57 protein-coding genes and 1 riboswitch (2 of these 58 cut by a window edge) are annotated in these 55,401 nt (G+C 77.1%); of the genes, 31 read left to right on the forward strand and 26 right to left on the reverse strand.

Annotated elements, in window-relative coordinates:
- The 3 genes from BLT39_RS18065 to BLT39_RS18075 form a co-directional block, all read left to right on the forward strand.
- Positions 1 to 47, forward strand: partial view of an acyl-CoA dehydrogenase family protein gene (locus tag BLT39_RS18065; RefSeq protein WP_091066936.1) — the final stretch only. The gene continues 1,588 nt to the left of window position 1, outside the view; only the last 47 of its 1,635 coding nucleotides appear in the window; its start codon lies beyond the left edge, outside the window; its stop codon occupies positions 45 to 47.
- Positions 48 to 66: 19 nt separating this feature from the next.
- The gene (locus BLT39_RS23390; RefSeq protein ID WP_091066940.1) at positions 67 to 537 is read left to right on the forward strand and encodes a DnaJ family domain-containing protein; all 471 of its coding nucleotides are present in this window, start codon (positions 67 to 69) and stop codon (positions 535 to 537) included.
- Between the two features lie 93 nt (positions 538 to 630).
- A complete protein-coding gene (locus BLT39_RS18075) occupies positions 631 to 1,308 on the forward strand; it encodes a GNAT family N-acetyltransferase (protein ID WP_207508117.1) in 678 nt (225 codons plus the stop codon).
- A 3-nt stretch (positions 1,309 to 1,311) separates the two neighbouring features.
- Here the strand turns inward: BLT39_RS18075 and BLT39_RS18080 are convergent, their stop codons facing one another.
- From BLT39_RS18080 to BLT39_RS23125, 3 genes are all read right to left on the reverse strand, one after another.
- Positions 1,312 to 1,842 carry an NUDIX domain-containing protein gene (locus tag BLT39_RS18080; RefSeq protein ID WP_091066943.1) on the reverse strand — a complete coding sequence of 177 codons (531 nt, stop codon included), beginning with the start codon at positions 1,840 to 1,842 and terminating at the stop codon, positions 1,312 to 1,314.
- Between the two features lie 4 nt (positions 1,843 to 1,846).
- The gene (locus BLT39_RS18085) at positions 1,847 to 3,433 is read right to left on the reverse strand and encodes an HNH endonuclease signature motif containing protein (protein ID WP_091066947.1); all 1,587 of its coding nucleotides are present in this window, start codon (positions 3,431 to 3,433) and stop codon (positions 1,847 to 1,849) included.
- Positions 3,434 to 3,549: 116 nt separating this feature from the next.
- Positions 3,550 to 4,230, reverse strand: coding sequence for a TetR/AcrR family transcriptional regulator (locus BLT39_RS23125; protein WP_242658528.1), 681 nt, complete (start codon positions 4,228 to 4,230; stop codon positions 3,550 to 3,552).
- 163 nt (positions 4,231 to 4,393) lie between these two features.
- Between BLT39_RS23125 and BLT39_RS18095 the strand changes: the two genes are divergently transcribed.
- From BLT39_RS18095 to BLT39_RS18115, 5 genes are read left to right on the forward strand one after another with little or no spacing between them, the layout of a single operon-like run.
- Complete coding sequence (locus tag BLT39_RS18095; protein ID WP_242658529.1) at positions 4,394 to 5,071, forward strand: NYN domain-containing protein; 678 nt, start codon at positions 4,394 to 4,396, stop codon at positions 5,069 to 5,071.
- Entirely contained in the window at positions 5,068 to 6,636 is a 1,569-nt protein-coding gene (locus tag BLT39_RS18100) for a phospholipase D-like domain-containing protein (protein ID WP_207508118.1), read from the forward strand. Before BLT39_RS18095 ends, BLT39_RS18100 begins: the two co-directional genes overlap by 4 nt.
- Before the next feature lie 22 nt (positions 6,637 to 6,658).
- Positions 6,659 to 8,305: an ABC transporter transmembrane domain-containing protein gene (locus BLT39_RS18105; protein WP_091066956.1), complete on the forward strand. Its 1,647-nt coding sequence runs from the start codon at positions 6,659 to 6,661 to the stop codon at positions 8,303 to 8,305.
- Positions 8,302 to 10,008: an ABC transporter ATP-binding protein gene (locus BLT39_RS18110; protein WP_091066960.1), complete on the forward strand. Its 1,707-nt coding sequence runs from the start codon at positions 8,302 to 8,304 to the stop codon at positions 10,006 to 10,008. Before BLT39_RS18105 ends, BLT39_RS18110 begins: the two co-directional genes overlap by 4 nt.
- A 53-nt stretch (positions 10,009 to 10,061) precedes the next feature.
- A complete protein-coding gene (locus BLT39_RS18115; protein WP_091067410.1) occupies positions 10,062 to 10,796 on the forward strand; it encodes a class I SAM-dependent methyltransferase in 735 nt (244 codons plus the stop codon).
- Here BLT39_RS18115 and BLT39_RS18120 read toward each other — a convergent pair whose 3' ends face one another.
- Complete coding sequence (locus BLT39_RS18120; RefSeq protein ID WP_242658530.1) at positions 10,797 to 11,249, reverse strand: Lrp/AsnC family transcriptional regulator; 453 nt, start codon at positions 11,247 to 11,249, stop codon at positions 10,797 to 10,799.
- Between the two features lie 102 nt (positions 11,250 to 11,351).
- On the opposite strand from BLT39_RS18120, the gene ddaH reads away from it, so the two are divergent.
- Positions 11,352 to 12,203, forward strand: coding sequence for a dimethylargininase (gene ddaH, locus BLT39_RS18125; RefSeq protein WP_242658531.1), 852 nt, complete (start codon positions 11,352 to 11,354; stop codon positions 12,201 to 12,203).
- Complete coding sequence (locus BLT39_RS18130) at positions 12,200 to 13,234, forward strand: ornithine cyclodeaminase (protein ID WP_091066966.1); 1,035 nt, start codon at positions 12,200 to 12,202, stop codon at positions 13,232 to 13,234. Before ddaH ends, BLT39_RS18130 begins: the two co-directional genes overlap by 4 nt.
- Positions 13,235 to 13,345: 111 nt before the next feature.
- Here BLT39_RS18130 and BLT39_RS18135 read toward each other — a convergent pair whose 3' ends face one another.
- On the reverse strand, positions 13,346 to 14,242 hold the full coding sequence (locus tag BLT39_RS18135; protein ID WP_091066969.1) for a LysR family transcriptional regulator: 897 nt from the start codon (positions 14,240 to 14,242) through the stop codon (positions 13,346 to 13,348).
- 125 nt (positions 14,243 to 14,367) lie between these two features.
- Here BLT39_RS18135 and BLT39_RS18140 point away from each other — a divergent pair, with 125 nt between their 5' ends.
- The gene (locus tag BLT39_RS18140) at positions 14,368 to 15,675 is read left to right on the forward strand and encodes an ArgE/DapE family deacylase (RefSeq protein WP_091066973.1); all 1,308 of its coding nucleotides are present in this window, start codon (positions 14,368 to 14,370) and stop codon (positions 15,673 to 15,675) included.
- Between the two features lie 23 nt (positions 15,676 to 15,698).
- Here BLT39_RS18140 and BLT39_RS18145 read toward each other — a convergent pair whose 3' ends face one another.
- Entirely contained in the window at positions 15,699 to 16,145 is a 447-nt protein-coding gene (locus BLT39_RS18145) for a winged helix-turn-helix transcriptional regulator (protein ID WP_091066976.1), read from the reverse strand.
- 85 nt (positions 16,146 to 16,230) lie between these two features.
- Here BLT39_RS18145 and BLT39_RS18150 point away from each other — a divergent pair, with 85 nt between their 5' ends.
- Together BLT39_RS18150 and BLT39_RS18155 are read left to right on the forward strand one after the other, a co-directional pair.
- The gene (locus BLT39_RS18150) at positions 16,231 to 17,643 is read left to right on the forward strand and encodes an MFS transporter (RefSeq protein WP_165640315.1); all 1,413 of its coding nucleotides are present in this window, start codon (positions 16,231 to 16,233) and stop codon (positions 17,641 to 17,643) included.
- Between the two features lie 9 nt (positions 17,644 to 17,652).
- A complete protein-coding gene (locus tag BLT39_RS18155) occupies positions 17,653 to 17,859 on the forward strand; it encodes a hypothetical protein (RefSeq protein WP_091066982.1) in 207 nt (68 codons plus the stop codon).
- On the opposite strand, the gene BLT39_RS18160 is transcribed toward BLT39_RS18155, so the two are convergent.
- Positions 17,856 to 19,004, reverse strand: a complete 1,149-nt coding sequence (locus BLT39_RS18160; protein WP_091066985.1) for a M23 family metallopeptidase — start codon at positions 19,002 to 19,004, stop codon at positions 17,856 to 17,858. The genes BLT39_RS18155 and BLT39_RS18160 overlap by 4 nt on opposite strands.
- Before the next feature lie 70 nt (positions 19,005 to 19,074).
- The gene (locus tag BLT39_RS18165) at positions 19,075 to 19,554 is read right to left on the reverse strand and encodes an ATP-binding protein (protein ID WP_242658532.1); all 480 of its coding nucleotides are present in this window, start codon (positions 19,552 to 19,554) and stop codon (positions 19,075 to 19,077) included.
- A 101-nt stretch (positions 19,555 to 19,655) separates the two neighbouring features.
- On the opposite strand from BLT39_RS18165, the gene BLT39_RS18170 reads away from it, so the two are divergent.
- Entirely contained in the window at positions 19,656 to 21,302 is a 1,647-nt protein-coding gene (locus BLT39_RS18170; RefSeq protein ID WP_091066988.1) for a GTPase family protein, read from the forward strand.
- Positions 21,295 to 22,869: a GTPase gene (locus BLT39_RS18175; protein ID WP_091066990.1), complete on the forward strand. Its 1,575-nt coding sequence runs from the start codon at positions 21,295 to 21,297 to the stop codon at positions 22,867 to 22,869. Before BLT39_RS18170 ends, BLT39_RS18175 begins: the two co-directional genes overlap by 8 nt.
- Positions 22,870 to 22,890: 21 nt before the next feature.
- Here BLT39_RS18175 and BLT39_RS18180 read toward each other — a convergent pair whose 3' ends face one another.
- Entirely contained in the window at positions 22,891 to 23,664 is a 774-nt protein-coding gene (locus BLT39_RS18180; RefSeq protein ID WP_091066993.1) for an isocitrate lyase/PEP mutase family protein, read from the reverse strand.
- A gap of 8 nt (positions 23,665 to 23,672) precedes the next feature.
- Positions 23,673 to 24,077 carry an STAS domain-containing protein gene (locus tag BLT39_RS18185; protein WP_091066996.1) on the reverse strand — a complete coding sequence of 135 codons (405 nt, stop codon included), beginning with the start codon at positions 24,075 to 24,077 and terminating at the stop codon, positions 23,673 to 23,675.
- A 63-nt stretch (positions 24,078 to 24,140) separates the two neighbouring features.
- On the opposite strand from BLT39_RS18185, the gene BLT39_RS18190 reads away from it, so the two are divergent.
- Complete coding sequence (locus BLT39_RS18190) at positions 24,141 to 25,088, forward strand: hypothetical protein (RefSeq protein WP_091066999.1); 948 nt, start codon at positions 24,141 to 24,143, stop codon at positions 25,086 to 25,088.
- Between the two features lie 25 nt (positions 25,089 to 25,113).
- Here BLT39_RS18190 and arr read toward each other — a convergent pair whose 3' ends face one another.
- Positions 25,114 to 25,536, reverse strand: a complete 423-nt coding sequence (arr, locus tag BLT39_RS18195; RefSeq protein ID WP_091067002.1) for an NAD(+)--rifampin ADP-ribosyltransferase — start codon at positions 25,534 to 25,536, stop codon at positions 25,114 to 25,116.
- Between the two features lie 23 nt (positions 25,537 to 25,559).
- Positions 25,560 to 26,501 carry a nucleoside hydrolase gene (locus tag BLT39_RS18200; RefSeq protein WP_091067005.1) on the reverse strand — a complete coding sequence of 314 codons (942 nt, stop codon included), beginning with the start codon at positions 26,499 to 26,501 and terminating at the stop codon, positions 25,560 to 25,562.
- Between the two features lie 32 nt (positions 26,502 to 26,533).
- Here BLT39_RS18200 and BLT39_RS18205 point away from each other — a divergent pair, with 32 nt between their 5' ends.
- Together BLT39_RS18205 and BLT39_RS18210 are read left to right on the forward strand one after the other, a co-directional pair.
- Complete coding sequence (locus BLT39_RS18205; protein ID WP_207508119.1) at positions 26,534 to 26,869, forward strand: ArsR/SmtB family transcription factor; 336 nt, start codon at positions 26,534 to 26,536, stop codon at positions 26,867 to 26,869.
- 944 nt (positions 26,870 to 27,813) lie between these two features.
- Positions 27,814 to 29,646, forward strand: a complete 1,833-nt coding sequence (locus BLT39_RS18210) for a gamma-glutamyltransferase family protein (protein ID WP_091067012.1) — start codon at positions 27,814 to 27,816, stop codon at positions 29,644 to 29,646.
- 7 nt (positions 29,647 to 29,653) lie between these two features.
- On the opposite strand, the gene BLT39_RS18215 is transcribed toward BLT39_RS18210, so the two are convergent.
- The 3 genes from BLT39_RS18215 to BLT39_RS18225 all read right to left on the reverse strand — a co-directional run bounded on the left by BLT39_RS18215 (position 29,654) and on the right by BLT39_RS18225 (position 31,160).
- Positions 29,654 to 30,082: a rhodanese-like domain-containing protein gene (locus tag BLT39_RS18215; protein ID WP_242658533.1), complete on the reverse strand. Its 429-nt coding sequence runs from the start codon at positions 30,080 to 30,082 to the stop codon at positions 29,654 to 29,656.
- Positions 30,061 to 30,504 carry an ATP-binding protein gene (locus BLT39_RS18220; protein WP_091067015.1) on the reverse strand — a complete coding sequence of 148 codons (444 nt, stop codon included), beginning with the start codon at positions 30,502 to 30,504 and terminating at the stop codon, positions 30,061 to 30,063. The genes BLT39_RS18215 and BLT39_RS18220 overlap by 22 nt, the downstream gene beginning before the upstream one ends.
- Before the next feature lie 101 nt (positions 30,505 to 30,605).
- A complete protein-coding gene (locus tag BLT39_RS18225; RefSeq protein WP_165640316.1) occupies positions 30,606 to 31,160 on the reverse strand; it encodes a DUF1697 domain-containing protein in 555 nt (184 codons plus the stop codon).
- A gap of 115 nt (positions 31,161 to 31,275) precedes the next feature.
- On the opposite strand from BLT39_RS18225, the gene BLT39_RS18230 reads away from it, so the two are divergent.
- The 3 genes from BLT39_RS18230 to BLT39_RS22575 are packed head-to-tail and all read left to right on the forward strand — an operon-like array spanning position 31,276 to position 34,920.
- Positions 31,276 to 32,658 carry a uracil-xanthine permease family protein gene (locus tag BLT39_RS18230; protein WP_091067019.1) on the forward strand — a complete coding sequence of 461 codons (1,383 nt, stop codon included), beginning with the start codon at positions 31,276 to 31,278 and terminating at the stop codon, positions 32,656 to 32,658.
- A 40-nt stretch (positions 32,659 to 32,698) separates the two neighbouring features.
- Positions 32,699 to 33,385, forward strand: a complete 687-nt coding sequence (locus tag BLT39_RS18235) for an ABC transporter ATP-binding protein (RefSeq protein ID WP_091067428.1) — start codon at positions 32,699 to 32,701, stop codon at positions 33,383 to 33,385.
- Positions 33,382 to 34,920: a DUF6297 family protein gene (locus BLT39_RS22575; protein WP_091067023.1), complete on the forward strand. Its 1,539-nt coding sequence runs from the start codon at positions 33,382 to 33,384 to the stop codon at positions 34,918 to 34,920. The genes BLT39_RS18235 and BLT39_RS22575 overlap by 4 nt, the downstream gene beginning before the upstream one ends.
- On the opposite strand, the gene BLT39_RS18245 is transcribed toward BLT39_RS22575, so the two are convergent.
- The 4 genes from BLT39_RS18245 to BLT39_RS18260 form a co-directional block, all read right to left on the reverse strand.
- Positions 34,917 to 35,678, reverse strand: a complete 762-nt coding sequence (locus BLT39_RS18245; RefSeq protein ID WP_207508120.1) for an energy-coupling factor transporter transmembrane component T family protein — start codon at positions 35,676 to 35,678, stop codon at positions 34,917 to 34,919. The two genes, BLT39_RS22575 and BLT39_RS18245, sit on opposite strands and share 4 nt — an antisense overlap.
- Positions 35,675 to 37,075, reverse strand: coding sequence for an ABC transporter ATP-binding protein (locus BLT39_RS23395; RefSeq protein WP_278247010.1), 1,401 nt, complete (start codon positions 37,073 to 37,075; stop codon positions 35,675 to 35,677). The genes BLT39_RS18245 and BLT39_RS23395 overlap by 4 nt, the downstream gene beginning before the upstream one ends.
- A 13-nt stretch (positions 37,076 to 37,088) precedes the next feature.
- Entirely contained in the window at positions 37,089 to 37,670 is a 582-nt protein-coding gene (locus BLT39_RS18255; protein WP_091067439.1) for an ECF transporter S component, read from the reverse strand.
- Positions 37,668 to 37,770, reverse strand: a riboswitch (TPP riboswitch). (Overlaps the previous gene by 3 nt.)
- 18 nt (positions 37,771 to 37,788) lie before the next feature.
- Positions 37,789 to 39,996: a putative bifunctional diguanylate cyclase/phosphodiesterase gene (locus tag BLT39_RS18260; RefSeq protein ID WP_091067027.1), complete on the reverse strand. Its 2,208-nt coding sequence runs from the start codon at positions 39,994 to 39,996 to the stop codon at positions 37,789 to 37,791.
- Between the two features lie 192 nt (positions 39,997 to 40,188).
- On the opposite strand from BLT39_RS18260, the gene fabG reads away from it, so the two are divergent.
- Together fabG and BLT39_RS18270 are read left to right on the forward strand one after the other, a co-directional pair.
- Entirely contained in the window at positions 40,189 to 40,947 is a 759-nt protein-coding gene (fabG, locus tag BLT39_RS18265) for a 3-oxoacyl-ACP reductase FabG (RefSeq protein WP_091067031.1), read from the forward strand.
- A 124-nt stretch (positions 40,948 to 41,071) separates the two neighbouring features.
- A complete protein-coding gene (locus BLT39_RS18270) occupies positions 41,072 to 41,797 on the forward strand; it encodes a class I SAM-dependent methyltransferase (RefSeq protein WP_091067035.1) in 726 nt (241 codons plus the stop codon).
- Here BLT39_RS18270 and BLT39_RS18275 read toward each other — a convergent pair.
- Positions 41,765 to 42,397: a hypothetical protein gene (locus tag BLT39_RS18275; protein ID WP_091067038.1), complete on the reverse strand. Its 633-nt coding sequence runs from the start codon at positions 42,395 to 42,397 to the stop codon at positions 41,765 to 41,767. The genes BLT39_RS18270 and BLT39_RS18275 overlap by 33 nt on opposite strands.
- A 104-nt stretch (positions 42,398 to 42,501) precedes the next feature.
- Here BLT39_RS18275 and BLT39_RS18280 point away from each other — a divergent pair, with 104 nt between their 5' ends.
- Positions 42,502 to 45,162, forward strand: coding sequence for a putative bifunctional diguanylate cyclase/phosphodiesterase (locus BLT39_RS18280; RefSeq protein ID WP_091067040.1), 2,661 nt, complete (start codon positions 42,502 to 42,504; stop codon positions 45,160 to 45,162).
- Here the strand turns inward: BLT39_RS18280 and BLT39_RS18285 are convergent.
- On the reverse strand, positions 45,155 to 45,661 hold the full coding sequence (locus BLT39_RS18285; RefSeq protein ID WP_091067043.1) for a PaaI family thioesterase: 507 nt from the start codon (positions 45,659 to 45,661) through the stop codon (positions 45,155 to 45,157). The genes BLT39_RS18280 and BLT39_RS18285 overlap by 8 nt on opposite strands.
- Positions 45,662 to 45,697: 36 nt before the next feature.
- Here BLT39_RS18285 and BLT39_RS18290 point away from each other — a divergent pair, with 36 nt between their 5' ends.
- Genes BLT39_RS18290 through BLT39_RS18300 form a run of 3 tightly spaced genes read left to right on the forward strand, consistent with a single transcriptional unit; the run spans position 45,698 to position 47,896 of the window.
- Positions 45,698 to 46,213 (forward strand): GNAT family N-acetyltransferase, encoded by a 516-nt coding sequence (locus BLT39_RS18290; RefSeq protein WP_242658534.1) that lies wholly within the window; start codon positions 45,698 to 45,700, stop codon positions 46,211 to 46,213.
- A gap of 19 nt (positions 46,214 to 46,232) precedes the next feature.
- Positions 46,233 to 46,877 (forward strand): GntR family transcriptional regulator, encoded by a 645-nt coding sequence (locus BLT39_RS18295; protein ID WP_091067049.1) that lies wholly within the window; start codon positions 46,233 to 46,235, stop codon positions 46,875 to 46,877.
- Positions 46,874 to 47,896: a 1-aminocyclopropane-1-carboxylate deaminase gene (locus BLT39_RS18300; RefSeq protein WP_091067054.1), complete on the forward strand. Its 1,023-nt coding sequence runs from the start codon at positions 46,874 to 46,876 to the stop codon at positions 47,894 to 47,896. The genes BLT39_RS18295 and BLT39_RS18300 overlap by 4 nt, the downstream gene beginning before the upstream one ends.
- On the opposite strand, the gene BLT39_RS18305 is transcribed toward BLT39_RS18300, so the two are convergent.
- Genes BLT39_RS18305 through BLT39_RS18315 form a run of 3 tightly spaced genes read right to left on the reverse strand, consistent with a single transcriptional unit; the run spans position 47,889 to position 49,998 of the window.
- Positions 47,889 to 49,067, reverse strand: a complete 1,179-nt coding sequence (locus tag BLT39_RS18305) for an MFS transporter (RefSeq protein ID WP_131801513.1) — start codon at positions 49,065 to 49,067, stop codon at positions 47,889 to 47,891. The two genes, BLT39_RS18300 and BLT39_RS18305, sit on opposite strands and share 8 nt — an antisense overlap.
- Positions 49,068 to 49,099: 32 nt before the next feature.
- Positions 49,100 to 49,561 (reverse strand): PTS sugar transporter subunit IIA, encoded by a 462-nt coding sequence (locus BLT39_RS18310; protein ID WP_091067060.1) that lies wholly within the window; start codon positions 49,559 to 49,561, stop codon positions 49,100 to 49,102.
- Entirely contained in the window at positions 49,558 to 49,998 is a 441-nt protein-coding gene (locus BLT39_RS18315) for a PTS sugar transporter subunit IIB (RefSeq protein WP_423221492.1), read from the reverse strand. The genes BLT39_RS18310 and BLT39_RS18315 overlap by 4 nt, the downstream gene beginning before the upstream one ends.
- On the opposite strand from BLT39_RS18315, the gene BLT39_RS18320 reads away from it, so the two are divergent.
- From BLT39_RS18320 to BLT39_RS18335, 4 genes are read left to right on the forward strand one after another with little or no spacing between them, the layout of a single operon-like run.
- A complete protein-coding gene (locus tag BLT39_RS18320) occupies positions 49,916 to 51,223 on the forward strand; it encodes a PTS transporter subunit EIIC (protein ID WP_091067065.1) in 1,308 nt (435 codons plus the stop codon). The genes BLT39_RS18315 and BLT39_RS18320 overlap by 83 nt on opposite strands.
- 50 nt (positions 51,224 to 51,273) lie before the next feature.
- Positions 51,274 to 52,362, forward strand: a complete 1,089-nt coding sequence (locus tag BLT39_RS18325) for an N-acetylglucosamine-6-phosphate deacetylase (RefSeq protein ID WP_207508122.1) — start codon at positions 51,274 to 51,276, stop codon at positions 52,360 to 52,362.
- 3 nt (positions 52,363 to 52,365) lie between these two features.
- Positions 52,366 to 53,151 (forward strand): glucosamine-6-phosphate deaminase, encoded by a 786-nt coding sequence (locus tag BLT39_RS18330; protein ID WP_091067068.1) that lies wholly within the window; start codon positions 52,366 to 52,368, stop codon positions 53,149 to 53,151.
- A gap of 4 nt (positions 53,152 to 53,155) precedes the next feature.
- The gene (locus BLT39_RS18335) at positions 53,156 to 53,893 is read left to right on the forward strand and encodes a GntR family transcriptional regulator (protein ID WP_091067071.1); all 738 of its coding nucleotides are present in this window, start codon (positions 53,156 to 53,158) and stop codon (positions 53,891 to 53,893) included.
- A gap of 69 nt (positions 53,894 to 53,962) precedes the next feature.
- On the opposite strand, the gene BLT39_RS18340 is transcribed toward BLT39_RS18335, so the two are convergent.
- Together BLT39_RS18340 and BLT39_RS18345 are read right to left on the reverse strand one after the other, a co-directional pair.
- The gene (locus BLT39_RS18340) at positions 53,963 to 55,144 is read right to left on the reverse strand and encodes a hypothetical protein (protein WP_091067074.1); all 1,182 of its coding nucleotides are present in this window, start codon (positions 55,142 to 55,144) and stop codon (positions 53,963 to 53,965) included.
- Positions 55,145 to 55,245: 101 nt separating this feature from the next.
- On the reverse strand, positions 55,246 to 55,401 hold the final stretch of the coding sequence (locus BLT39_RS18345) for a hypothetical protein (protein WP_131801514.1). The gene runs 849 nt beyond the window's last position; the window shows 156 of its 1,005 coding nt (coding positions 850-1,005); its start codon lies off the right edge, out of view; the stop codon is at positions 55,246 to 55,248.

Genomic DNA, 55,401 nt, shown 5'->3' on the forward strand with positions numbered 1-55,401 from the left:
CCGCCGCCGGGGAGATCGTCGAGCGCGCGGTGGTCGCCCCCGCCTAGCGGTGGGAACCTGGGCGGGGTGACGCAGCGCAAGCCCGAGGGCATGTCCTTCGAGACCTGGGTCGACCACCAGATCCGGACGGCGGACGAGCGCGGCGCCTTCGCCGACCTCCCGGGTGCGGGCAAGCCGCTGCCCCGGGACGACGGCCCGCAGGACAGCTACACCTGGGCGCTGGCCTGGGCCCGCCGGCAGGAGCCGGACGCGGCCTTCCTGCCGCCCTCCCTCGGGCTGGGCCGTGAGCGCGACGACCTGCCCGACCGGCTCGCCGCGCTGACCCGCGAGGACCGGGTGCGGGCCGCGGTGCGGGAGTTCAACGACCGGGTGGCGGCGTCCTGGCGCACCCCGCTGGACGGGCCGCCGGTCGTCGTCCGCAAGCACGACGAGGAGGCCCTGGTCGCCGCCTGGCGGGCGGCCCGGCCGACGCCCGCGCCCGCCGCACCGCCCCCGGCCGCGCCTGCCCGCCGTCCCTGGTGGCGCCGGCGGCGTTGACCGGGGTGCTCCCGTGGGACGGCTGCGGCGGGAGGGACGACGCGCGCCCCCGGCTGCGGGGGCTCACGGGGCGACGGCGTTAGCGTGGGGACGATGGCGATCGACCTGAGGCGGCGGCTGGCGCACCCGCGCCCGGTCCTGCCCGGGCCCGGCGACCGGCCGGTGGTGCCGCCGCTGGTCACCCCGCGGCTGCGGCTGCGCCCGGTCCGCCCGGCCGACGGCGACGCCGTGGTCGCGCTGCACGGCGACCCGGAGGTCATGCGCCACCTGGGCACCGGCCGGCCCGTCCCGGCCGCGCGGGTGCGCGACCGGGACCTGCCCCGGCTGCTGGCCGACCACGGCCCGCTGCCGCTGGGCTACTGGGCCGCCGAGGACCGCGCCACCGACGCCTTCGTCGGCTGGTTCGAGCTGCGGCCGATGGTCACCGAGACCGTCGCCGCCGTGGAGCTGGGCTACCGGCTGCACCGCTCCTACTGGGGCGGCGGGCTGGCCACCGAGGGTGCGGCCGTGCTCGTCGACGCGGCGTTCGCCAGCACCGACGTCGACGAGGTCGTGGCCACCACGCTCGCGGTGAACACCGGGTCCCGGCGGGTGATGGAGAAGCTGGGGCTGACCTGGCGGCGGACCTACACCGAGGACCGCACCGCCCCGATCACCGGCGCCGAGCTCGGCGAGGTCGAGTACGCGGTGACCCGCGCCGACTGGCGGCCGCTGCGGCCGCAGCCCTTCCACCGGCGGCAGCCGCGCCGCCGGCTGGTCCGCCGGGCCTGAGGGTCAGCGCCCCCGGTCGAGCAGCAGCAGCGCGTAGCCGGCCAGCGAGGGCCCGTCGGTGAACCCGCCGGCGGCGATGCGGGCCACCAGCTCGGTCTCGGGCACGAAGGCGTGCACCATGTCGGCCTCGGTGACCTCCCGCGCGGTCGGCCCGGGCGTCAGCCCGGTGGCCAGCCACACGTCGAACTCCTGCGTGGACAGGCCGGGGGAGACGTCGAGGTGGCCCAGGTGGCGCAGGTCGGCCGCGCGCAGCCCGGTCTCCTCGGCCAGCTCGGCGCGGGCCAGGTCCGCCGGGCTCCCGGACGCGCCGTGCGACCAGGTGCCTTGCGGGAACTCCCAGCAGCGCCGGCCGACCGGGTGCCGGTGCTGCTCGACCAGCCAGAACCCGTCGTCCTCGGCCGCGATGACCAGCGCGAAGTGCGGCTTCTCCACCACTCCGTACACGCCGGTGCTGCCGTCCTCACGGACGACGACGTCCTCGCGGACCCGGGTCCAGGGGTTGCGGTAGACCTCGCGGCTGCTCGTGGTGCGCACCCGGTCAGCCTGCCAGCGGCAGGTTCCCTGCGGCCTCGGCGGCCTCGGCGGCCTCGGCGGCGGCGTCGTGCGCCACCCGGTGGCGCCGGAGCACCTCCCGGTTGTCCAGCAGCACCCCGACGGCGTACCGGACGTCGAGGCGCTCACCGTTGGCCGCCCAGCCGAGCGGCAGGTCCGAGGGGGTGTCGACGAACGACTCCGCCCCACGGTCGGCGTGCTCGTCCTGCCACACCGGGGTCCCGTCGACCGCGTGGGCGAGGAGCCGTCCGGACCGGCGGTGCAGGGTGAGGTCGAGGTCGTGCACTGCCCCGTGGTCGCGGTCGCACAGCAGGACCAGGTTGTCGACATCGGTGCGCCCGCCGTGCAGCCAGTGCCGCAGGTGGTGGGCGTGCAGCCGTTCGGGACGGTCCTCGGAGCACCCCGGCCGCGCGCAGCCGCCGTCGCGGACCAACAGGGCCCGGCGCTGGGCCGTGCTCGCCCGCCGGCGGGTCCGGCCGCAGGCGAGCACGCGGGCGCCGTCGACGAGGACCGCGGTGACCGCGGCGTCGCACGCCAGCCGTCGCGCCTGGGCCGGGCTCAGCGCCGCGACACCGTCGATCGACGCCTGACCGGCGGCGAGGTCGTCGGCGAGGACGGTCGCGTCGACCCGCACCAGCACCTCGCGGCGCGCTGGGTCGCCGGGCCGGGTGTCGACGTGGCCTGCCCCGGCGCGCACCAGGTCGACGAAGGCCGTGGCACGGCCCACGGTGACCCGGTGCTCCCTGCGCGCGGACGCATCGGCCGCGGACCCGCCCGTCTCGTCGTCGGCTGCGGTGCGGGCCACGCGCTCGCGTCGGCCGAGCACCTCGGCCCAGTTCTCGACGGCGGCGACGACCTCGGCGGCGTGCTCGGCCGGCAACCGCAGGTGCAGGGAGACCGTGCCGTCACCCTCGTCGCGCCAGTCGAACCGGTGCTCGGGGCCGCGGTGGCGGGCGGTGGCGTCGGCGCCCTCGGGCCATCGGTCGGCCCAGACCTGGGCGGCAGCGCGCCGGCCGGCCACCAGCGCCTCGTCGGGCGTGGCACCGGCCTCCTCGGCCTCGGCCCGCGCCTCCTGGTCGGCCTCCTCGGCGCGGACGCGGGTGTGGGCCGTGGTCCGGTCGTCGGAGCGGCGCCACCCGGCGACGACCCGCTCGAGCTGGGACGCCGTGGTGTGCTCGGCCAGCCGGAGCAGGGTCTGCTCGGTCTCCTCGGTGGCCACCCGGACGACCGCGCGGACCTTGGCGTAGGACAGCTGCCCGGCGCCGAAGGCGGCCGTCACCGCCGGCAGCGTGCGCAGGGCCCGGGCCACCCGGACGTGCTCGCGTGCTGCGCCCGGGCTCAGGCCGCACTGCCAGGCCAGCCAGTGCGCGCACGACGTCACGCCCGGGAGGGCCCACCCCCGCCGCCGGTCGAACTCCTCGACCAGGGCCAGCCACGCCGCCGTCGCGGCCGCGATGGCCACCGCTCCGGACCGCAACCGGGTGGCCAGCGCCTCGACGGCCTGCTGCTCGGCCCTGCGTTGCTCGTCCTCCCGGTCGGCGTCCTCCGTCACGTCCTCGACCACCGCGTGCACGTCGCCTCCTTGGCTCGAACTGGTGTTCGACAGGATGGCGGCGGGGTCCGACAAGAACCCGGACCGTGCTCGGACGGCGACCCGGTGTGCGCGGCGGCGTCTCCGCGGAGACGCCGTCAGCGGACGGCGAGCCCGGCCGGGGTGCAGACGGCGAGGACGGCGCGGAGGTGGCCGGGCAGCTCCTGCTGCACCCGCGACAGGGCCTCGCAGGCCGGGACGCCGGGCACCAGCGCCCGTCGGTGGGCGTGCGCGTGCGTGCGGGTGGTGGCCAGCAGCAGCGCGGCCGCCCACGGCGCGTCGACGTCGGGCAGCTGCTCGGCGATGGTGGCGGTCAGGCCCTGCTCGGTCTCGGCGAGGATGGTGCGCTCGTAGCTGGCCAGCACCGGCGAGGAGTCGATCTGCCCGGCCATCGCCAGGTTGTCGGGGTCCTCCAGCGAGTGCAGGTAGCCCAAGGTCCGCTCGGTCAGGTGCCGCACCAGGACGTCGGCCGGGTCCTCCTCGACCTCGGCCGGCGGCAGCTGCGGCATCTCCAGCGCGTACGGGACACGCCCGAGGAAGAACAGCGCCTCCTTGCTCGGCGCGTGGTTGAACACCGTCTGCACGGCGACGTCGGCGGTCCGGGCGATCTGCAGGACGGTGGTGTTCTCGAAGCCCTGCGCCAGGAACAGGGCGCGTGCGGCGGTGACGATCTGCTCGCGGGTGCGCTCCCGTTTGCGGTCCCGCCTGGAGATCTCGGCCAGGACGCCTCCCCCGTCGATGCTGTGCGGCAGCCACGAACTGTATGAGACCTGGAACAAGACCGTCCAGCGTCGCCGGCGTGACGGCTGCGACGATGCACCGGTGGAGACCCCCCGGCGACGACGTGCCCGGCGCGCCACCGCGCCGGCCGGACCCCCGGAGCGGGTGACCCCGGCACCCGCTCCGGCCCCGGTCGCCCCCGCGACCCGGCACACTGACCCGGTGACCGCGACCGAGACCACCGACCCCGGGTCCGGCGTGGCCGTGGACCGCCCCGCGCTGGACCTGCTGGTGTGGGACGCCCCGAACATCGACATGACCCTGGCCACGGTCATCGGTGCCCGGCCGACCGCGGCCTCCCGCCCGCGCTTCGACGCCATCGCCGCCTGGTTCGTCGGCGGGTCCGGCGAGCCCGGGCGCGGCGGCGCCGACGACGTCGAGGCCTGCGTGTTCGCCAACGTGCCCCCGCAGCACGTGACCACGCTGCGCGGCTGGGTCGAGGCCCTGCGCAGCTTCGGCTACTCGGTGTTCGCCCGGCCCAAGAGCCGCCCGGACGACGACATCGACCAGTCGATGCTCGACCACATCGAGGTGCGCGCGGCCAGCCACCGGCTGCGCCGGCTGGTGGTGTTCTCCGGCGACGGCCGCAACTTCGCCGAGCCGCTCGAGGACCTCGCCCGCGCCGGCACCGACGTCGTCGTCGTCGCCTTCTCCGAGGTCGCCGGCTACGCGATCAGCTCCGACCTGCTGCACTTCGTCGACATCGAGGACGTGCCGGGGGCCTTCGCGGCGCCGCTGGACCGGGTCCGGCTGGACTCCCTGCCGCCGGACGGCGCCTGGCTGCGGCCGACCAAGAGCCTCCGCGACGCCGCGGCCGCCTACTCGACGAAGCACCCGTGACGGCCCCGGGGGAGGAGGGCACCCGCACCGACCCGGGGACCGGCGGGTTCGCCGCCGTCGTCCCGAGCCCGCGGGAGCCGGTCGACCCGGCCCCGGTCGAGGGCAGCGTGCTGGTGCCCGGCGAGACCGTCTGGCGGATCGAGCAGGCCACCCGGCACGCGGTCTTCGTCGACGCCGCCGACTACTTCGCCACCCTCAAGCAGGTGGTGCTGCAGGCGCAGCGGCAGGTGCTGTTCATCGGCTGGGACTTCGACCCCCGCATCCGGATGGACCCGCGGGCACCGGGACGGGGTCGCGACGACCGCGTCGGCCGGGTGCTGGCCGCGGCCGTGGAGCGCAACCCCGACCTGTTCGTCGGCGTGCTCCAGTGGGACCTGGGCATGCTCGAGGCGCTGGGCCGCGGCCTGGCCCCGCTGGTGCTGATCAACCGGCGCACCCCCGACCGGCTGCAGCTGCGGGTCGACACCCACCACCCCCTCGGCGGCGCGCACCACCAGAAGATCGTGGTGGTCGACGACTGCCTGGCCTTCGCCGGCGGCATCGACGTCACCGCCGACCGCTGGGACACCTCCGAGCACCTGGACCGCCAGCGGCACCGGCACCGGCCGCGCTCGGCCCGCACCACCCAGCCCTGGCACGACGTCACCAGCCTGGTCTCCGGCCCCGCGGCCAAGGCCCTGGGCGACCTGGCCCGGCGGCGCTGGGCCGCGGGCACCGGCGAGGACCTCGACCCCGTCGAGGGCGTGGAGCACTGCTGGCCCGAGCAGGTGCCGGTGCTGCTGTCCGACGTCGACGTCGCCATCTCGCGCACCCGGCCGCGGCACCGCGACTGGGAGCTGGTGCACGAGATCGAGGACCTGTGGCTGGCCATGGTCGCCAGCGCCCGCCGGTGCGTCTACATCGAGAGCCAGTACTTCGCCAACCGCCGGGTCGCCGAGGCCATCGCCGAGCGGCTGGGCGAGGAGGACGGCCCCGAGTTCGTCGTCGTCAACCCCGAGACCGCCGACGGGTGGCTCGAGGAGAAGGCGATGGGCACCGCCCGCGCCAAGCTGCTGGGCATGGTGCGCAAGGCCGACGTGCACGGCCGGTTCGGCGTCTACGTGCCGGTCACCGAGAAGCGCGCGCCGGTCTACGTGCACGCCAAGGTGTGCGTCGTCGACGACCGGCTGCTGCGCATCGGCTCCTCGAACCTGAACAACCGGTCGATGGGCCTGGACACCGAGTGCGACCTCACCATCGAGGCACCCGCCGGTGACCCGCGGCGCGCGGAGATCTCCGCGGCGGTGCTCGGCGTGCGTGACCGGCTGCTCGCCGAGCACCTCGGGGTCGGCCCGGACGACGTCGCCGCCGCGGTCGCCGCGCACGGCGGCTCGCTGCTGGCCGCGGTCGAGGCCCTGCGCCGGGACACCGGCCGCTCCCTGCAGCCCTTCCAGCCGCCGCGGCAGGGGCTGATCGACACCCTGCTGGCCGACACCGAGCTGCTCGACCCCGAGCACACGCCCTCGAAGGTGCAGCGCGTGGTCGGCCGGGTGCAGCGCCGGGGCCACCGCCGCCCGCGCGCCTAGCGGCCGGTTAGGGTGCCCTCACATGGACGGGCACCCGAGGACGGCGGACGGCCTGCTGCGGCGGGCGCTGCGCCGGCACCCGCGCGAGCTCGGGGCCGCCACCGTGCTGCTGTCGCTGCACCAGGCGTGCGAGGCGCTGGTCCCGGTGGCCATCGGCGTGACCATCGACCGGGCGGTCGCCACCGGCTCGGTGCCGGCGCTGCTGGCCTGCCTGGCGGCCACGGCGCTGCTGTTCGTCGTGCTCTCCCAGGCCTACCGGTACGGGGCCCGGCACGTGGTCACCGGCTGGTGGACCGAGACGCACCGGCTGCGGGTGGAGGTGGCCGCCCGGGTGCTCGACCCGCACGGCCTGCGCGGTGCGCCCCCGGCCGGGGAGCTGCTGAGCACCGCGACCGACGACGCCGAGCGGGCCGGCCGGGTGGTCGAGGCCGCCTCGCTGGTGGTGGCCGGGACGACCGCGCTGGTGGTGTCGGCCTTCGGGCTGCTGGCGGTCAGCGTGCCGCTGGGCGTCGGCGTGCTGCTCGGCGCGCCGCTGCTGGTCGGGCTGCTGCAGCTGCTGGGCCCGTGGCTGACCCGGCGCACCGCCACCCAGCAGGCCGACGTCGCCCGCGCCGCCGGCCTGGCCGCCGACCTGGTCCGCGGCACCCGGGTGCTGCGCGGGATCCGCGCCGAGGACGCCGCCGCCGACCGCTACCGGCGGGCCAGCCGTGCCGCGCTGGCCTCCACGCTGCGCTCGGCGGGCGCCATCGGTGCCTACCGCGGTGCGACCGTGCTGGGCAGCGGGTTGTTCGGCGTCGCCGTCGCCGGGGTGGCCGGTGCGCTGGCGCTGGACGGGGCGATGACGGTCGGCCAGCTGGTGACCGTCGTGGGGCTGGCCCAGTTCCTCGCCGAGCCGGTCGGCCTGCTCGGCTTCGCCGGCCAGAAGGTGGCCGAGGCCCGCGCGTCGGCGGCCCGGCTGGTCGCCGTGCTCACCGCCGAGCCGCTGCACCCGGTGGGCGCCGCACCGCGGCCGGGCCCGGGGGCGCTCGCGGTGCCCGCAGCCGGGTTCCACGTGGAACCCGGCGAGGTGCTCGGGGTGGTGGCACCCGACCCCGCCGACGCCGAGTCGCTGGTGGCCCTGCTCGGCCTGCGCCGGCCGGTCACGCCCGGGGAGCTGCTGCTGGACGGCGCGGACGCCGCCGCGCTGGACCCGGCCGCGGTCCGCGCCCGGGTGCTGGTCGAGCCGCACGCGGTGGTGCTGTTCGAGGGCACCCTGCGCACCGCGCTGGACCCGGCCGGCGCCGCCGACGACACCGCGCTGACCCGCGCCCTGGCCGCGGCCGGCGCCGCCGACCTGCCCGACCTGGACCTGCCGGTGGCCGACCGCGGCCGGTCGCTGTCCGGCGGGCAGCGGCAGCGGGTCGGCCTGGCCCGCGCCCTGCTGCGGGCCCCGGACGTGCTGGTGCTGCACGACCCGACCACGGCGGTCGACGCGGTCACCGAGGCCGACGTCGCCGACGGCCTGCGCGGGCTGCGGGCCGGCCGGACGACGGTGCTGGTCACCAGCAGCCCGGCGCTGCTGGGCCGCTGCGACCGGGTCGTGGTGCTGCGCGGCGGGTCGGTCGAGGCGGTCGGCACGCACGCCGAGCTGACCGGGCACGCCGGCTACGCCGCGGCGGTGCTGCGGTGACCGGCTCCCTGCTCCCGGTCGCCACCCCGCGCCGGGCCGGCCGGGTGGTCTGGACGCAGCTGCGCGCGCGGCCGCTGGCCACCGCGGCGACCGCGCTGTCGGCGGTCGCGGCCGCCGCGGCCGGTCTGCTGGCCCCGGCGGTGCTGGGCCGGTTGGTGGACGCCGTCGACCGCGGCACCGGGTCGGTGTGGCCCTACGCGTGGGCGCTGCTGGGGGCGGCGGTGCTGGCCGCCGTCCTGACCGGGGTGTCGACGGTGCTGGTGGCCCGGCTCGGGGAGACCGTGCTGGCCCGGCTGCGGGAGGCCGTGGTGGACCGGGCGCTGCACCTGCCCTCGGCGACGCTGGACCGGGTGCGCGGCGGCGACCTGCTGTCCCGCGTCACCGACGACGTCGCGAAGGTCGCCGAGGCGGTGACCAGCGCGCTGCCGCAGGTCGCCGCGGCCGGGCTGACGGTGCTGCTCACGCTCGTGGGCCTGGGCGCCCTGGACTGGCGGCTGGCGCTGGCCGGGGCGCTCGCGCTCCCGCTGTACGTGCTGGCGCTGCGCTGGTACCTGCCGCGCTCGGCGCCGCGGTACGCCGCCGAGCGGGTGGCGATGGGGGAGCGGTCGCAGGCCCTGGTCTCCTCGCTGCAGGGGGTGGACACCGTGCACGCCTACGCCGACGAGGCCCGGCACCGCGCGGTGGTCGACGAGCGGTCGGGCCAGGCGCTGCGGATCACGCTCGGGGTCTTCCGGCTGTTCACCGACTTCGGCTGGCGGATGAACCGGGCCGAGTACGTCGGGCTGGCCGCCGTCCTCGCGGTCGGGTTCTGGCTGGTGCGCGACGGCGACACCACGGTCGGCGCGGTGACGACGGCGGCGCTGTTGTTCCACCGGCTGTTCGGCCCCCTGGGGCTGCTGCTGGTCACCTTCGACGACGTGCAGTCCGCCGGCGCCTCGCTGGTGCGGATGGTCGGGGTGGCGGACCTGCCGGTGCCGCCGTCGCCGGCACCGGCGTCCGGGCGGCCGGCGGTCGAGCTGCGCGGGGTGGGCCACTCCTACGGCGGGGCACCGGTGCTCGCCGACGTCGACCTGGTGCTCGCGCCGGGGGAGCGCGTCGCGCTGGTGGGGGCGTCGGGGGCGGGCAAGACCACGCTGGCCGGGGTGCTGGCCGGTGCCCTGCGGCCCACCGCGGGCGAGGTGCTGGTGGACGGCGCGCCGGCCGACCTGCGCGCGCACGTCGGCCTGGTCAGCCAGGAGGTGCACGTGTTCGCCGGGACGCTGGCCGACGACGTCCGGCTGGCCCGCCCCGGTGCCACCGATGCCGAGGTGGCCGCCGCGCTGCGCACCGTGGGCGCGGACTGGGCCCTCGGGCTGGGCCTGGGCACCCTCGTCGGCGACGGCGGGCGCACGCTGACCGCCCCGCAGGCCCAGCAGCTGGCGCTGGCCCGGCTGGTGCTCGCCGACCCGCCGGTCGCGGTGCTCGACGAGGCCACGGCCGAGGCCGGCAGCGCGGGCGCCCGGGACCTGGAGGAGGCCGCGACGGCCGCCACCGCCGGGCGCACCACGCTGGTGGTGGCGCACCGGCTGACCCAGGCCGCCCGGGCCGACCGGGTGGTGGTGCTGGCCGCCGGCCGGGTCGTGGAGCAGGGCACCCACGCCGAGCTGGTCGCCGCGGGCGGCCGCTACGCCGACCTGTGGTCGGCGTGGACCGCCCGCGGCTGACGTCCGGGGAAGTCGGTGGCGGGCCCGGGGCCCGGGCTGGCAGCCTGCCCCGCGTGGTGGACCTGTCCGACGTCTTCTGGCTCGCCCACACCGGCCTGCCCCGGGAGGCGCCGGGCTCGCGCCGGACCACCGAGCTGCTGCTCGCCCTGGCCGGTCCGCTGCCCGACCGGCCGCGGGTCCTGGACGCCGGCTGCGGCACCGGCCCGGCGTCGGTGCTGCTCGCCGGGCTGACCGGGGGCGACGTCACCGCGGTCGACCTGCACGCCCCCTTCCTCGCCGCCGTCGCCGAGCGCGCCCGCGCCGCGGGGGTGGCCGACCGGGTGCACCCGCTGCGGGCCTCGATCGACGCGCTCCCGCTGGCGCCGGGCACGGTCGACCTGGTGTGGGCCGAGGGTTCGGCGTACACGGTGGGGGTGGACGCGGCGCTGGCGGGGTGGCGGCCGCTGCTCGCGCCCGGCGGTGCCGTCGTCCTCACCGAGTGCGGGTGGACGACGGCCGCCCCCGCCCCGGGTGCCCGCGCCTTCTGGGACCGCGGCTACCCCGCGATGCGCAGCACGGCCGGCGACGTCGAGGCCTTCCGCGCCGCCGGGTGGGTCGTGCACGCCACCTACCTGCTGCCCGACGCCGACTGGGCCGCCTACTACGACCCGCTGGCGGCCCGCATCGAGCAGCTGCGCGCCGAGGGCGTCGACGGGGCCCTGCTGGACCAGGTGGGCGAGGAGGTCGCGGTGCGCGCCGCGCACGCCGGCGACTACGGCTACACCGGCTACGTGCTGCGCCCCCGCTGATCAGACCGGGGGGACGGCGGCGCGCTGGAAGAGGCGGGACAGCACGATCTCGGTCTGCGTGCCGGTGACGTCGGGCAGGCCGCGGATGCGCTGCAGCACCTCCTCCAGGTGCCGCACGTCGCGGGTCTGCACCTGCAGGACGGCGTCGGGCGCCCCGGAGACGGTCCAGGCGCTCACCGCCTCGGGCAGCGCGCCGAGGTCCTGGGTCAGCCGGCGCGGGGAGACCACGCCGGAGTAGGAGACCTCGACGTAGGCCTCGGTCGACCAGCCCAGCGCCGCGGGGTCGACCACCGCGGTGAACCCCCGGATGGCGCCCGAGGCCAGCAGGCGGTCCACCCGCCGCTTGACCGCCGGCGCGGACAGCCCGACCTCGTCGCCGATCTCGGCGAAGGTGGCCCGGGCGTCGCGCTGCAGGGCGGTCACGATCCCGCGGTCGATGTCGTCGACGATCACCGGCGAAGCGTTGCACCTGGAGCGGCCAGAACGCAACGGATCGACGGTACGGCACAACGGCCGGGGATCGACTGCGTGGGCGCGCGGCCCGACCATGGATCGGTGACCTTCCCCGTCCAGCAGGCCGCCCCTGCACCGGAGCGCACCGCGCGCACCCGGCACTTCGTGATGTGCCCGCCGACCCACTTCGACGTGGTGTCGGTGCTCAACCCGTGGATGGACCCCGCCGTCCCCGTCGACCGCGACCGGGCGATGAGCCAGTGGTCGGGGCTGGTCGCTGCCTACCAGTCGCTCGGCCACCGGGTCGACCTGCTGGCGCCGGGCCCCGGCCTGCCGGACATGGTCTTCGCCGCCAACGGCGCCCTGGTCGTCGGTGGCCGCGCGTTGGGTGCGGCCTTCCTGCACCCCGAGCGCCGGCCCGAGGCTGCGCTGCACCGGGAGCTGCTGGCCGAGCTCGGCATCGCGGTGCACGAGCCGGTGCACACCAACGAGGGCGAGGGCGACTTCGCCGTGGTCGGGGACCTGGTGCTGGCCGGCACCGGCTTCCGCACCGACCGCGCCGCGCACGCCGAGGCCCAGGAGGTGCTCGGCGTCCCCGTCGTCTCCCTGCAGCTGGTCGACCCGCGCTTCTACCACCTGGACACCTGCCTGGCGGTGCTCGACGACACCACCGTGGCCTGGTTCCCGGCCGCGTTCTCGGCCAGCAGCCAGCAGGTGGTGCGCACGCTGTTCCCCGGCGCGGTCGAGGCGACCGAGGCCGACGCGCTGGCCTTCGGGCTGAACGCGGTCTCCGACGGCCGGCACGTGCTGCTGCCGGTGGCGGCGACGACGCTCGCCGCGGACCTGCGGGCGGCCGGTTTCGAGCCGGTCGGGATCGAGCTGGACGAGCTGGTGAAGGCGGGGGGCAGCGTCAAGTGCTGCACCCTCGAGCTGCGACAGGAGGAGCGGGCATGACCGCGTTCGTGGGTGTGCAGGACATGGCGCGGCTGCTGGCCGCCACCGGCGTGGGCCCGGCGATCGCCCAGGTCGCCGAGCGGGTGCACGCGGACTTCGTCCGCTGGGCGGAGTTCGACAAGACCCCGCGGGTGGCCAGCCACTCGCCGATCGGCGTCATCGAGCTGATGCCGACCAGCGACGGGCAGCGGTACGGGTTCAAGTACGTCAACGGCCACCCGACCAACCCCGAGCGCGGCTTCCAGACCGTGACCGCGTTCGGCGCGCTGGCCGACGTCGACACCGGCTACCCGCTGCTGCTGGCGGAGATGACCCTGCTGACCGCCGTGCGGACGGCGGCGACCTCCGCGGTGGCGGCCCGCGCGCTGGCCCGGCCCGACGCGCGCCGGCTGGCCCTGGTCGGCGCCGGCAGCCAGGCGGAGTTCCAGGCCTGGGGCATGCGCACCGCCCTGGGCATCACCGACCTCGCGGTGTTCGACCCCGACCCGGCCGCCGCCGCCAAGCTGGTCCGCCACCTGCAGCCGGCCGGGTTCACCGTCACGTTGTGCGCGACGGCGGGCGAGGCGGTGCGCGGCGCCGACGTCGTCACCACCTGCACCGCGGACAAGGCCCGGGCCCTCGTGCTCGACGCCGCCGACGTCGCCCCCGGCACCCACCTCAACGCCATCGGCGGCGACTGCCCCGGCAAGACCGAGCTGCCCGTCGAGCTGGTGCGCGCCGCGAGCGTGTTCATCGAGTTCGAGGCCCAGACCCGCGTCGAGGGCGAGATCCAGGCCCTGCCCGCCGACTCGCCGGTCACCGAGCTGTGGGAGGTGCTGGCCGGGCGCCGTCCGGGCCGCACGCGGGCCGACGAGGTCACCCTCTTCGACTCGGTGGGGTTCGCCGTCGAGGACTTCAGCGCGCTGTGCTGGCTCGCCGACGCCGTCCGGGGCACGCCGTGGTCGACCGAGCTGGACCTGGTCGCCGACCCGGCCGACCCCAAGGACCTCTTCGGCCTGGTCGCCGCTGCGGGGGCCCCGCTGCCGGCCTGACCCGTCCGGGTGGCGCGCCCTCTTCTGTTGTGCGCAATGAGGTGCCACACTCCACGCAGTCGGGTGCACCGGGTTCGAGAAGAGGGTCCGGTGCACACGGCCCGCGGTGGCTCAGCCCCGCAGGATGCGGCGGGCCGCCGCGGTCAGCTCGGCCACCAGCTGCTCGTCCACCCCGGAGTGCGCGATGAGCTCGACGCTGCGGTGCAGGGCGTCGTCAGCCACCGGGACGCCCACCACCCCCTCGGCCGTCCGGTCGGCGATCGACGCCGGCACCAGCGAGATGCCGAGCCCGGCCGCCACGTAGGCGGCCACCAGCAGGTAGTCGTCGCTGCGCGCGCGGGCCCGCGGGCGGAACCCCACCGCGCCCGCCGCCGCCCGCAGCAGCAGCTCGATCGGCTCGTCGGGCTGGGCGGAGAGGATCCAGTCCTCCTCGGCGAGGTCCTCCAGCTCCACCCCGGCCAGCGTCCCGGCCAGCCGGTGCCCGGCCGGGACCAGCAGGCTCAGCGGCTCCTCGGCCAGCACCCGCCGGTCGCAGCCCGGCGGCACCGGCCGGGTGTCCGCGGCGCTGGTGTAGACCACCGCCGCGTCGACCCGCAGCTCGGCCAGGTCCCGGCGCAGGACGGCGACCTCGGCCTCCCGGACGGTGATCCGCACGCCCTGCGCGCGGGACCAGGACAGCAGGTGCGGCAGGAGCAGCAGCCCCGCCGAGGGGTAGATGCCCAGCACCACCCGCCGGCGCCGGTCCCGCGCGAACGCGCGCACCTCGGCCAGCGCGCGTTCGCTGCGCTCCAGCACGGCCCGGGCATGGGGCAGCAGCTCGGCGCCCGCCGGGGTGAGCCGGGAGCCGGTCGGGGTCGCCGAGACCGCCGGCGTGCCCAGCTCGCGGGCCAGGCCCCGCAGGTGGTGGGTGACGGTCGGCTGGCTCCACCCCAGCGCCGCCGCGGCCCGGGAGACCGAGCCGGCGTCGGCGACCGCGCACAGGGCGGCGAGCTGGCGGAGGTCGAGCACCCCGGATGCATACCAGGTATGGAGCGACCCACGGATGACGCTCTTCTGCCTGGCCCCCCGCAGCGGCCACGATGTCGCCGCCGGGGCGGCAGGCGCGCCCGGGGGACGCTCGAGGAGAGGGCGACATGACCGCAGTGGCCGATCTGGTCGGTGTGCAGGACCGGGCGCTGTCCCGGGCCGAGCTCGCCGTGCTGGACGCGATCGACGAGCAGGGCGTGGTGGAGGACCTGGTCCGGTCGATCCGGGTGCCCAGCACCACCGGCTCGGACGCGGAGACCGAGGAGCAGCACCAGCAGGCGGCGGCGCTGACCCGGCTCGGCTTCGACGTCGACACCTGGGCGCTGGACCTGCCCGCGCTGGCCGCGCACCCGGACTTCCCGGGCACCGAGGCGCCGCGCACCGAGGGCGTCGGCGTGGTGGGCGTGCTCGGCCCTGCCGGGGTGCCGGCCCTGGTGCTGCAGGGGCACGTCGACGTCGTCCCCACCGGCGACCTGGGCAAGTGGGTGGACCGCGACCCGTTCAGCGGCGCGGTGCGCGGCGGCGCGGTGCACGGCCGCGGTGCCTGCGACATGAAGGCCGGCTGCGCGGTCAACCTGGGCGTGGCCCGGGCCCTCGCGGCGTCCGGGGTGCGGCTGGAGCGCCCGTTCGCGGTGCATTCCGTGGTCTCCGAGGAGGACGGCGGGCTGGGCGCGTTCGCGACGGTGGTCCGGGGGCACCGGGGCGAGGCCGCGGTGATCACCGAGCCGACCAGCGGGCGGGTACTGGTGGCCAACGCCGGGGCGCTGACCTTCGAGCTCACCGTCGACGGCCGGGCCGCGCACGGCAGCACCCGGCTGGAGGGGCACAGCGCCGTGGAGGCGTTCCTGCCGGTGTTCGCCGCGCTCACCGAGCTGGAGCGGGAGCGCAACGCCGCGCCGCACCCGCTGTTCGCCGGCCAGCCGCTGCCCTACCCCATCTCGGTCGGCACGCTCCGCGCCGGTGACTGGGCCAGCAGCGTCCCCGACGTGCTGGTCGCCGAGGGCCGCATGGGCGTCCGGCTCGGCGAGGCACCGGAGGAGGCGCGGGCCGCACTGCGCCGCGCCCTGGACGACCTCGCCGCCGGTGACCCGTGGCTGCGCGACCACCCGGTGCGGCTGGCCTGGACCGGCGGCCAGTTCGCCAGCGGCCGGCTCGCCGAGGGCCACCCGCTGCTCGGCGAGGTCACCCGCGCGGTGCACGACGTCGAGGGCCGGACGGCGGCGGCCGCGGCGGCGCCCTACGGCAGCGACCTGCGGCTCTACACCGGTCTGAGCGGCATCCCGACGCTGCAGTACGGCCCCGGCGACGTCCGGTTCGCGCACGCCCCGCGGGAGCAGGTGCGCATCGAGGAGGTGCTGCGCACGACCCGCACCCTGGCCGTGCTCGCCGCGCGCCGCTGCGGCGCCCACCTCTGACGCCGGCGTGGGCGGGGCCGGCCTCAGCGCAGGTGGGTGACCACGGACTCGCCGGGCGGCACGGGGTGGCCGTGCGTGCACCGCACCTCGGCGACGACCTCCGCGCCGCACCCGGCGTGCGCCACGGCGATCGGGGGGCCGCCGGGGACGCCGGCGTGCGCGTCGCCCCACTGCCGCAGCGCGGTGATCACCGGGAGGAAGTCCAGCCCCGCTGGGGTCAGCCGGTACTCCTGCCGCACCCGCTGGCCCGGCTCGCGGTAGTCGGCGCGCGCGAGCAGCCCGGCGTCGACCAGCTCGGCCAGCCGCCGGGCGGTCATCGGCTCGCTGAGCCCGGTGCGGACGGCGAAGTCGGCGAACCGCCGGGTGCCCAGCGCCGCCTCGCGCAGCAGCAGCAGGGACGACCGGGACCCCACCAGGTCCAGGGTCGCCGCGATCGTGCAGTGCTCCCGGACCCCGGTCGGCGCGTCCATCCCCACCTCGCTTGTGCGCAGTTGAGCCAGGTGTCATGGTGTGCTGGCTCATCCCCACTGTAGCCAGCCCGGCGGAGGTCGTCCCGTGCCCGAGCAGACCGACGTCGACCGCACCCGCCGGCGGACCCTGGCCACCGCGGCCGGGTCCACCCTCCTCGTGCTCGCCGTCTTCGTCACCCCGCTCGGCACCGGCGTGCGGACGGCGACCGACTTCGGGGCCGGTCCCGGTGCGCAGGCCTGGCTGCTGTCCTCGATAAGCGTGGGGCTGGCCGCCGCGCTGCTCACCGCCGGGGTGCTCGCCGACGACGTGGGACGGCGCCGCGTGCTGGTCGCCGGGCTGGCCCTCGTCGCCGCCGGCGCCGCAGTGGCCGGCCTGGCGGGCGGCACCGTGCCCTTCGTGGTGGGCCGGCTGGTGCAGGGCGTGGGCGGCGCCGCGGTCCTGGCGGGTGCGCTCGGCGTCATCGGCCAGGTGTTCCCGCCGGGCCCGGACCGGGCGCGGGCGGCGGCGGTGTGGGGGGCCAGCGTCGGCGCGGGCACCGGGTTCGGCGGCGTCGCGACCGTGCTGCTCGACCACGGCACGCAGTGGCGGGTGACCTACCTGGTGACCGCGGTCGTCGGCACCGGCGTCGCCCTTGTCGCCCACCGCACCCTGCCCGGTGCCGTCCCCGCGCCCCGGCGCCGGCCCGACGTCGCCGGCGCGGTGCTGCTCGCCGCGGGCCTGTCCGCACTGCTCGCCGGCCTGGTGCAGTCGCGCAGCGCGTCCGGCCCGGCCGGCGTCGTCCTGCTGGTCGGGGGTGCCCTGCTGCTGGTCGCGTTCGCGGTCACCGAGCGGCGCAGCCCGGCGCCGATGATCGACCTGGCGCTGTTCGCCGCACCCGGCTTCCGGGCCGCGACCCTCGGCGCGCTGCTCACCGGCGGCGCGATGGTGGGGCTGGCGTCCTACCTGCCCTCGATGGTGCAGCGCGGCCTGGGCGCCTCGCTGCTGGCCGCCACGCTGCTGGTGCTGTTCTGGTCGGCGGTCAGCACGGCCACCTCGGTCGCGCTCCGCTGGCTGCCCGGTGTCGACGGCCGGCTGCTGCTGGCCGGCGCGCTGGTCGTGGCCGGGCTGGGCATGGCCGCCCTGGCCGCGGTCGGCACGGGGAGCTCCCCGGCGGTGCTGCTGCCCGGCCTGCTGGTCTACGGCATCGGCTACGGCGCAGCGAACGCGGCGCTGGGCCGGGAGGCGGTGGCCCACGTGCCGGCCGAGCGGGCGGGGATGGGCAGCGGGGCCAACAACACCGCCCGCTACGTCGGCGCGGCGCTCGGGACGACGGCCGTGGTCCTCGTCGCCTCCGCGGCCGGTCCCGCCGGGACGGCTGCCGGCCAGCTCGCCGGCTGGGACCACGCCGCGCTGGGCGCCGCGGCGGTCGCCGTCCTCGGCGGGCTGGGGATCGCGCTGACCGGCCGCCGGGCCCGCCGAGCGGCGCCGACGCTGGTCAGCGGGCCGCGCGGCGGCTAGCTTCCCGCCATGACGACCTTCTGGATCGTGGTGGGCGTGCTGGTGGTGGCCGGGCTGGCCGCCATGCTGGTGCACGACCGGCGGGCGACGATGCGGGGTGCCCGGCTGAACCCGGACATCGGCTCCGACGTCGGCCGGGGGCACGCGGACCCGGACGCCTACCGCGGGTCGCAGGGCAGCACGCCCAACGGGTGGGGGATGGGCAGCGGGAACTAGCCGCAGGAGCCCACCGAGATGCCGTGCGAGGTCAGCCACGGCACCGGGTTGCGGCGGTCGGCGTACAGCCCGCCGTAGTGGGTCTCCACGTGCACGTGCGGGCCGGTGGACTGGCCGCGGTTGCCCACGGTCGCGATCTGCTGCCCGGCCGACACGACCTGGCCCGGTCGCACGGTGAAGCTGTCGACGTGCCCGTAGAGGGTGACCACGCCGTCGGGGTGCTGCACGTAGACCGCCTGGCCGAACCCGCTCGCGGGGCCGGCGTCCAGGACCACGCCGCCCTCGGGGGCGTAGATCGGCGTGCCGATGGGCGCGGCGACGTCGATGCCGAAGTGCGTCGTCCCCCAGCGCGAGCCGTAGCAGGAGGTGACCCGGCCGTCGACGAGCGAGCCGTCGCCGGTGCTGCTCACGCTGGCGGCGGCGACCGACGCCTGCGCCGCGGCGGCCGCGGCCGCCGCCGCGTCCTCCACCCCCTGCGCCTCCAGCAGCGCGGTCTGCGCGGCCAGCAGCTCGGCGTCGAGATCGGCCTTCTGCGCGGTGACCGCGTCGAAGGACTCCTGGGCGGCGGCCAGCTGCTGCTGGGCCGCGGCGTCGGACTCCGCGGCGGCCTGCGCGGCGGCGTCCAGCCGGCCGACGGCCTCCTGCGCTGCCGCGTCCGCGGCCTGCTCCTGGTCCCGCTGCGCCTCGACGGCGTCCAGCCGGCCGGTGCGGTCCAGCCCGAGCTGCTCCATGGTGGCCGCGCGCTGCAGCACGTCCTCGGGGCTCTCGGCGTCCAGCAGCACCTGCGCGGTGCCGAAGGTCTGCTGGCCCATGAACGCCTCGCGGCCCAGCGTGGCCACGTCGTCCTCGGCCACCTCGGTGGCGGCCTGTGCCTCGGCGAGCGCGGCCGCGGTGGCGGCCTGCGCCTCCTGCGCCGTCGTGAGCTCCTCCTGCGCGACGCGGTCGGCGTCGGCGGCGGCCTCGGCCAGCACCGTCGAGCGGGCCAGCTCCTCCTCCGCGGCGGCGACCAGGGCGGCGACCCGGTCCACCTCGGCCTGCGCGGCGGCGACCGCGGCGGTGTCGGCGGGGGCGGCGGCGGCCGGCGGGGCCGCCGTGCCGAGAGCCAGGAGTGCCCCGAGCGCGAGGACGGCGAGCCGGGGACGCATCGGTCCGACGCTAACCGACGGTCACCGCCGATGTCACGGGTGGGTAACGGACCGATCCGTCACGCGGCCCTCAGGCGAGGCTGCCCCGGGGGGCCGGGGTGGCCCCGGGGACGGCGACGCCCGAGGTCAGGCGCGCCCACACGTGCTTGCGGCCGCCGTCGGCGGACCAGCCGTGGTCGACCGAGAGCTGCGCCACCATCGGCAGCCCCATGCCGCCCAGCGCCGGGTCGCGGTCGACCGCGGGCACCGGTGGCCGGTCGACCGCCTCGTCCGACAGCGCCAGCACCCAGCCCTCGGCGGTGGCCACGATGACGGCCTCGACGGCGCCGCCGCCGTGCCGCAGCGCGTTGGAGGCCAGCTCCTCGAAGGCCAGCAGGAGCCCCTCGCGGGCGTCCTCGGTCGACGACGAGGTCAGCGACGGGTGCGCCAGGCGGGCGCGCAGGTCCATCCGCACGCGGGACGCGTCGTGCACGCTGGGGAGCTGCCAGCGCCACACGTCACCCGGGACGTCCGGGACCGGGGACTGCGGCCAGGCGGCTTCGGCGGGCACCCGCGCCCTCCCCTTCTCGGACGGTGTCGGTCAGGAACTGCGCCCATCCTCACCGACACCGCCGGGACGCGCAGCCGGAAGGCCCGGGGGAGACTTCCCGGGTGACGAGCGCCGGCCCGCTGCCCGACGACCTGGTGCGGCTGCGCAACCAGCTCGCCGCCGTCCCGTTCGCCCTCGACACCCCGGGCCGGGACGCCGCGGTCCGGGCGGTCCGCTCCGTGGTCGACCAGGTCGACGACCACCTGCTGCCGCGGCTGCGCGACGTCGACGCGCCGCTGCTCGTGGTGGTCGGCGGGTCGACGGGCGCGGGGAAGTCCACGCTGGTCAACAGCCTGCTGCAGGCCGAGGTGACCCGGGCCGGGGTGCTCCGGCCGACCACCCGCACCCCGGTGCTCGTCTGCGCCCCCGCCGACCGGGGTGCCTTCGCCGACGACCGGGTGCTGCCGGTCCAGGTCGAGGTGCACCCGGCGGTCCCCGAGGGCCTGGCGCTGGTCGACGCGCCGGACGTCGACAGCGTGGTGGAGGCCAACCGCGACCTCGCCGGCCAGCTGCTGTCGGCCGCGGACCTCTGGGTCTTCGTCACCACCGCGGCCCGCTACGCCGACGCCGTCCCGTGGGACCTGCTCCGCACCGCCGCCGAGCGCGGCACCGCGCTGGCCGTCGTCCTGGACCGGGTGCCGCCGGAGGCCACCCGCGAGGTCGCCACCGACCTGGCCGGGATGCTCGAGCGGGCCGGGCTCGCCCAGGCCCGGCTGTGGGTGGTCGAGGAGCGGCCGCTGGTCGGGGGGTTCCTGCCCGAGGACCAGGTGGCCCCGCTGCGCGGATGGCTGCGCGGGCTCGCCGCCGACGCGGAGGCCCGGGCCGAGGTGGTGCGGCAGACCCTGGTCGGGGCGCTGGCCAGCCTGGACGACCGGGTGGCCGGCATCGCCCGGGCCGTCGACGAGCAGGCCGCCGCGGCCGCGGCGCTGCGCACCGCCGCCGACGCCGCCTACGGCCGGGCCGCGACCGCCGTCGACGAGGGCGTGCGCAACGGCACCCTGCTGCGCGGTGAGGTGCTCGCCCGCTGGCAGGAGTTCGTCGGCACCGGGGAGTGGATGCGGTCGCTGCAGGCCGGCATCGGTCGGCTGCGGGACCGGGTCACCGCCGCGGTCACCGGCCGCCCCACGCCCGCCCAGGACCTGACCGGCGCGCTGGAGAGCGGGGTGGAGCGGCTGCTGTGCTCGGCCGCCGAGACCGCCGCCGAGGACACCGTCACCACCTGGCGCGGCCTGCCCGGGGGCGCCGCGGTGGTCGCCGGCCGCGAGCGGGAGCTGTCCACGGTGGGCCCGCAGTTCACCGAGGCCGCCGGGCGCACGGTGCGTGACTGGCAGGGCGCGGTGCTGGAGCTGGTCCGCGGCGAGGGCGCGGGCAAGCGGTCGCGGGCCCGGCTGCTGTCCTGGGGCGTGAACGGCGCCGGCGCCGTCGTCATGGTCGCGGTGTTCGCGCAGACCGCGGGCCTGTCCGGCGCCGAGGTCGCGGTCGCCGGCGGCACGACGGTGGTGGGCCAGCGGGTGCTGGAGGCGGTGTTCGGCGACTCCGCGGTGCGCCAGCTGGCCGAGCGGGCCCGCGGCGACCTCGACGAGCGGACCGGGGCGTTGCTCCACGTGGAACACCGGCGCTTCACCGAGCTGCTCGACGGTGCGGCCGGCCCCGACGACGCCGCCGGGCTGCGGGAGAGCGCCCGCACCGTGGCGCGGGCCCGTGGCTGAGCGCGGGCTCACCGCCCGCCTCGGCGGGCTGCGCGAGGCGGTCGAGGCCGCCGAGGGCCGCCTCGAGGTGCCCGAGGTGGGCCGGGCGCGCGCCCTGCTGGCCAAGGCCGGTGCCCGGCAGGCGCTGGGCGAGGCCACCGTCGTCGCGCTGGCCGGGGCCACCGGCAGCGGCAAGTCCACCCTGTTCAACGCGCTGTCCGGAGCCCAGGTCAGCACCCCCGGCGTGCGCCGGCCGACCACCGGCACCGCGCACGCCACCGTCTGGGGCGAGCCGCAGGACGCGCTGCTGGACTGGCTGCAGGTGCCCCGCCGGCACCTGCACGCCCCCACCGGCACACCGCAGGACGCGGCGCTGGACGGCCTGGTGCTGCTGGACCTGCCCGACCACGACAGCGTCCGGCTGGAGAACCGGCTGGAGGTCGACCGGCTGGTCGAGCTGGTCGACGTCCTGGTCTGGGTGCTCGACCCCGAGAAGTACGCCGACGCCGCGGTGCACGACCGCTACCTGGAGCCCCTGGCCGGGCACGCCGGCGCGCTGCTCGTGGTGCTCAACCAGGCCGACCGGCTGCCAGAGGCCGACCTCGCCACGATCCGGGCCGACCTGCGGCGGCTGCTGGACGCCGAGGGCCTGGCCGACGCCGCGCTGCTGCCGATCAGCGCCCGCACCGGTGCCGGGCTGCCCGAGCTGACCGGCCTGCTCGCCGACCGGGTGGCCGCCCGCCGCGCGGCCACCGAACGGCTGACCGCCGACGTCCGGGCCGCCGCCCGCGACCTGCAGCAGCACTGCGGCACCTCCTCGTCGGGGGCGCGCAGGGCCGACCGGGCCGCGCTGACCCGGGCGCTGTCCGACGCCGCCGGCGTGCCCGCGGTGACGTCGGCGGTCGAGCGCTCGACCCTCAAGGCCGGCACCGCGGCGACCGGCTGGCCGGTGGTGCGCTGGCTGGGCAAGCTGCGCCCGGACCCGCTGCGCCGGCTGCACCTGCAGGCGGGCGCGCGCAGCTCGCTGCCCGAGGTCGGGGCGGTGGAGCAGGCCGGGATGGCGACCGCCGTCCGCCGGGCCCGCGACGCCGCGGGGGAGGGCCTGCCGCTGGTGTGGGCCGACGACCTGCGCCGGCGGACGGAGGTGAGCACCGAGCGGCTGGCCGACCGGCTCGACCAGGCCGTCGCCGGCACCGACCTGGGGTCCGACCGCACGCCGCTGTGGCAGCGCGGGGTCGGTGGGCTGCAGTGGCTGGTCACCGCGGCGGCCCTGGTCGGGGCGCTCTGGCTGCTCGTGCTGGTGGTGCTGGGCTGGCTGCAGGTCGCCGACCTGGTGCCGCTGCCGCGGGTCGAGGGCATCCCGGTGCCGACGCTGCTGCTGGTCGGCGGCCTGCTCGCCGGGTTGCTGCTCGCCGTCCTGGCGCGCCCGTTCGTGGCCTTCCGGGCGCGCAGACGGGCGCGGCGGGTGCGCCGGCGGCTGGACGACGCGGTCGCCGCGGTCGGCCAGGCGGAGGTGCTCGACCCGCTGGCCGCCACCACGGCCGACCACGACCGATTCTGCGCCGCCCTGGCCCGCGCCGCCGGCTGAGCGGCGGCGCGGACCGGGCCGTCAGTTCAGCGGGCGGACGCCGTCGGGCAGGTTGCCGCCGCGGATGGCCGCGGTGGCGAAGTCGGCGAACGCGGTCAGCGCCAGGCGCTGGGTCCACGGGCCGAAGGACACCCGGGCGACGCCGAGCTGCTCGAGCCGCGACTGCGGCAGCGAGCCGGGGACGTTGATGACCGACACCCGGCGCTCGCCGATGCCGTCCACCAGCTGCACCACGGTCGGCTCGTCGAGCAGGCCGGGCACGAACACGCAGGTTGCGCCGGCCTCCAGGAAGGCCCGGCCGCGCTCGACGGCGTCGGCGACCACGTCGGCGCGGGGGCGGTCGCCGGCCTTGACGAAGGCGTCGGTGCGCGCGTTCAGCACGAACGGGACGCCCTCGGCCTCACCGGCGGCCACGACGGCCTCGACCGCGGCGACGGCGTCGGCCAGCGGCTTCATCTGGTCCTCGAGGTTCGCGCCGACGACGCCCACCCCGATCGCCTTGCGGACGGTCTCGCCGGGGTCGCCGTAGCCGGCCTCGAGGTCGGCGGAGACGGGGAGGTCGGTGGCGGCGGCGATGCGGCCGATGGCCTCGACCATCGTGTCCACGGGGATGACCTCGCCGTCGGCGTAGCCGTAGGAGGCGGCGATGGAGTGGCTGGCCGTGGCCAGCGCCTTCGTGCCGGGGAGGTCGGCGACGACGGTCGCGCTGATGACGTCCCAGACGTTGACGACGGTCAGCAGCTCGGGGGCGGTGTGCAGCCGGGCCAGCGCCTCGGCCTTCTCGCGGTTGCTCATGGGGAGAGTCAAGCGGACGGCGGCACGGCGGGCCCGGTGGGATCGGTGGGCGGCACCGACTCCGGCGGCATCCCGGACACGTCCAGCCGCAGCAGCAGCCCGGTCATCTCCAGCGGGCCGGTCACGATCCTCGAGGTGGCGACCACCCGCACGCCCTTGCCCGCGGACTCGGGGTGCTCGCTGACCCACACCAGCGCAGTGACCCCGGCGGAGCCGAAGAAGGTCACCCCGGACAGGTCAACTACCAGCCGGTCGGGGGCGGCCCGCAGCGCCCCCAGCAGGGACGCCTGGAGCTCGGGACCGTGCGCGGAGTCGAGGGTGCCGGTCACCCGGGCCACCAGCTCGCCGTCGTGCGGCCCGTCGGTGACGAGGGTGAAGCCGGGCTCGTCCGCGAGCCCGTGGACCGTCTCCATGCCCTGAGCATGGGCCGGGGCGGCGCCGGGCAAACCTGGTGGCCTGCCCACCAAGATGTCGGCGTGGACTTCGACGAGGTGGCCGACGAGCTGTACGCGCAGCTGCCCGCCGACTTCATCGGCGCCCGCACCGACGCCGTGGCCGAGGCCAAGCGCACCGACAAGGGCCTCGCCCGCCGCATCGGCGAGCTCGGCAAGCCGACCCTGGCCGCCTGGACGGTGAACCTGCTGGTGCGCGAGTCCGGCGACCAGGTGTCCGAGCTGGTCGAGCTGGGCGACCTGCTGCGGCGCGCCCAGGACGACCTGGACCCCGAGCAGCTGCGGGCCCTGGACAAGCAGCGCCGGCAGGTGGTCCGCGCGCTGGCCCGGGAGGCCGCCAAGCACGCCCGCCGCGCCGGCCACCCGGTCAGCGACGCCGTCGTCGTCCAGGTCGAGGAGACCCTCAAGGCCGCCGTCGCCGACCCGGACGCCGCGGAGCAGGTGCTCGCCGGGCGGCTCACCGGGGCGCTCGCCTACAACGGTCTGGGGACGCCGGAGCCCACCGCGCCGACCACCCGCCGCCCGCCCCGCCGTCCGGCCTCCTCCGTGCCCGCCGAGCCGCCCCCGCCGCCGCTGGACCTGGACGCGGCGCGCACCGCCAAGGCCGAGCGGGCCGCCCGCCGGGAGGCGGAGGAGAAGCTGCGCGACGCCCGGGCCACCCTGCGCACCGCCCGGGCCGCGGTGGACGACGCCGCCGCCGAGGCCGAGCAGGCGACCGCGGCGGCGAAGGAGGCCGCGCAGGCCGCCGGCGCCGCGCGCGGGGAGCGGGACGACGCCCGGGCCCGGGTCGCCGAGCTGGAGGCGGCCCTGGAGCAGGCCCGGCAGCGGGCCGCGCAGGCCGAGGAGGAGGCCGGCGCCGCCGAGGCGGAGGCCGACCGGGCCGAGGCCGACCGCGCCGCCGCGGAGGAGGACCTGCAGCGCGCCGAGGCCGACCGCGACCGCGCCCAGCAGGTGGTCGACGAGCTGTCCTGAACCGCGCCCGTCGACGCGGACGCGCTCAGTTGATGATCTCGGCCCGTTCCACGTGGAGCAGGGAGGTCAGCCGGTCCCGCCACCCCTGCAGCGCCTCCGGGGTCAGGCGGGTCCAGTCCTCGACCTCCCGCACCACGCGCAGCGGCGCGGTGCTGCGGTAGGAGCGGGTGGGGTTGCCCGGGAACTTCTTGTCCGTGACGTTCGGGTCGTCCTCGAAGGGGCCGGTGGGCTCCACCTCGTAGACGTGCGGGTCGCCCGCCCCCGACCGCAGCTCGACGGCGATCTCGGCGGCCAGCCCCGCGCCGTCGACCAGCGCGGTGAAGTAGACGTGGTTCATGGTCATCTCGGGCCGGTAGTTCGACGGCCGCCCGGCGACGAGCAGCTCGCCCGGTCGCAGCGCGGCCGCCGTCCCGTGGAAGAACGGCCCGGTCTCGTCGGCGGCACCCACCGGTCCATGGTGCCCCCCGGGTGTCAGGAGCGGTAGGAGCACATCCGGCTGACCAGGAACTCGACGGCGGCCCCGCTGTCCACGGTCTCGGCGACCTCGACCCCGCGGTCGGCCACCGTGCGGCGGTCCACCAGGGTCTGGCCGCGGTCGGCACCGAGCGAGGTGCCGACGACGACGTCGCGCCGCACCGTGCCCAGCGTCCCCGGCACGATCGCCTCGGTCAGGGCCAGCGCGTCGTGCACGCAGACGCCGTCGATGCCGTAGCGGTCGCGGGCGGCGTCGACGTACTGCCGCAGGAACCCCGCGGCGGCCGCGCCCACCGGCCCGGCGTGGCGGAAGCGGGCGATGCCGGCCTCGGTGAGCACGGTCGGCAGGGTGACGTCCAGGCCGACCATGGTCACCGGCAGGTCCGAGCCCAGCACGGCCGCGGCGGCCTCCGGGTCGGCCCAGGCGTTGAACTCCGCGGCCGCGGTGACGTTGCCGCCGCGGGTGGCCGACCCACCCATCCACACCACCCGGCCGATGCGGGCGGCGGCCTCGGGGAAGACGTGCAGCAGCAGCGCGACGTTGGTCAGCGGGCCGATCGGGGCGACGGTGACCGTGCCGGGGTCGTGCGCCACGAGCAGCTCGGCGAGGGCGACCACGGCCGGGCGGGGGTCGACCGGGACGGGGGAGGGCGGCAGCTCCACCCCGCCCAGGCCGGCGGTGCCGTGCACGTGCCCGGCCCGCTCGGGGAGGAGGTGCACCAGCGGGCCGGCGGCGCCGGCGGCGACCGGGACGTCGGAGCGGCCGGCCAGGTGCAGCACCCGCAGCGCGTTCTCGGTGACCTGGGCCAGCTCCACGTTGCCGTGCACGGTGGTGACCAGCCGCAGGTCGACCTCCGGGCTGGCCAGCGCCAGCAGGATGGCCAGCGCGTCGTCGATGCCGGGGTCGGTGTCGATCACCAGCGGGATGCGTTCGGTCACCTCCGAGAGCCTGCCCCACTAGCATGCGACCCGTGCACCAGGGCATCGACGACTTCGCCATGCCCGACCCCGCGCAGGTGCGCGCCGCCACCGACCTGCTGCGGATGCTGAGCGACCCCACCCGGTTCTCGGTGCTGTGGGCCCTGGCGCAGGGCGAGAGCAACGTCGCGTGCCTGGCCGAGCTGGCCGGCACCTCGCCCACCGCGGTCAGCCAGCACCTGTCCAAGCTGCGGCTGGCCGGGCTGGTGCAGGGCCGCCGCGAGGGCACCTTCGTCTACTACACCGTGGCCGAGGGCCCGCTGGGCACGCTGCTGGTCCAGGCGCTGCGCGCGGTCGGGGCCGACCCCGCCGCCGTGCGGCAGCACTGACCCCGCCCGTCACACCCGACACGCCCGCCCCAGGCGTCGCGCCGCGAGGTCATCGACCCCGCGTCGGAGCGCGACCTGCGGAAACGCGGTGCACAGTCGACTTGTGACCCGCTCCGGGGCACGGTCACCGGCCGGCGACGCGCCGTGCACAACGGTTCGGTCACGCGCGCCGCGGAGCGTGTGCGCGCGGCGTCGTCCCGGCTGTCACAGCAGCCACTCTTCTCCCTGACCGCAGTCCCTTCCCCGGCTGCGGCCCACGCTTCGCAAGGAGAGGAGAGACCCATGCCCGAGTCGCTGCAGTACCCGGTCATCCGGCCCAGCAGCGCTGCTCGGCTGCGGGTCGCCGGTGACGCCCGGCGCGATGCGGCACCCCCGCTGTCCGCCCTGACCTCGGCCCAGCGGGTCGAGCTGGCGCGGCAGGCCGTCGCGGCCCACCGGCCCGGCGGGCACCCGCCGGTGCGGCAGGCGTTCCCGGTCGCCCGGCTGGTCGCCGCGCCGCCGCCGCGGCCCCGTCCGCGCCGGTCGGCGGTCCCCGTGCTCACCCTGGTCCGGCTGGTCGCCTGGATCCGGGCCGCCTACCGCCGCCTCGGCTCGTGGGGCGCCGGCCCGGACGGCGCCCACCTGGCGTGGGGCCGGCCCGTGGTCGCGCCCCGTCCGGTCGCGCCGGCCGTGCGGCACCGCGCCCCGGACGACGACGACCCGGTGCCCATGCGGGAGCTGCCCAGCACCCCGCGCGTCCCCGCGGCGCCCCCGGAGGCGCTGCGCACCCGTCCCCGCCCGGCGGCCACCCCGCCGCGGCGGGTGGCGCCCCCCGCGCCGGTCCCGTCGGGTCGTCCTGTCCAGCGGACGGCGCGGCGTGCGGTGGTCCGCGGGGTGGCCTGGACCTCGTCCCGGTCCTCGCCGGGCACGCTGCGACCCAGCGGCGGGGTCCGTAGGTTGGAGCGGTGTTCACGACCCGTCCCGAGCTCGCCGGGACCTTCGGCATGGTCGCCTCGACGCACTGGCTCGCCAGCTCGGCCGGGATGGCGACCCTCGAGGCCGGCGGCAACGCCTTCGACGCCGCCGTCGCCGCAGGGTTCGTGCTCCACGTCGTCGAGCCGCACCTCAACGGCCCGGGTGGCGAGGTCCCGGTCGTCTTCGCCCGCGGCGGGTCCGGTGGGCTCGCGGGCCGGGCCGCCGTGCTCTCGGGCCAGGGGGTCGCCCCGGCCACAGCCACCATCGAAGCGTTCGAGGCACTCGGTCTCGAGCTGGTCCCCGGTACGGGCCTGCTCGCGGCCACCGTCCCCGGTGCCGTCGGTGCCTGGCTGACCCTCCTCCGCGACCACGGCAGCCTGCCGCTGGACGCCGTCCTCCGCTACGCGATCGAGTACGCCGAGTCCGGCCACCCGCTCTCCCCACGGGTGGCAGCGACCGTCGCCTCGGTCTCCGAGCACTTCTCCACCCACTGGCCGACCTCGGCCGCCACCTGGCTCGCCGCCGACGGAGCTCCTCCGGAAGCCGGTCGCCTGTTCCGCAACCCCGCCCTCGCCTCCACCTACCGCCGGCTGCTCGACGCAGCGCGCGGACCCTCCCGGGAGGCGGGCATCGATGCGGCGCTCGCGGCCTGGTACTCCGGATTCGTCGCCGATGCGATCGACGTGTTCTCCCGGCGCCCCGTGCGCGACGACTCCGGTCGCGACCACGCGGGCTTCCTCACCGGGCACGACCTGGCCAGCTGGCAGCCGACGTACGAGCCCCCGGTCACGACCGACTGGCGAGGGTGGGACGTCTCGAAGGCCGGGCCGTGGTCCCAGGGACCGGCACTGCTCCAGGCGCTGGCGATGCTGGACGGGGTCCCCGCGCTGGCACCGGGTTCCGGAGCCGGGCAGCAGACACCCTCCGCCGAGGTCGTCCACGCCACCGTCGAGGCGGTCAAGCTGGCCATGGGCGACCGCGAGGCCTGGTACGGGGACGTGCCCGACGTCCCGATCCCGCAGTTGCTCGACCCGCAGTACACCGCCGGGAGGCGGGCGCTCGTCGGTGACACCGCAAGCCTGACCTTGCGGCCCGGTGCACCCGACGGGCGCCCGCCCCGGCTCCCCCGGCACGTGACGGACCCGTCCGGGAGCTTCGCCACCGGCGCCGGCGTCGGGGAGCCCACCGTGGCCCGCACCGGCGAGCACATCACCGAGGCAGACGGCACCACCCGCGGCGACACCTGCCACGTCGACGTGGTCGACCGCTGGGGCAACATCGTGTCGGCGACCCCGTCCGGTGGCTGGCTGCAGAGCTCGCCGACCATCCCCGAGCTGGGCTTCTGCCTCGGCACCCGGGCGCAGATGTTCTGGCTGGACCGCGGGCTGCCCAACTCGCTGGCCCCCCGCAAGCGGCCGCGCACCACGCTCACCCCGACGCTGGCGCAGGACCGCTCCACCGGCCGCTGGCTGGCCTTCGGCACGCCGGGCGGGGACCAGCAGGAGCAGTGGCAGCTGTGCTTCTGGCTGGCGCACACCGTCCGCGGCCTGGACCTGCAGGCCGCCATCGACGCCCCGGCCTGGCACACCACGTCCTTCCCGTCGTCGTTCTACCCGCGCGAGACGGTGGCCGGGGAGGTCGTCGTGGAGTCCCGGCTGGGCGAGGAGGTCATCGCCGACCTGCGCCGCCGCGGGCACACCGTCGTGGTCGCCGACCCCTGGTCCCTGGGCCGGCTGTCGGCGGTGTCGGCCGACCCCTCGACCGGCCTGCTCACCGCCGCGGCCAACCCGCGCGGCATGCAGGGCTACGCCGTCGGCCGCTGACCGCGGGTCAGCGGCGGACGTCGGCGGGGCCGGTGCCGACCGGGAAGCCGGCGTCGCGCCACGCAGCGAACCCACCGGTCAGGTCGGTGGCCCGGTGCAGCCCGACGGCGCGCAGGCTCGCCGCGGCCAGCGACGAGCTGTAGCCCTCGTGGCAGACCACGACCACCTCGACGTCCCACCCGGTGGCCTCGGGGATGCGGCTGCCGCTGGTGGGGTCCAGCCGCCACTCCAGCACGGTGCGGTCGATGACCAGCGCGCCCGGGAGCTCGCCCTGCTCGGCGCGCTGGGTCTCGGTGCGGGTGTCCACGACCAGGGCCCCGCGTGCCAGCGCGGCCGCCGTACCCGCCGGGTCCAGCCGCACGACACCGGCGCGGGACCGGGCCAGCACAGCGTCGACGCCGGGCCGGTCGGGGTTCAGCGGGGCAGCAGCGCCCACACGCTCTTGGTGCCGCCGACGGTGTGCCAGCCGTGCGCGGTCGACATCTCGGCGATCAGGTAGAGGCCGAGGCCGCCCTGGCTGGGGTCGCGGCCGATGGCCGGGGTGGGCGGGGCGACCGCGGCGGAGTCGCAGACCTCGACCAGCCAGGACGCGCCGTGCGGAGCGACCCGCGCGACCACGCCGGACCCGCCGTGCCGCAGCGCGTTGGAGGCCATCTCGTCGAAGGCCAGCACGACGCGGTCGACCAGCTCGGCCGCGTCGTCGGACCCCGAGCCGTCGAGGGCGGCGACGAGGTGGCGGCGCAGCTGGGCGCGGACCCGCGGCAGCTCGGAGACGTGCTCGAGCGGCCAGACCTCACCGGGCGGCGCGTCCGGCGGTGCCGCGGACGGCCACACCGGGCTCGCCGTGTCGCGGTCCAACCGGGGACTCCTCGTCGTCGTCGCGGGTCGCCGGGGCGGGCGAACCGGGGACAGTCGACCACGGACGCCCCCGTCCGGCACCCCGGGGGGTCACCCCGACCTCACCCCGCGGGCGCCGCGGCCAGGGCCGCCACCCGGGTCACGGTGGTCCAGTTGCGGCCGGTGCCGGTCGTGCCGAGCAACCGGTCCCACGCCCAGCCGCCGACCGGCGTCCCCAGCACCCCGTCGGGCAGCCACAGGTGCAGGTCGCGCCCGCGCAGCGCCCACGCCCCGTCGCCCGGGCCCGCGGCGGGCACCGCGGTGACCCGCCCCGGCGCGGGGACGGCGGGCAGGAAGGTGACCAGGTAGCGGGCCGGGTCCAGCTCGGTGCCCGCCGGCAGCGCCACCGGCCCGGCGGTGACGACGTCGGCCAGCTCGGCGGCGGACCGGACGACGACCGCGACGTCGTGGCCGAACTCCGCCGCGATGCAGGCGTGCACGTCGGCGGCCAGGTCGGCCTCGACGCGGTCGGTCTCCAGGACGACGTTGCCGCTGCTCAGGTGGGTGGTCACCGCCCCGTAGCCGCGCGCGGCGAGCACCTCGCGGAGCGGACCCATCGCGATCCGCTTCGCCTTCCCCACGTTGATCCCGCGCAGCAGGACGACCGACCGGGCCACGACCGGCACCGTAGGGCCCACGACGTCGCGACACGAGTCTGTGACCCCGCTGTGACGCGGACCCGCCAGTCTCGTCCCGAGCAGGGACGACGGGTCCCGGGGGAGGGGTGCAGCGATGGCGACGACGAGGCCCGCGAAGGTGCGGCGCGACCCGGCCGACCCCGACGGCATGCCGCTGTGGGGCACCGCGGTCCCGCTGGGCCTGCAGCACGTGCTGGCCATGTTCACCTCGAACCTGACCCCGGCGATCCTGCTGGCCGGGGTGATCGGCGCGACCACCGGCGAGGCCGTGCTGCTGGTGCAGGCCGCGCTGCTGTGCGCCGGCCTGGCCACGTTGCTGCAGACCATCGGCATCGGCCCGGTGGGCAGCCGGCTGCCGCTCATGATGGGCTCGGGCTTCGCCTTCATCGCGGTCGCCGTCCCGCTGGCCGCCGAGCGCGGGCTGGACGCCGTGCTGGGTGGGGTGCTGGTCACCGCGCTGGTGCAGGTCGCCATCGGCCTGGGCATCCACCGGATCGCCTTCCTGTTCCCGCCCGTGGTGACCGGCACGATCATCCTGGTCATCGGCCTGGGCCTGCTGCCCAGCGGGATCAACCTCGCCGCCGGCGGCGTGGGCAGCCCCGACTTCGGCTCCTGGGCCAACCTCGGCGTCGCCGCGCTCGTGCTCGTGCTGACCGTGGTGCTCAACCAGTACGCCCGCGGCCTGGCCCGGGCGGCGTCGGTGCTCATCGCGGTGCTGGTGGGCTACCTGGTCGCCGTCCCGCTCGGCCTGCTCGACCTGTCCTCGGTCGGCGAGCGGCCGGTGGTGGCCTTCCCGGCGCCCTTCGCCTTCGGCGTCTCCTTCGAGCTGGTCGCGATCCTGTCGATGGCGGTCGTCGGCGTGGTCAACATGGTCGACTCGGTGGGCACCGTGCACGCGGTGACCGAGGGCGGCGCGGGGCGGCCGGCCACCCGCCGGGAGCTGCGCGGCGGGATCCTGGCCGAGGGCGGCTCCGCGGTGCTCGGCGGGGTGTTCGGCGCGCTGCCCACGACGATGTTCAGCCAGAACATCGGCCTGGTCGCGCTCACCAAGCAGATGAGCCGGCACGTGGTGACCATCGGCGCCTGCGTGCTGGTCGGGCTCTCGCTGCTGCCGCAGCTGGCCGCGGTGCTGGCCGCCGTCCCGCCCGCGGTGCTCGGCGGCGGCGTGCTGGTGCTGTTCGGGATGGTCTGCGCGATCGGCATCGAGCTGCTGAGCAAGGACGGCCTGACCCCCCGGTCGCTGCTCGTCGTGGCGCTGTCGGTCGGTCTGGGCCGCGGCATCGCGTCGGCGCCCGACGCGATCGCCGGCGTGGTCGGCGAGTGGGGTGCGCTGTTCAGCTCCGGCATCGTCGTCTCGGCGCTGGTGGCGATCGTGCTCAACCTGGTCCTGCCCGGCCGCGCGGTGCCCGCGCCGGAGCCGCCGTCGCCGGCCGAGCCGTTCGTCGAGGCCGCCCGCGAGGAGCGCGCCGCGGACTGAGGCGGGGCCGCACAGGGAGGGGTCCTAGGGTGCGGCGGTGATGGCGAAGCCGGGGCTGCTCGAGGTGCGCGACCTCTCCGTCGGCTACGGCGGGGAGCCGGTCTGCGCGCCGGTCAGCGTCGGCGTCGCCCCTGGTACGGCCCTGGGCGTGATCGGCCCGAACGGGGCCGGCAAGTCCACCGTGCTGCAGACCGTCGTCGGCCTGCTGCCGCCGATCGCGGGCACCGTGCAGTTCGACGGCCGGCCCGTCGACGAGCGCGAGGCCGCCTTCCGCCGGGACGTCGCCACCGTGCTGGACGACGACGCCTTCTTCCCCTCCCTCACCGGCACCGAGCACCTGCTGCTCACCGCCCGCGGCCACGGGGTGGCCGACGCCGACGAGGTGGTGGACGCCGAGGTCGCGGAGTTCGGCCTGGCCGAGCGGGCGCACGCGCTGCCCTCGGCGCTGTCGTCGGGCCAGCGCCGCCGGCTGGCGCTGGCCGCGGCGTTCGTCCGGCCGGCCCGGCTGCTGGTGCTCGACGAGCCCGAGCGCCGGCTGGACGCCCAGATGCGCCGCCGGCTGGCCGCCCGGGTCGCCGCCGAGGTGGCCGGCGGGCTGACCGTGGTCTTCGCCAGCCACGACCCGGAGTTCCTGTCCACCGTCGCCCGCCGGGTGCTCGTGGTCGACGACGACGCGTGCACCGTGGTGTCCCCGAAGGACGCCGTCGCCGCCCTGCACGCGGGGTGAGCACCGCGGCCTCGGTGACCGCCGAGCTCACCGGCACCGGCGTCCGGCGGTTCACCCGCCGGGCGACCGCCCGCCGTGCGGACACCAGCTGGCTGACCCTCGGCGGGGACCTGCTGTCCGCGCTCACCACCGCCGGCGTGGTCGTCGCGGTGCTCGGCGGCGCCTTCTCCGCGCTGCGCGAGCGGATCGCGGCCCGCCCGCCGGCGCCGGCGACCGACCTGCCCGGCGAGCTCACCGCCCTGGTGGCCGCCCTCGTCGTCGCCGCCGCGGTCGTCGCGCTGCTCTCCCGGCTCGGCCCGCTCAGCGCCACCCCGGCGGCCGCCGCGTGGTGGCTGCCGCTGCCCGCCGACCGCCGCGGCCTGCTGCGCGGGGACCTGCGGCGGGTCGGCGCCGTCGCCGTGGTGGCCGCGGTCGTGGTCGCGCTGCCCGTGGTGCTGGCCGCACCGGCCGCGCCGACCCTGCTCGAGGTCGTGGTCACCGTGCTCGCCGCGGCGCTGCTCGCCCTGCTGGCGGTCGGGGTGCTGGTGCTGCTGCAGGCCCGCTCGCTCACCGGCTGGGTGGCACCGGCGGCCGGGTCGCTGGCCACCGTCGCCGTCGTCGTCCCCGCCGTGCTCGGCACCGTCGGCGCGGGCGGGTCCGGGTGGACCTGGGTGCCGGCCGCCCCGGACCTCCCGCTGCCGGTGCTCGCCGGCGTCCCGCTGCTGCTGGCCGCGGGGGCGCTGCTGGCCGCCGACCGGGTCAGCGGCCGGGTGCCGGCCGGGGCGCTGCGCGACCGGGGGACGGCGGTGCTCGTCGCCTCGGTCTCGGCGCTGTCGCTGGACACCCGCGAGCTCGGCCGGGCGCTGGGCACCCCGGTGCACCCGCCGCGGCGGGCCCGGCGCTGGGCCCGCGTGCACACGCCGTGGCAGGCGGTGGTGGCCGGCGACCTCGCGGTGACCACCCGGTCGCCGTGGCGGTGGGGCCAGCTAGCCATCGGCACCGCGCTGCCGGTGCTCGCCGCCCGCACCGACGGCCTGGGCGGGGTGCCCGCGCTGGTCGCGGTCGCCGTCGTCCTGGGCTGGTCGCTGGCCGCCGTCGCACTGGGCGAGCCCTCGCGGCAGGCGCACGGCGCACCCGCCGCCGACCGGTCGCTCCCGCTGGGCGCCCGCGACGTGGTCCGGGCCCGCGCGCTGGTGCCGCTGGCCGGGCTGGTGGTGGTCTGCGCGGTCTCCGCCGGGCTGGTCGGGCTGGGCTGGGAGTGGGCGGCCCTGGGTGCGGCCACCGCGCCGGCGTGGGCGGGGGCGGCGGTGCGCGGCGGCTACCGGCCCGAGCTGGACTGGTCGGGCCCGGTGCTGTCCTCCCCGGTGGGCGCGGTTCCGGTCACGGTGGTGTTCACCCTGCTGCGGGGTCCGGACCTGGGCATCCTCGGGTCGGTGCCGCTGGTCATCGGCCTGCTGCTCGGCGTGGTCCCGCCGCTGCTGCTGGGTGTCGCCCTGGGCTGGTCGGTGCTGCTCGGGCTGGTCGCGGTGGAGACCGCGCAGCGCCGGAGGTCCTAGCCGCCGACGAACAGCGGCGCCCAGGTGCCCGCCAGCACGCTGGTGGTCACCGCGACCGCGGCGACCAGCACGGCGCCGGCCACGAACAGGTGGTCGCGGGCGTGCAGCACCGAGCCGCGGGCGTTGGTCCGAGGGATGCCGGAGTCGAAGCCGCGGGCGTCCATCGCGGTGGCCAGCCGACCGGCCCGTCGGACCGCCCCGACCAGCAGGGTGAACGCGATGCCGGCGACCAGCCGCGCCCGGGCCACCGGGTTGCGCCCGGCCTCCACCCCGCGGGTGCGCCGGGCCAGCTGCACGGTCTCGAACTCGGCCACCAGCAGCGGCACCAGCCGCAGCGCGGCCAGCGACCCCACCGCCACCCGCGGCGGGAACCGCCAGTGCACGGTGAGCGCGTCGGCCAGCCGCACCGGGTCGGTGGAGGCGACCAGCAGCACGCCGGGCAGCGCCAGCCCGACGACCCGCAGCGCGATGCCCAGCGCGCCCAGCGCCCCGGCGTCCCCGAGGACGACGTTGACCACGGCCAGCGTCCCCGCGCCCAGCAGCAGGGGCCAGGTGCGCAGCAGCAGCGCCCGCGGGTCGGTCAGCCCGGCCGCGGGCAGCAGGCACAGCTCGGCGGCGACCACCACGGCCGGCGTGACGGCGTCGAGGGTGGCCAGCAGCGCCAGGCTGACCGCGACCGCGGCCAGGATCTGCGCGCACGGGTTGATCCGCGACAGCGGGACGTCGGGGGCGGGACCCAGCGACAGGGAGGCGGTCACGGCGCCACCTCGGCGTCGGCGAGGACGTCGACCAGGTCGCGGTCGTGGGTCACCGCGGCCACCGCGCAGCCGGCGGCCCGCTGCTCGGCCAGCAGGGTGACCAGCTCCCGCCAGGTGGCGGCGTCCTGGCCGAAGGTGGGCTCGTCGAGCACCAGCACGGCCGGCGCCGTGGCCAGGGCGGTGGCCACCGACAGCCGGCGCTGCTGCCCGCCGGAGAGGGTGAAGGGGTTGGCGTCGGCGAACGGGGCCAGGCCGAGGCGCTCCAGCAGCTCCTCGGCGCGGGCCCGGGCGGTGGCCGAGCCGCTGCCGCTGCGCAGCGGGCCGAGCTCAAGCTCGTCGCGCAGCCGGCCGGTGAGGAACTGGTGCTCGGGCTGCTGGAACACCGTGCCGATGCGGGTGACCAGGTCGCCGGCCCGCCAGCGGTGCGGACGGCGTTCCCCGTGGACGGCCAGCTCGGCCGACGCCAGCACGGACCCGGTCGTGGGTGCGCGCAGGCCGGCCAGCAGCAGCGCGAGCGTCGACTTCCCGGTCCCGTTGGGCCCGGTCACCGCGGTCACCGTCCCGGCGGCCAGCGCCAGCGAGGTGGGGTGCAGGGCCGGTGTCGTCGTCCCCCGGTAGGTGAACCCGGCCCGCTCCGCGCCCAGCCGGGTCGGCCCGGGGGTCGCAGCGGGCAGCACCAGGCTGGCCGCGCGGGGCTGCGGCGCCCAGCCGGGCGGGTGCTCGACCAGCCCGCCCTCGCGCACCTCGACCACCCGGTCCACCAGCGGCAGCCACGGGCCGGCGTCGTGGTCGACGACCAGCAGCGTGGTTCCACGTGCAACCACGGCGCGGGCCACCGCCTCGCGGACCACGGCGGCGCCGGCCGGGTCGAGCTGGGCGGTGGGCTCGTCGAGCAGCAGCAGCCCGGGTCGGCGGGCCAGCGCGCCGGCCAGCACCAGCCGCTGCTTCTCCCCGCCGGACAGCGCCTGGGTGGGCCGGTCGCGCCCGTACCGCCAGCCCACCGCGGCCAGCGCGTCGTCCACCCGCGGCCAGATGGCCTCGGGCGGCAACCCGGCGTTCTCCAGCCCGAAGGCGACGTCGTCCCCGGCGCGGGTCATCACCAGCTGGGCGTCGGGGTCCTGCATGAGCAGGCCCAGCCGGTCCCGGGCACCGGCGGGTGGCCGGCCGTCGACGGCCAGCTCGCCGGTGACCTCCGCGGCCTCGGCGTCCAGCAGCCCGGCGAGCGCGGCGAACAGGGTGGACTTGCCGGCCCCCGAGGCGCCGGTGACCAGCACCCGCTCGCCGGGGGCGACGTCCAGGTCGACGCCGGTCAGCGCCCAGGCCAGCCGGCCGGCGTGCCGCACCGCCAGCCCGCGGGCCCGGACGGCGGCCGGCCGGGCGGTGCCCCGCCCGGCCACCGCGACCGGTTGCTCAGACGCGGCTGCGCCCCGAGGCGAACGAGCTCAGCGCACCGGTGCGGGCCAGTGCCCGCACCAGCAGCAGGCCGAGCACCCCGGCGATGACCACGCTGCTGAGCACGGTCAGCACGGTGTAGGGCACCTTGACGCCCCAGAAGGACACCTCGGGGTAGTAGAGCGTGAGGTCCAGCAGCGAGGTGGACAGCCCGGCGGTGACCGCGGCCAGCACCGCGGTGCCCCAGCCGAAGCGCCGGTAGCGGGCCAGCGCGAAGCCCAGCTCGCCGCCCAGGCCCTGCACCAGGCCGTAGACCACGATGATGCCGCCGTAGGGCGAGGCCAGCAGGCTCACGGCGGCGGCCAGCGTCGAGGCGAAGGTGGCCGCGCCGGGCTTGCGCACCAGCAGCCCGGCGACCAGGGCCGGCACCAGGTAGACGCCGTTCATCACCCCGGACACCGGCGGGACCAGCGCGATCGCCGAGTTCACCAGGTTCCACAGGATGAAGACCACGCCGAAGGCGACGCCGAGGACGGCGGTGGTGACGATGTCCACGGTGCGCCACCGAGCGGTGGTGACGGGACGGTCCTGCACGGACATGTGCTGCTCCAGACTCCCTACGCCGGCATGACCCGGTTCAGGTTCGAGGGTCTGCGGTTGCCCGCACTCTCAGCGCCGAGGCGCTCCCCTGTCGGTGTGTTCGGTTGTGCGGACCACACTAGCCCGCGGTCAGCGCCCCCGGCGAGGCCGCCCGCGCGGCCACCCAGCCGGCCAGCTCGTCGGCGGGCAGCGGGCGGGCGTGCAGGTAGCCCTGGGACAGGTCGCAGCCCAGCCGCTCCAGCTCGTGCAGGGTCGGCTCGTCCTCCACGCCCTCGGCGACCACCCGCATCCCCAGCCGGTGCGCCAGGTCGATGGTCGAGCCGACGATGGCCGCCGTCCGGTGGTCGGTGCGCAGGTCGGCGGTGAACGAGCGGTCGAGCTTCAGCTCGCCCACCGGCAGCCGCCGGAGGTAGCCCAGCGACGACCAGCCGGTCCCGTAGTCGTCGATGCTGAGCCCGGCGCCGAGCCCGGCCAGCGCGGTGAGCACCCCGCGCACCTGGGGGGAGTCACCGGCGAACACGTTCTCGGTGACCTCCAGGACGAGGTCGGCGGGGTCGACCCGGTGGTGCAGGAGGCGGCCCAGCAGCCGCTCGGGCAGCGCCTCGTCGAGCAGGTTGCTCGCCGACAGGTTCACCGAGACCCGCAGCCGCACCCCGTCGGCCCGCCAGCGGGCCAGCTGCGCCAGCGCCAGCTCCAGGACCCGCTCGGTCAGGGGACCGATGAGGCCGTGCGCCTCGGCCAGCGGCACGAACGACGCCGGGCCCAGCAGCCCCCGCGCGGGGTGCTGCCAGCGCACCAGCGCCTCGACGCCGTGCAGCGCGCCGGTGCCGACGTCGACCTGGGGCTGCAGGTGCAGCACCAGCTCGTCGCGGACCAGGGCCAGCCGCAGCTCCTCGACCAGCCGCAGCTGGCCCGAGGTGTCGTCGTGCCGGGCGGGGTCGTGCAGCACCGGCCCGGTGCGCAGCCGCTTGCTCTCCCGCAGCGCCGTCGCCGCCCGCACGAACAGCTGCTCGCCGTCGTCGGCGGTGGTCGCCGCCAGGCCCATGCTGGCCGTGACGTGCAGCCGCAGGCCGCCGACGGTGAACGGCCCGGCCAGCGCGGCGGTCAACCGGGCACCGAGCTCGAGCGGGTCGGTCGGCGGCATCCCGGGGGGCGTCGCGGCGACCACGGCGAAGTCGTCGCCGCCGAGCCGGCCGAGCACGCACGTGGCCCGCAGCGCCCCCTGCAGCCGGCCGGCGACCTCGACGAGGAGCTGGTCCCCACCGCGGCTGCCGAGGCCGTCGTTGATGGTGCCGAAGTCGTCGACGTCCAGGACGGCCAGGCACACCTGCTCACCGGTGCCGGTGACCTGGGCGATCCGGTGCAGCAGGGCGCGCCGGTTCGCGGTGCCGGTGAGCTCGTCGGTGGTGGCCTGCTGGCGGACCTCGGCGAGCTGGGTCAGCCCGCGCAGGCCGTGCAGCAGCCGGACCCCGCACACCGCGGTGGTGAACCCGGCCAGCACGACGACGAGGGCGCTGACCCGGGTGGCGGCCACGGCGAGCACCGCCACCACGCCGAGCAGCATCGCCAGCGCCTCGCCGGCGGTGAGCGAACCGTCCCGTCGGCCGGGCGGGGCCGGGCGGGGCCGCCGGGCGGCGGCGCAGGCGAGCACCGCGGCGGCCAGCGCGAGGGGGAGGGGGGCCCAGTCGGCCCCGGAGATGCCCAGTGCCCGCGCCCAGACGGGGACGACGACGACCACCGTGGCCGCGGTCGTCAGCCAGCCGCGGGGGTCGCGCACCCCCGCCGACAGCGGGGTCAGGACGGCGGCCAGCAGCAGGACGGCGCTGGCCGACGCCGGCAGCTCGAGGACCAGCCGGGCGGTCTGCGGCCGGTCGGCGAGGGGCCCGCCGTGCGCCGTCCAGGCCTCCAGCGCGGCGAGCACCAGCGCCGCGGCGGCGACACCGGTCCAGGCCTCGTACCGGCGCTGCAGCAGGCGGGAGCCCCGGTTCCAGCGGACCAGCCCGCTGTACAGCACCGGGAACGCCGCCGTCGTCAGCACCGCCGGCACGACCGACCAGGGGCCGCCGAGGTCGAGGGAGAGCTGGACCAGCCGGTAGAGGGCGTTGCCGCCGAGCAGGGCGGCGCCCAGCGCCAGCCGGGTCCACGTGCCGCGCTCCGTCGGCGTGGTGCGGGCCCGCCGCAGGCACAGCAGCGCCGCGCCGGCGAACGCCGTCGTGGTGCCCACCCGGGCGGGCACCGGGTGGCCCAGCGCCACGAGGGCGACCGCGAGGGCGGCCGCGCCGAGGACGGCGGCCAGCAGCCGGACCGGGCTCGGGGGTGGGTTCACCCCCTCCCCTTCGACCGCCGGGGGGCCTTGCTGAACCCGAGGACTCCGGTGCCCACCCCGGACGGGCGACCGGCCGGGTCGGCGGCGGGGCGGGGCACCTGGTAGGACGGTCCGCGGACCTACCGGCCGGTAGCGCACCCGGCCGCCCGGTCGGCGGCGGCGCCCGGCCCCCCGAACCAGGAGGAGACAGCAATGGCGCAGGCTCAGCGGACGGCGATCGTGACGGGTGCGGCCCGGGGGATCGGGGCGGCGATCGCCACCCGGCTCGCCGCGGACGGGATGTCCGTCGCGGTCCTGGACCTCGACGAGGGCGCGTGCGCCGGCACCGTCGAGGCGATCAAGGCCGCCGGCGGCGACGCCGTCGCGGTGGGTGCCGACGTCTCCGACGAGGCCTCGGTGGCCGCGGCCGTCGAGCGGGTCGCCGAGGCCCTCGGCGGACCGACCGTGCTGGTGAACAACGCCGGCATCACCCGTGACAACCTGCTGTTCAAGATGAGCGTGGCCGACTGGGACGCCGTCATGGGCGTGCACCTGCGCGGGGCGTTCCTGATGAGCCGGGCGGCGCAGAAGCACATGGTGGAGGCCGAGTTCGGCCGGATCGTGAACCTGTCCAGCGTCTCGGCGCTGGGCAACCGCGGCCAGGTCAACTACTCCGCGGCCAAGGCCGGCATGCAGGGCTTCACCAAGACCCTGGCCATCGAGCTGGGCCGCTGGAACGTGACCGCCAACGCCATCGCGCCCGGGTTCATCGAGACCGAGATGACCGCCGCGACCGCCGAGCGGGTGGGCATGCCGTTCGAGGACTTCAAGGCCGCCGCCGCCAAGCAGATCCCCGTCGCCCGGGTCGGCCAGCCCGAGGACATCGCGCACACCGTGTCCTTCCTGGCCAGCGAGGGCGCCGGGTTCGTCTCCGGGCAGGTCATCTACGTCGCCGGCGGCCCGCGCGACTGACCCGCCGGGGCGGCCCGCTGACCTGGGGATGGTTGGCGGGCCGCCGCAGCGGGGAGGAGGTGCCGGTCCCACGAGGGCTGGAGACCACGGCCGGAGTGACCCCGCGAGACGCTGGAGTCCCCGCATGCCGTTCGACTGCACCGCCGAGTCCGCCCACTTCGCCTGCTCCCTGGGGCTGGTGCTGCGCCAGTACGCCCGTGAGCTCGACTGGGCCGACGGCGGCGTGGTCGAGCTCGGCACCGGCGACGCGCGCGCGGTGTCCGAGGTCGTCGCCGGGCTGCCGGGGCTGGCCGTCCGCTCGTGGGACGTCGACGCCGCCTCGGTCGACGAGGCCCGCGCCGTGGTCGCCGAGCACGGCGTCGCCGGGCGCTACACCGTCGAGCACGGGGACTTCTTCGCCGGGAGCGCCGGGTCGCCCGCCCGCACGGTGATCACCAACCCGCCCTACCTGCCCGCCCCGGACGGCGACCTGCAGCTGCCGGGCCTGTGGGGCGGTCCGGACGGCAACGCGCTGCTGCTGCGGGTGCTGGAGGGGCCGTGGGAGAACGTCGTCGCCGCGGTGGCCAGCTACGCCGACCCGGTGGGCACCCTGGCCGCCGCCGCGGACGCGGGGTTCCGGGTGGCCAGCTTCCTGGCCATGCCGCTGGAGCTCGGGCACTACAGCCGCGAGCCCAAGGTGCTGGACCGCATCCGCGAGCTCGTCGACGCCGGCCGCGGCTGGGCCGACGAGGACTCCTACATGGTCGCCGTCGCCCTGCTCACCCGGTCACCGCGGATCGCCGGTGACCGGTCGGCAGAGCTGGCCGGTGCGCTGCAGCTACCGGCCGTCCCGGTCCTCGCCGCTGCCTGAGGCGCGGGCCGGCTGGCGGACCATGGCCCAGACGGGCAGCTCGTGGTCGACGGCGGTGCGGGTGGCGTGGGTGACCGCGAACCCCTGCCGCTGCGCCCAGGTGACCGCCAGCCGGGTGTAGACGGTCAGCGCGGCCGGCACGCCGTCGGCGTCGCAGCGCTCCAGCACCGGCCGGCAGACCTCGGCGGCGAGCCCCGCGTGCCGGCGCCCCTCCAGCGTGCCGACGGCGAGCAACCGCCAGTGCGGCACGTCGGGCAGGCCCTGCTCGGCCAGCCGCTCGCTGGCCAGCACCACCGGCTGCCGGCTGCCCAGCATCCGCGGCAGGTCCCGGTCGAGCACCGCCTGCAGGTCGTCGGCCACCGGCGGCGGGGACGGCGGCGCCCACACCGCGACGCACGCGCCGTCCCCGGTCGTCCAGACGGAGTCGGTGTCCAGCCCGCGCAGGACGGCGAGCTCGCACCAGCGGTGCAGCCGCTGCGCCCGGCCGTCCTCGGGCAGCGCCCAGCCCGACCACCGGTAGTCGGCCCAGGCGCGCGCGAGCGTGGCCGAGGTGCGGGGGACGTCGGGCCGGCGGGCGGGCCGGACGGCGGGGTCGCTCACCGCACCACTCCACCACGGCGGCGCATCCGAGGACGTCGAGGTCCGGATCCCCACACGGGGGTGGGTGCCCTCCGCCGGCCGCCGACCTGCGCCGATGGGCAGGTGTGACCTCCCGCTCCGTCCGCACCGGCCTGCCCCTGTGGGCCCACCTGGCCGCACTCGTCCTCGTCCCGCTGCTGGGCGTGGGCGCCTTCGCCGCGTTCCTGGTGGTCCGGGCCGGCGGCGACGCCGACGCCGCGGCGGAGGCCGACCGCTCCGTCCGGTCCGCGGCCGCCCTGGCCACCGCGGCCGGGGCGGTGGACCGCGAGGTGCTGCCGATGCTGACCGTGGCCGCCCTGCAGAACCCCGGCGCGGCCCAGAGCCTGGGTGTCCCGGCGGCCTTCGCGGAGGCGGCGCTGAGCGCGGCCCGCAGCGGGCTGGCCGACGCCCGGTCGGCCACCGACGACGCCGTCACGGCGGCGGGCCGGCACGGCGCGACCGCCGCCGTGGACGCCGCGACGACGACCATCGCCCGGCTGCGCGCGGACGTCGACGCCCCGGGCCAGGACCTCGGGTCCCTCGCCGACGCCTACTACGGCATGGGGGAGGCCGCCGACGCGCTCGCGGCCGCGAGCCGGTCGGAGATGGCCGGGGCGTCGACCGCCGACATCCCGGGCGCCACCACCGCCGCGGTCGCCGACGTCGACCTGGTCGCCCGGTACGTCCAGGCCAGCAGCCGGCAGCTGCCCCAGTTCCTGGGCTGGACCTTCGCCGCCACCAGCGACCTGGACACCGGCGCCTCCTGGACCCAGGCGCAGCAGGACTACACCTCCGCGGTCCTCGGCCTGGGCGGGCTGCGCAGCTCCGAGCTGGCGCAGGACTGGCGGGACCTGCAGGCCACGCCGGCCGCGCAGACGCTGCAGGGCACCATCGGCGCGGCGGGGCCCGAGCCCGTCGAGCTGCCGCTGCTGACCATCTCCGGCCTGGTGACCGCGGGCACCGAGCGCTCCGCCGACGCGGACGCGCTTCTGGCCTCCGCGGTCGGCACCGCCGTCGACGCCGCGGCGGCCGACCGGGCCGCCGCCGACGCCGAGCGGACGACGACCCTGCTGGCCGCGTTCCTGGTCACGCTGGTCGCCGTCACCGTCGCCTGGTGGTTCGGCCGGTCGGTCACCCGGTCGCTGGCCGCCGTGGCCGGGCAGGCCGCCCAGATCAGCCGCGGCTCGCTGGTCGCGGTGCCGGTGACCGGCCCCCGCGAGGTCCGCACCGTCTCCGGCGCGCTCGACGACGCCGTGGGCAGCCTGCGCCGCATCCAGGACCAGGCCGCCGCCGTCGCCCGCGGCGAGCTGGACAGCCCGACGCTGTCGGAGTCGCTCCCCGGCCCGCTGGGCGAGGTCGTGCACGACTCGGTGCAGCAGCTGGTGCGGTCGGTCCAGCTGCGTGACCGGCTGCAGTCCGAGCTCGCCCACCAGGCCGCCCACGACCCGCTCACCGACCTGCCCAACCGGGCGCAGGCGCTGCAGCTGGTCGACGCCGCGCTCGCCCGCGGCCAGCGGTCGGGCTCGATGGTCGGCGTCCTGTTCGTCGACCTGGACGGGTTCAAGGCGGTCAACGACCGCGCCGGGCACGCCGCGGGGGACGCCGTCCTGCGGACGGTGGCCGGCCGGCTGGCGACCGGGGTGCGCGCCGGGGACACCGTCTGCCGCCTGGGCGGGGACGAGTTCGTCGCGCTCATCGAGCCGGTGGACGACGTCCGGGCGCTGGTGGCCCTCGCCGAGCGGCTGGTGGCCGCGGTGGCCGAGGACGTGCTGGTGCCGCACGCCTCCGGCGGCCAGGTCGCCGTGCACGTCGGCGCCAGCATCGGGGTGGCCATCTCCCAGGACGGCCAGCTGGTCGGCGAGACGCTGATCGCGCAGGCCGACGCCGCCACCTACCTGGCCAAGGCCCGCGGCAAGGGCCGGGTCGAGCTGTTCGACGACGAGCTGCGGTCGCGGATGGCCGCCCGCCACGAGCTGGACGCCCACCTGCGCGACGCGCTCGAGCACGGCGGGCTGCGGCTGGTCTACCAGCCGGTGGTCGAGGTGGTCAGCGGCGAGGTGACCGGCTGGGAGGCGCTGCTGCGCTGGGAGCACGAGGGCCGCTCGGTGCCGCCGTCGGAGTTCATCCCGGTCGCCGAGGACTCCGACCTGGTCTGCGACCTCGACGCCTGGGTGCTCCGGCGGGCCACCGCCCAGCTGGCGTCCTGGCGCACGGCCCGGGGCGAGTCCGACGGCGGGCCGACGATGGCGGTGAACCTGTCCGGCCGGCACCTGGCCGACCCGCGGGTGGTCGACCACGTGCGCGACGCGCTGACCGCGGCCGGTCTGCCCGCGCAGCTGCTGGTGCTGGAGGTGACCGAGACGGTGCTGGTCGACTCCCCGGCCGCGCTGGACCACCTGGCCCGGCTGCGGGCGCTGGGCGTGGGCATCGCCATCGACGACTTCGGCACCGGCTACACCAGCATCGGCCAGCTCGGTGCGATGCCGGTGGACACGCTGAAGATCGACCGGTCCTTCGTCGCCTCCGAGGACCCCGCCCAGCGCTCGCTGGTCACCCTGATGATCCAGACCGCGCACATCCTCGGCCTGGGCGTGGTGGCGGAGGGCGTCGAGCGGGTCTCCCAGCTGGAGGACCTGCGCGACGACCGGTGCGACCAGGCGCAGGGCTACCTGATGGACCGCCCGCTGGAGCCGGCCGAGGCCTTCGCCCGGTACGGGGCGGTGATCGCCCCCGGCGTGCTCAGCTGACCGCGGCGCCCGGCTGCGGGCGGATGACCAGGATCGAGCTGGTCGCCGTCGCCAGCAGCCGGTCGTCGGCGTCGGTGAGCCGGGCCTCGGCCAGCGCGGTGCGCCCGCCGAGGTGGGTGACCGTGCCGGTGCAGCGGGCCAGGCCCGTGCGGGTGGTCATCGCCCGCAGGAACTTCACGGTGAGGTCCAGGCTGGTGTAGCCGACCCCGGCCGGGAGCATGGAGTGCACCGCGCAGCCGGTCGCGGAGTCCAGGATCGTCGCGTAGACCCCGCCGTGCACGGAGCCGATCGGGTTGTAGTGGTACTCGGCCGGCTCGATGGTGAACACGACCTTGCCCGGCTCCACCGACTCCAGGCCCATGCCCAGGGTGGCCGCGATCGGTGCGGCCGGCAGCCGGCCCTCGGCGATGGCCCGCAGCACGTCGATGCCCGAGCTGGTCATCACCTCCGCCGCGGACTCCATCGGGTCGCCCCATGTGTAGCTGCGCTCACGGGTCATGCCCGGGAACGTAGCCGAGGCGGGAGGATGCCCGGCATGCGTCTGGTCCTCGACGAGCTCGTCGTCCGGCCCTGGCTCCCGACCGACCTCGACGCGGTCTGGGCAGCCCTGCAGGACCCGGCCATCCGGCTGTGGAACGGCAGCGGGGCGCGGTCCCGCCAGGAGGCCGCGGTGTGGCTGGCCCGGCGCAGCGAGGGCGAGGACCACGTCTCCCGCGCCGTGGTCGACGCCGGCGGGGTGCTGCTGGGGTCGGTGTCGCTGCACTCGATCCACGACGGCGGGGCCGAGATCGGCTACTGGGTGGTGCCCGCCGCCCGGGGGCGCCGGGTCGCGCCGCGGGTGGTGGACGCGACCGTGCGCTGGGCCTTCGCCGAGCTCGGGCTGGAGCGGGTCGAGCTGGCGCACGCGGTGGAGAACACCGCGTCCGGCCGGGTCGCCGAGCGGGCGGGTTTCGTGCTGGAGGGCCGGCTCCGGCAGGCCTACCGGTACGGCGACGGGCTGCGGCACGACGAGCTGCTGTGGTCCCGGCTGCCGGGTGACCCCTTGACGTGACCGGCAACTGACATCTTAGATGTCAGTCGTGGAACGGGTGCTGCTCCGCGACCGTGCCGCGGCCCTGCTGCGCGAGGCGATCGTCAGCGGCGAGCTGCCGCCCGGCGGCGTCGTCAAGGACGCCGAGCTGGCCGGCCGCCTGGGGCTGTCGGTGGCCCCCGTGCGGATGGCGCTGGCGCGGCTGGCCGACGAGGGGCTGGTGGAGTCCAAGCCGCAGAGCCACACCCGGGTCACCGCCGTCGTCCCCTCGGTGGTGCACGACGCCGCCGTCGTCGTCCGCGCGATGCACGAGCTGGCGGTGGCGACCGGCGTCCCCCGGGTCACCGCCGAGGACCTGGCCGCGATGCGGGACGCCAACGCCCGGTTCGCGGCCGCCGTCGCCGCCGGGGACGTCGACACCGCGCTGGCCTGCGACGACGAGCTGCACGACGTGCTGGTCGACCGGGCCGGCAACGGCGCCGTGCGGGCCACCGTCGACCGGTTCACCCCGCTGGTCCGCCGGCTGGAGCGGCTGCGCTTCGGCGCCGCCCACGGCGCGGACTCCGTCGACCTGCACGACCGGCTGATCACCGCCTGCGAGCACCGGGACGTCGAGGCCGCCGTCCGCACGACCACCGCCATCTGGACGGCGCTGCTGTCCGAGCTGACCGAGGAGAACCCGTGACCACCCTGGCCGACTTCCCCCGCACCCCGCTGCTGTTCGGGCCCTCGCCGGTGCACCGGCTCGACCGGCTGACCGAGCACCTCGGCGGCGCCGCGGTCTGGGCCAAGCGCGAGGACTGCAACTCCGGCATCGCCTACGGCGGCAACAAGACCCGCAAGCTGGAGTACCTGGTCGCCGACGCCCTCGCCCAGGGCTGCGACACCCTGGTCTCCATCGGCGGCGTGCAGAGCAACCACACCCGCCAGGTCGCCGCGGTCGCCGCGCACCTGGGCCTGGACTGCGTGCTCGTGCAGGAGAGCTGGGTCGACTGGCCCGACGCGGTCTACGACAAGGTCGGCAACATCCTGATCAGCCGGCTGGCGGGGGCCGACGTCCGGCTGGTCAAGGCCGGGTTCGGCATCGGGTTCAAGGAGTCGTGGGAGACCGCGCTGGCCGAGATCGAGGCCCGTGGCGGCAAGCCCTACGCCATCCCGGCCGGCGCCTCGGACCACCCGCTCGGCGGCCACGGCTTCGCCCGCTGGGCCCACGAGGTGGCCGAGCAGGAGGAGGCGCTGGGCGTCTTCTTCGACACCGTCGTGGTCTGCTCGGTGACCGGGTCCACCCAGGCCGGCATGGTGGCCGGGTTCGCGAAGCTGGAGGAGGACGGCGCGCGCCCGCGGCGGGTGCTGGGCGTCGACGCCTCGGCCAGGCCCGCGGAGACCCGCGACCAGGTGCTGCGGATCGCCCAGCGCACCGCGGCCGCCATCGGCGTGCAGCGCGAGCTCACCCTGGACGACGTCGAGCTCGACGAGCGCTTCCACGCCGGCGTGTACGGGATCCCGGACGACACCACCCTGCGCGCGATGGAGACCGCGGCCCGCACCGAGGGCATGGTCACCGACCCGGTCTACGAGGGGAAGTCGATGGCCGCGACCATCGAGCTGGTGCGCAGCGGCGAGGTCGCCCGCGACGCGACGGTGCTGTACGCCCACCTCGGCGGCCAGCCCGCCCTCAACGGGTACAGCGCCCTGTTCAGCTGACCGCTGCCGTCGGGGTGGGGTGCCGCCGGGTGAGCACCGCCGCCCCGGCCGACAGCACCAGCACCAGGGCGGCGAGCGCCACCGCGGCGGTCGTCAGCGACGTCGCGGTGGCGATCTCGCCGACCCCGACCACCGGCACGGTGATGCCGAGGTAGGCCACGACGAAGAAGCTCGAGGTCACCGCCGCCCGCTCGTCGGGGGAGGCCAGCCCGCCCACGCGGGCGACGGCGGACTGGAAGCTGAACCCGACCCCGGCACCCCCGACGACGGCGGCGAGCAGGAACAGCGGGAGCGACCCGACCGCCAGTGCCACGACGACCAGCGCGGTGCCGGTCGGCAGCAGTCCCGCACCGACCAGGGCGGCCCGGTCGGGGTCCCAGCGCTGCACCAGCAGCTGGCAGCCCACCGCGGCGGCGAACATGACCGCGACGGACAGGCCGACCAGCTGCGGGCCGGGGTCCCCGAGCTCCTGGCCGAGGAACGAGGACGTCAGCGAGGTGAACAGGCCCAGGACGGCGAAGGCCGCGAACCCGCCCACCGCCGCGGCGGCGAAGCGCGACCGGGTGGCGCGCGGGACCGACAGCCGCTGCGGCCGCACGGCGCCGGCCAGCCCACCGGCGCGCGGTCGGGTCTCCGGCACCGTCCCGAGGGCCAGCACCGGCAGCAGCAGGACCAGGAAGGTCAGGTAGGGGGCGACCGTCGGGCCGGGCAGGTGCTGGGCGACGACCCCGGACACGACCGGCCCGAGGCCCAGACCGCCCATGTTGGCGACGGTGGCCAGGGTGGTCGCCGTCCGGCGGTCGGGGTGCAGCTCGGCGATGGCCGCCGTCGCCGTCCCCGTGGTCAGCCCGACCGACAGCCCGGACAGCACCCGGGCGACCAGCAGCCCCGGCAGGGTCGGGGCGAGCAGGAAGACCAGCGTGGAGACCACCGCGGTGCCCACGGCCAGGGCGAGCACCGGACGGCGGCCGACCCGGTCGGACAGCCCGCCACCGAGCAGCAGCGCGGTCAGCGTGCCCACGGCGTAGGCGGCGAACACGACGGTGACCTGCAGCTCCGACAGGTCCAGCGACCGCACGTAGAAGGGGTAGAGCGGCGCCGGCACCGTGCCGCCCAGCATGACCACGGTGAAGACCCACACGACCAGCCAGACCGCACCCCGTCCACGCACGGCCCGACGCTAGCCGCGCGGGCCGGGTGGGGTCAGCGCGGCCAGGTGAACAGGTCGTCCCCGGCGGTCACCCGGGTGCCGGCGGCGACCTCGGGCACGGTGTCGGCGGCGGCGTCCATGACGACCACCGGGCTCACCGGGGACAGGCCGGCCGCCCGCACCGCGGCGACGTCCACCGTCACCACGCGGTCCCCGGCGGACACCTCGTCGCCCTCGGTGACGTGCAGGGTGAACGGTGCGCCGTCCAGCTTCACCGTGTCGATGCCGACGTGCACCAGCACGCCGCGGCCCTCGGCCGTCAGCACGATGAACGCGTGCGGGTGCACCTTGAGCAGCCGCCCGGACACCGGCGCCACGACGTCGACCGCGCCGGCCCCCTCGGCGGGCTCGACGCCCACGCCGGCGCCCACCATGGAGGCGGCGAACACCGGGTCGGGGACCTGCTCGATCGACAGCAGCACCCCGTCGAACGGCGCCTGGACCCGCAGGCTCACAGCAGGTCGTTGACGTCGTCGGCGAGGGAGTCGGCCTCGGGACCGACCACCACCTGGACGACGGTGCCCGACACCAGCACGCCGTGCGCGCCGGCCGCCTTGAGCACGGCCTGGTCGACCAGCGAGGCGTCGCGGACCTCGGTGCGCAGCCGGGTGATGCAGCCCTCGACGTCCTCGATGTTCTGGGCGCCACCCAGCCCGGCGACGATCTGCTGTGCCTTGTCCACGACTGCTCCTCCAGGTCCGGTACGGGGTGGTTGACAGGGAGCGAACAGGTTCGCCATCCTCCCGGTCAACTGGTCATGACCGGACCGTACCGGCTGGCAGTCCACCACGGAACCAGGAGATGAACCGATGAGCTTCCTCAACGCCCCTCCCAGCGGGGTGAAGGGCCTCGGCGGCCTGCAGCGCCTCGGCCGCAGCCTCATGCTGCCCATCGCGGCGCTGCCCGCCGCCGGTCTGCTGCTGCGGCTGGGCCAGCCCGACATGCTGGGCTCCTTCGGCTGGCTCGAGGGCACCGCGTCGGTGCTGGCCGGTGCCGGCGGCGCGCTGTTCGACAACCTGCCGCTGCTGTTCGCCGTCGGCATCGCCATCGGCTGGGCGAAGAAGGCCGACGGCTCCACCGCGCTGGCCGCGGTCGTCGGCTACCTGGTGCTCCAGGGCGTGTTCAAGGCCATGAGCCCGATCATGCTGGGTGCCGCGGCCGACGGGGAGACCCAGGAGCTCATCAACTACAGCGTGCTCGGCGGCGTCGTGACCGGGCTGATCGCCGCGGTGCTCTGGCAGCGGTTCTACCGGATCAAGCTGCCCACCTACCTGGCCTTCTTCGGCGGCCGGCGGTTCGTCCCGATCATCACCTCGCTGGTCATGATCGTGGTCGGCGTCCTCCTGTCGTTGGTCTACAGCGCCTTCAACACCGGTCTGACCCACCTGGGCGAGGCCGTGGACGCCAACGCCGTGGTCGGCGGCGGGATCTTCGGCACCGTCAACCGCCTGCTCATCCCGCTGGGCCTGCACCACATCCTCAACTCGGTCGTCTGGTTCGTCATCGGCGACTACGACGGCGCCACCGGCGACCTCAACCGGTTCTTCGCCGGCGACCCGTCCGCCGGGACGTTCATGACCGGCTTCTTCCCGATCATGATGTTCGCGCTGCCCGCCGCCGCCATCGCCATCTGGCACGAGGCCAGGCCCGAGCAGCGCAAGGTGGTCGGCGGCATCATGCTGTCCACCGCGCTGACCGCGTTCCTCACCGGGATCACCGAGCCGCTGGAGTTCTCCTTCCTGTTCGTCGCGTGGCCGCTGTACCTCATCCACGCGGTGCTCACCGGCACCTCGCTGGCGCTGACCAACGCGCTCGGCATCCACGACGGGTTCACCTTCTCCGCCGGGTTCTTCGACTACGCGCTCAACTTCACCCAGGCCACCAGGCCGCTGCTGATCATCCCGATCGGGCTGGCCTACGCGGCGGTGTACTACGTGCTGTTCCGCTTCGTGATCCGCAGGTGGAACCTCAAGACCCCGGGTCGCGAGGAGGACGCCGAGGCCGTGGTCGCCAGCACCGACGACGCCGCTGCCCCCGCCGCCACCCCCGCGACGGTCACCAGCACCGCGGCGGCCACCACCGCCACGGGGATGGCCGACGACCGGACGACGTCCTGACCGTCCTGCGCGGCCGGCTGGTCACCGGCGGGTCGGTCGTCGACGACGGCGTGGTCGCCGTCGTCGACGACCGGGTCGGCTACGCCGGGCCGGCCGCCGGCTTCACCGGTGACCTGCCGCCGGCCGCCCCCGACCGGCTGCTGCTGCCCGGCCTGGTCGACCTGCACTGCCACGGCGGCGCCGGCGGCGGGTTCCCGGACGACGACCTGCCCGCCGTCCGCGCCGCCGCCGGGCACCACCGCCACCACGGGACGACGACGCTGGTCGCCAGCCTGGTCTCCGCGCCGGCCGAGCACCTGCACCGGCGGCTGGACCTGCTCCGGCCGCTGGTCGACGCCGGCGAGCTGGCCGGGGTGCACCTGGAGGGCCCGTTCCTCGCGGAGGCCCGCTGCGGCGCGCAGGACCCGACCGCCCTGCTGCCCGGCGACCCGCGGCTGCTCGAGGAGCTGCTGGCCGGGGGCGGGGTCGTGTCGGTGACCCTGGCGCCGGAGACCGCGCACGCCGACGAGCTGGTCGAGGTCTGCCGCGCACGCGGCGTGCTGCCCAGCTTCGGCCACACCGACGCCACCGCCGCCCGCACCGCCGAGGCGCTGCGCGCGGCCGCCGCGACCGGGCGGGTGTCGGCCACCCACCTGTTCAACGGGATGCCGCCGATGCTGTCCCGCGCGCCCGGCCCGGTCGCCGCGTGCCTGGCCGCCGCCGGCCGGGGCGAGCTGGTCGTGGAGCTGGTCGCCGACGGCGTGCACCTGGCGCCGGAGACCGTGGCCATGGTGTTCGACCTGGTCGGCCCGGCGCAGGTCGCGCTGGTCAGCGATGCCATGGCCGCCGCCGGCATGCCCGACGGCGACTACCGGCTCGGCGCCCTCCCGGTCACCGTGCGCGACCGGGTGGCCCGGCTGACGACCGGCGGCGCCGTCGCCGGCGGCACCGCGCGGCTGGTGGACGTCGTCCGCAGCACCGTGGCCGCCGGGGTGCCGCTGGCCGACGCCGTCCGCGCCGCGACGCAGACCCCGGCCGACCTGCTCGGCCGCACCGGTGCCGGCCGGCTGGTCCCCGGCGCCCGGGCCGACGTCCTGGTCACCGATGCCGAGCTCGAGCCCGTCGCGGTCCTCGCCGCGGGCCGCCCCCTGGAGGTGTGAGACGTGGAGGTCGTGCTGCTGCCCTCCCCCGAGGACTGCGCGCGCGTGGTCGCCGACGCCGTGGCCGGCTCGGTCGCCGCCGCGCGGGCCGACGGGCCGGTCGCGCTGGGCCTGGCCACCGGGTCCTCGCCGCTGCTGGCCTACCGGGAGCTGCTCGCCCGGCACCGGGCCGGGACCTTCCCCACCGAGGGCGTCACCGGCTACCTGCTCGACGAGTACGTGGGCCTGCCGGCGGGCCACCCGGAGTCCTACCGGGAGGTCATCCGGCGGGAGATCACCGACGAGCTCGGCATCACCGCGCACGGCCCCGACGGCTCGGCGGCCGACCCGCTGCGGGCCGCGCTGGACTACGAGGCCCGGCTGCGGGCGGCCGGGCCGGTCGCCGTCCAGGTGCTCGGCATCGGCGCGAACGGGCACGTCGGGTTCAACGAGCCCGGCTCCTCGCTGGTCAGCCGGACCCGGGTCAAGACCCTCACCGAGCGGACCCGCACCGACAACGCCCGGTTCTTCGGCGGCGACGTCGAGGCGGTGCCCCGGCACGTCATCACCCAGGGCCTGGGCACCATCCGCGACGCCCAGCACCTGGTGCTGGTCGCCACCGGCGGCGCGAAGGCCGCCGCGGTCGCCGAGGCCGTGGAGGGCCCGCTGAGCGCGTCGTGCCCGGGGTCGGTGCTGCAGCTGCACCCGCACGTCACCGTCGTGGTCGACGAGGCGGCCGGGTCCCGGCTCACCCGGGCGTCCTACTACCGGTACGTGCTGGCGCACAAGCTGGCCGAGCAGGGCTGGTGACACCATGAGCGCCGTGCCCGAGCCGCTGATCGTCGACGGGCTGGTGCCCAAGCACGAGCAGCTGCGGGCCCGGTTGACCGAGCTGGCCACCCGGCTGCCGGCGGGTTCGCCGCTGCCGGGGGAGCGGCAGCTGTGCGTGGAGCACGGGGTCAGCCGGATCACCGTGCGGGAGGCCATCGGCCAGCTGGTCAGCGAGGGCGTGCTGGTCCGGGTGCGCGGCAAGGGCACCTTCGTCGCCGAGCGCAAGGCGCGGTCGAAGCTGCACCTGGCCTCCTTCCACGAGGACATGCGGCGGCTGGGGCTGACGCCGTCCACCGTGGTGCTCTCGGTGGACCGGGCGGTGCCGCCGCCGGCCACCCGCCGGGCGCTGGACCTGCCGGCCGGGGCGCCGGCCTGGCACGTCCGCCGGGTGCGGCTGGCCGACGGGCAGCCGATGTCGATCGACGACGGCTGGTACGTGGCCGACCTGCTGCCCGACCTGGGGGACCGCGACCTGTCCGGGTCGCTGTACACCCTGCTGGCGCAGGAGTACGGCTGCCCGATCGACCGCGCCGAGCAGACGGTGCGCGCGGCGGAGGTCGACCGGGCCACCGGGGTGCACCTCGGGCTGGCCCCGGGTCGGCCGGTGCTGGTGTTCGACCGGGTCTCCTGGAGCCGCGGGCGGCCCGTGGAGCACGACATCTCGACCTACCACGGCGAGCGGTACGAGGTGCAGATGACCGTGGAGCTCGGGGAGCGCTGATCCGCCCGCGGTGATCCACGTGGGGCACCGGCCCGGCCACCGAGGGGTGACCGGGCCGGTGCGGCCGCGTCAGCGGGCGCGGCGTGCGGTGTGCAGCAGGCCCGCGCCGGCCGCCAGGGCCAGCAGCCCTGCCAGCAGGAGGACGCCCAGGTCGCTGCCGGTGTAGGCCAGCGTGCCGGCCGACGCCTGCTGGGTCGCCTGGTCGGACGCCCGGTGCGCCGCCGAGCCGGTCAGCACGGGCGCGACGCGGTCGACGACCGGGTGCGCACCGTCGACCGGCTGCTGCGGGCCGTGCGGGTCGTCCACCACCGGCGGCTCGGGGTCGCCGACGACCGGCGGCTCCTCGGTGGTGGGCGGGGTGGTGGTCGGGCCGCAGGTCGCCGAGCCGGAGCCCAGCAGGCCGATCCCGTTGCCGCAGACGGTCACCGGGACGTCGACGTCCACGCCCGGACCGCCGGGGCCCCCGGTGCCCGGGGTGCCGGTGCCGGGGGTGCCGGTGCCGGGGAGGGCGCACTCGCCGGCCGCGTCGCCGAGCAGGCCGACGCCGTTGCCGCAGGCCGTCACCGGGACGTCCACGTCGATGCCCGACCCGGACCCGGAACCCGCGCCGTAGCCCGAGCCCGTCCCGGTCCCGACGGTGCCGGTCCCCGTGCCACCGAGGCCGCCGACGCCGTTCCCGCCGACCAGCACGGGGACGTCGACGTCGACCCCGCCGGACCGGTCGTCGGGAGCCGGCGCCGGGGTGGTGCAGGTGCCGGCCGCGTCGCCCAGGACGCCGACCCCGATGCCGCAGGCGGTCACGGGGACGTCGACGTCGATCCCGCCGCCGTCCCCGCCCGGGGCCGGGGTGGTCGTGCCGCTCGCGGAGGCGTCGCCGAGGACGCCGACCGCGTTGCCGGTGACGGTCACCGGCAGGGTGACGTCGACCCCGCCGCCGTCCGCGGCGGGGGCCGGTGCCGGCGTGCCGGCGTGGGCGGTGCCGTCGCCCAGGACGCCCACCGCGTTCCCGCTGACGGTGATCGGCACCGAGACGCCCAGCGCGCCGGCGTCCAGGCCCAGGGTGGCGTCGGGGATCGCGGTGCCGGTGCCGGTGCCGGCTGCGTCGCCGAGCAGGGCGACCGAGTTGCCGCTGACGGTCACCGGGACGGTGACGTCGAGGCCGTCGCTGGCCGAGGCGATCCCGCTGCCGAGGGCCACCAGGCCACCGGTCAGCAGGGCCGTCTGCAGGCCGCGCTTCATCCACACGTTCATGGCAGTGCTCCTTCGAGGTTCCGAGTGAGGGACCGGTCCCGTCCGGTGGGCGGGCCGGGGAGTGCCGGGCTCGGCGCGCAGAGGCCGAGCGGGGCGTCCCGTCAGTCGGGGGAGAAGGAGGGGTCGAACGCGGGGCCGGCCAGGGCGTCCCGGGCGGCCAGGGCCGCCGCGACGGCCGCGGCGGGGCTGGTGGGCCCGACGACGGCGGACAGGTCGGCCGCCTGGTCGGGGGAGGCCGGGCCACCGGCGGTGCCGGT

The organism is Klenkia brasiliensis (genome assembly GCF_900100695.1).
GTDB lineage: Bacteria > Actinomycetota > Actinomycetes > Mycobacteriales > Geodermatophilaceae > Klenkia > Klenkia brasiliensis.

Bases quoted from the DNA above. Each gene is read 5' to 3' on its own strand.
- BLT39_RS18315 (WP_423221492.1), bottom strand. From the start codon at position 49,998: ATGGGCAGCATGAGGCTGCGGCCGAGGCGCTGCAGGCCGCCGAGGCCC.
- BLT39_RS18105 (WP_091066956.1), top strand. From the start codon at position 6,659: ATGGACGGGCACCCGAGGACGGCGGACGGCCTGCTGCGGCGGGCGCTG.
- BLT39_RS18255 (WP_091067439.1), bottom strand. From the start codon at position 37,670: ATGTCCGTGCAGGACCGTCCCGTCACCACCGCTCGGTGGCGCACCGTG.
- BLT39_RS18270 (WP_091067035.1), top strand. From the start codon at position 41,072: ATGCCGTTCGACTGCACCGCCGAGTCCGCCCACTTCGCCTGCTCCCTG.
- BLT39_RS18160 (WP_091066985.1), bottom strand. From the start codon at position 19,004: ATGCGTCCCCGGCTCGCCGTCCTCGCGCTCGGGGCACTCCTGGCTCTC.
- BLT39_RS18145 (WP_091066976.1), bottom strand. From the start codon at position 16,145: ATGGACGCGCCGACCGGGGTCCGGGAGCACTGCACGATCGCGGCGACC.
- BLT39_RS18285 (WP_091067043.1), bottom strand. From the start codon at position 45,661: ATGACCCGTGAGCGCAGCTACACATGGGGCGACCCGATGGAGTCCGCG.
- BLT39_RS18140 (WP_091066973.1), top strand. From the start codon at position 14,368: ATGACCGCAGTGGCCGATCTGGTCGGTGTGCAGGACCGGGCGCTGTCC.
- BLT39_RS18180 (WP_091066993.1), bottom strand. From the start codon at position 23,664: ATGAGCAACCGCGAGAAGGCCGAGGCGCTGGCCCGGCTGCACACCGCC.
- BLT39_RS18235 (WP_091067428.1), top strand. From the start codon at position 32,699: ATGGCGAAGCCGGGGCTGCTCGAGGTGCGCGACCTCTCCGTCGGCTAC.
- BLT39_RS18290 (WP_242658534.1), top strand. From the start codon at position 45,698: ATGCGTCTGGTCCTCGACGAGCTCGTCGTCCGGCCCTGGCTCCCGACC.
- BLT39_RS18185 (WP_091066996.1), bottom strand. From the start codon at position 24,077: ATGGAGACGGTCCACGGGCTCGCGGACGAGCCCGGCTTCACCCTCGTC.
- BLT39_RS18155 (WP_091066982.1), top strand. From the start codon at position 17,653: ATGACGACCTTCTGGATCGTGGTGGGCGTGCTGGTGGTGGCCGGGCTG.
- BLT39_RS18335 (WP_091067071.1), top strand. From the start codon at position 53,156: ATGAGCGCCGTGCCCGAGCCGCTGATCGTCGACGGGCTGGTGCCCAAG.
- BLT39_RS18075 (WP_207508117.1), top strand. From the start codon at position 631: ATGGCGATCGACCTGAGGCGGCGGCTGGCGCACCCGCGCCCGGTCCTG.
- fabG (WP_091067031.1), top strand. From the start codon at position 40,189: ATGGCGCAGGCTCAGCGGACGGCGATCGTGACGGGTGCGGCCCGGGGG.
- BLT39_RS18295 (WP_091067049.1), top strand. From the start codon at position 46,233: ATGTCAGTCGTGGAACGGGTGCTGCTCCGCGACCGTGCCGCGGCCCTG.
- BLT39_RS18320 (WP_091067065.1), top strand. From the start codon at position 49,916: ATGAGCTTCCTCAACGCCCCTCCCAGCGGGGTGAAGGGCCTCGGCGGC.
- BLT39_RS18340 (WP_091067074.1), bottom strand. From the start codon at position 55,144: ATGAACGTGTGGATGAAGCGCGGCCTGCAGACGGCCCTGCTGACCGGT.
- BLT39_RS18230 (WP_091067019.1), top strand. From the start codon at position 31,276: ATGGCGACGACGAGGCCCGCGAAGGTGCGGCGCGACCCGGCCGACCCC.
- BLT39_RS18130 (WP_091066966.1), top strand. From the start codon at position 12,200: ATGACCGCGTTCGTGGGTGTGCAGGACATGGCGCGGCTGCTGGCCGCC.